This is a genomic window from Aliiroseovarius crassostreae, assembly GCF_001307765.1.
GTDB classification, from domain to species: domain Bacteria; phylum Pseudomonadota; class Alphaproteobacteria; order Rhodobacterales; family Rhodobacteraceae; genus Aliiroseovarius; species Aliiroseovarius crassostreae.
Map to the genome: position 1 here is coordinate 57,672 of NZ_LKBA01000006.1, position 55,639 is coordinate 113,310.

Consider the following 55,639-nt stretch of genomic DNA (forward strand, 5'->3'; position numbering starts at 1 on the left):
CTGAGTTCAACATCTATGTTGACCCTCAGGCCGCTGATATCGTGTTCAAATCCGGGGTGCCGATTGTGGTGATGCCACTGGATGTGACCCATAAGGCGCTGGTCACCAAACCGCGCAATGATGCGTTTCGCGCCTTGAACACAAAGGTGGGTCGCTTCACCGCCGAGATGACCGATTTTTTTGAACGGTTCGACCGCGAGAAATACGGGTCTGAAGGTGCCCCGCTGCATGACCCCACGGTGATCGCCTACCTGCTCCGGCCCGCGCTGTTTTCCGGCCGCCATGTGAATGTCGAGATCGAGACCCGATCCGAACTTACATTGGGCATGACGGTCGCCGATTGGTGGGGCGTGACTGACCGCCGCCCCAATGCGCTGTTCATCGGCGATCTGGACGCGGACGGATTTTTTGACCTGCTGACAGAAAGGTTGGCCCGACTATGAGCGCATTACGCCTTGCCACGCTGGAGGATCTGGATCGGTTGACCCATCTGGTCGCCGGGTTTCACGCCGAAAGCGGTATCGACCAGGACGAGGCCACCCGTCACGATGCCCTTGTGCCGCTCCTGCAAGGTTCCCCCCATGGCGCAATCTGGATGATTGGCCCCCGCTCGGCCCCGGTGGGGTATATCGCGGTCAGCTTTGGCTGGTCGATCGAATTCGGCGGGCTCGACGCCTTTGTCGATGAGTTTTACGTGCGGGAGCGGGTGCGCGGGCGTGGCATGGGATCCGAGGCGATGATGGCGCTGGCCCGGGCGCTGGCCGGACAGGGGATCAAGGCGATGAACCTCGAGGTGGATACGGACAACCAGCGTGCGCGCACCCTATACGAACGGATCGGGTTCTCGTCGCGCGATCGTTACCACCTGATGGCGCGCATCCTGTAAACTGATCCCATGAGTGTGACCTTCGACAACAGCTATGCCCGGCTGCCCGCCCGTTTCTTTGCCCGCGTTGATCCAACACCGGTCAAGGCCCCTGCCCCGTTGATCGTAAACGAAAAGCTGGCCCATGTGCTGGGGTTTGATCCGGCGGAGCTGACACCGGAGCTGTTGACTGGCAATCATCTGCTTGCGGGGATGGAACCGATATCACAGGCCTATGCGGGGCACCAGTTTGGCGGCTGGGTGCCGCAGCTTGGGGATGGGCGCGCCGCGCTGCTGGGGGAAATCACCGGGGACTTCGGCCGTGTGGATATCCAGTTGAAAGGGTCGGGCCAGACACCGTTTTCACGGCGTGGTGACGGGCGGGCCTGGCTCGGGCCGGTGATGCGGGAATATCTGGTATCCGAAGCCATGCATGCGATGCAGATCCCGACCACCCGCGCATTGGGGGCCGCACTGACCGGTGAGGTTGTGCACCGGGAAAGAGGCTTTCCCGGTGCGGTTCTGATGCGGGTGGCGGCAAGCCATATCCGGGTTGGTACGTTTCAGTATTTTGCCGCAAGGGGCGACACGGAGGCGCTTGGGCTGCTTCTGGATCATGTGATCCAGAGGCATTATCCCGATATTGCCGGCCCGGTGGCCTTTCTGGGCGCGGTGATGCAGCGGCAGGCAGAGCTTGTGGCGGCGTGGATGGCGGTGGGGTTCATCCACGGGGTGATGAACACGGATAATATGGCCGTTTCCGGCGAGACGATAGATTATGGTCCCTGCGCCTTCATGGATGCCTATCATCCGCGCACGGTGTTTTCCTCGATCGACCAGAACGGTCGCTATGCCTATGCGGCCCAGCCGGACATGGCGCTTTGGAACCTCGCACAGCTTGGCACGGCCCTGTTGCCGCTGATGCCAGATCAGGAGGCGGGTATCGAAGAGATGGGCGCCCTGCTTGACGGGTTCGGCACGGTTTTTCAGGCGGCGTGGTTGCGACGGTTTCGCGCCAAGATCGGTTTGTTGCGCGAAGAAGACGGGGACATGGCGCTGATCACCGGGCTTTTGGGCCGGATGGCAACCAGTCGGTCTGATTTCACCCGGACATTTACGGCCCTCAGCCACGGGGATGCACGTGACGAGGTCACAGACGAGGGCGCATGGGAGAGCTGGGCGCCGGACTGGCAGGCCCGACTGGCGCGAGAGCAGGACCCACATGCGGTCATGGCGGCGTCCAACCCGGTGATCATTCCCAGAAACCACCAGATCGAAGCCGCCATTCAGGCGGGCCTATCCGGCAATTATGCGCCGTTTCATCACCTTGCAGAGGCCTTCACCCGGCCTTACGCTCCGCACAAGGAGGACATGGACCTGACCCGGGGGCCACGATCCGAAGAACGGGTGATGCGCACCTTCTGCGGAACGTGACCCTGGGATGAGAGGGGCGCTGCCCCTCGCGAGGCAAGCTCGCTCACCCCGGAGTTTATGTGCCAAGAAGAAAGGGGGCAGCGTGGAGCTGTCATTGCTGACATACAATATTCGCAAGGCTGTTGGGCTGGATCGGCGGCGCGATCCCCATCGGGTGATGGAGGTGATCTGTCAGGCGGATGCGGATGTGGTGGTGTTGCAGGAAGCCGACCGCAGGTTGGGGCCCCGCCGGGCTGCGCTGCCGTTTCAGATCATCGCGGAAGAAAGTGATTACCAGGTGGCGCCTCTGGCAGCAAATTCCGTCTCTCTTGGCAGTCACGGCAATGCGGTTCTGGTGCGCCGCGGGTTTGAGATTGGCCCCTGCCAGCGCCTTCCCCTGCCCGGGCTGGAGCCGCGGGGGGCGGTCTCGGTTGAGGTTCAGGGGCTTCGGGTGATTGGCACCCATCTGGGGTTGATGCGCCGCTATCGCCATCAGCAGATGCGGCGTCTGGCGGGGGAACTGAGCCATGAGACAAAGCCCACGGTGATCCTGGGGGATTTCAATGAATGGTCCGCACATCGTGGGTTCGAGCCACTGGACCGGTGTTTTGATATCCATGATTTCGGCAAAAGTTTCCATGCGGCGCGCCCGATGGCGGCGCTGGATCGGTTGGTGATCAGCCCCGGCGTCGAGATCCTTGAGGGGCATGTGGTGCAGACGCCGCTTGCGCGGGCGGCATCGGATCATCTGCCGGTCTGGGCGCGGGTGGCGCTCAGTACCGGTTGATCAGGATGATCCTCGTCACCACGAGGGCAAGCGCCCCGAACGCGGCAGTGCCAGCGGCTTCGCCCAGCCACGCCCCCCATGGCGACGCCGAAAATGGGGGATAGGAAGGCAAAGAAGGCAACCGAGGACACCTTGTCGTGTTTCAGAAGCCAGAACCAGAACAGGAACAGGCCGGAGGTGATGCCTCTGTAAAGCGTTTCAACAAACAGGGCCGCCCGCAGGAGAACCGGTGCCACCGCCCAGACCTGCCAGAAGATCTGCATATCCGGCAAAGCTGTTTTCAAATCTGTGAGACGCGCGCAGAGCGACATGCGCATCCGGCCTCAGGACTTTGCGTCGCACACAGCGTCAAGAGGTTTGTGTCCCCGCATCCCCATGATAAGAGGAGGCAAATCACCCCTTCTCTTTCAGGCCCGGAGCCAAAACATGACTTTTCTGCAAATTGCGTCCCTGCTGATCGTTCTGGCGGGGCTTTTTGGAGCGATCAATTACCTTTTCCTGAAACTGCCCTCTGCCATCGGCATTCTGGTTGTGTCTCTTGCCGCGTCGCTTGCGGTGATGGGGCTTGACCTTCTGCTGCCGGGGCTGGGCATGGCGGACCAGGTGCGCAGCACCGTCGCCGGCATTGATTTTTCAGATGCGCTTTTGGAGGGCATGCTGGGGCTGTTGCTGTTTGCCGGAGCACTGCATGTCAAGATTTCCGATCTGAGGCAACAATGGCGGGTTGTGATCCTGATGGCCACCATCGGTGTGGCCCTGTCCACCACCATTGTTGGCGTAGGCTTCAGTTGGCTGACCGGGATGCCGCTTTTGATCGCACTGGTGTTTGGTGCGCTGGTCTCGCCCACTGATCCGGTGGCGGTTCTGGGGGTCTTGCGCGAGGCCAATTTGCAGAAGTCGCTGGAAACCAAGATCGCAGGGGAAAGCCTGTTTAATGACGGGGTTGGCTATGTGGTGTTTCTGGTGCTGGTCGGGCTGGCCTTTCCCTCTGCTGATGCTCCTGACCAGCCGGGCTTTCAGGCGGCGCTCCTGCTGTTTGCACAAGAGGCGTTGGGGGGTGCTGTGCTGGGGGTGATGTTGGGCTGGCTAACCTTTCGACTGATGCGCCATATCGACGATTATTCACTGGAAGTGCTGTTGACGCTGGGCCTGGCCTTTGGCGGATACGAGCTGGCGGTTGCCCTGCATGTCTCGGCCCCGATCATGGCGGTCTGTGCCGGTCTTTTGATTGGCGATGTGGGGGCGAAACACGGCATGAGCGAAGAGACACGGAAATATGTCGATGCGTTCTGGAAACTGATTGATGAGATCCTGAATGCGGTCCTGTTCCTGATGATCGGGTTTGAGGTCTTTGCCGTGGCCTTCACCGGGGATGCGGTCATGGCGGGCATCTTTGCGATCGCGCTGGCATTGTTTGCGCGCTTTGCCGCGGTGGCGGTGCCGGTGATGCTGCTCAAACCTTTCCGAAACTTCTCGGCCGGGGTGATCCCGATCATGACCTGGGGCGGGCTCAAGGGGGGGATCTCGGTTGCGCTTGCGCTGTCACTTCCCGAAAATGAATGGAAACCCTTGATCCTCACCGCGACCTATATCATCGTCATCTTCTCGATTATCATTCAGGGGCTGACCGTAGCGCCCCTTGCCACGAAATTGGGCCGCGAACCGGAGCTGATGTAATGCGCTATTTTGTCTATGACGTCTTTACCGACACGCCCTTTGGCGGCAATCAGCTGGCCGTCGTGCCGGAGGCCGGGGACCTGTCCGAGGCACAGATGCAGACCATCGCGCGCGAGTTCAACTTCTCGGAAACCAGCTTTGTCCTGCCGCCCGAGGACCCTTCCCACACGGCGCGGGTGCGGTATTTCACCCCAATGCGTGAGCTGCCCTTTGCCGGTCACCCGACCGTGGGCACGGCGGTGATGCTGTCTGATCTGGGCGGCGCAAATGATATGGTGCTGGAGCTGGGTGTCGGGCCGCTGATCTGTCAGGCCAAAGATGGCGCAGCCTCGTTTCGCACCGAACACCCGCTGGAGATAAAAGCCCACCCGGCGGCCGATCTGGTCTGCCGGGCCATTGGATGCGAGATCGGCAACCTGCGCAGCGAACCTGTGCTCGCCTCGCTTGGGGGGGATTTTGTCTATGTCCAGCTCGACAATCGGGACACGCTGTCAAAGCTCTGCCCCAATGTGGACGCCATGCGCGAGGGTGCAGCACTTTATCCCGGCAATCACGATTTTGCGGTTTACCCCTTTGTGATGGACGGCAAGGAAGCACATGCGCGCATGTTTGCCCCGCTCGACGGCATTCCGGAAGATCCGGCCACAGGATCGGCGGCCGCCCCGCTTGCATCCCTCATGTGCCAGAGCCTTGGGCGCGATATTGCCCTGACCGTGCATCAGGGCACGGATATGGGGCGCCCCTCGCGGATTGAGCTTCTGGCCGATGCCAAGGGGGTCACGGTTGCGGGACAGGCTGTGAAGGTGATGGAGGGCACGCTGCTGCTTTGAGCCGCCCACCCTCCGGCCTTTGCCCCATTCCCGGTTTCCCCACCCGTCGTTTCGCGTCATAAAAGGTGAAAGGATTCGTGAGGTTGATCAGATCATGCCCAACAAGAGCATACTTGCCCGCTGCGAGGAAAAGGGCCTGCGTATGACCGAACAGCGCCGGGTGATTGCCCGTGTGCTGCAGCAGGCCCATCACGACCACCCGGATGTGGAGGAGCTTTATGCCCGCGCATCCGAAATCGACGCCGGGATCTCTCTTGCCACCGTCTATCGCACGGTCAAACTGTTCGAAGAGGCCGGTATTCTGGTCAAGAACGAATTTGGCGACGGCCGCGCACGGTATGAAAGTGCGGATCGTGATCACCATGATCACCTGATTGATCTGACCACTGGCAAGGTGATCGAATTCGTGGATCCCGAGATCGAGGCGCTGCAGGAAAAGATCGCCAAGAAGCTGGGCTATAAGCTCAAGGATCACAGGCTGGAACTGTACGGCGTGCCGATCGACAAGGCTTGAGCCTGATCCGGTCAGGCTGGGGGCCAGCCCCCAGACCCCCGGGATATTTCTGACAAGAAAATAACGGGGGGCCTGTTGCAGGGACCCTGCGGCGCGGGGGCGTCGGTGCCGTGGCCCCTGCTTGTCCCTCATTCATCAGGAAATCAAATGTGATCCATCACGTTTCCCGGGCTTGTTTTGGATCCAATTTTCCGGTTTTGTCTGCCGGTAACATCGCGGGTCCTGAACATGCAAAATATACGCGGCATCATCCTTGTCACCCTGTCCATGGCCGCTTTTGCGGTTGAGGATGCGTTCATCAAGTCAAGCTCTGCCGGTCTGCCGGTTTCCGAGGTCTTGGTGTTTCTGGGCTTTGGCGGGGCATGTGCCTTTGCGGTGATCACCTATCTGACCCGTGGCACGCTGGCACCGCTGGTGCATCGGGACATGCGCTCTCCCATGATGCTGTGGCGTGCGGCCTCTGAGGGGGTGTCGGCAATGTTTTTCATCACCGCCCTGTCACTGGTGCCGATTTCCACCGTGGCCGCCGTGTTTCAGGCCACACCTCTGGCCATCACCGCAGGAGCGGCGCTGTTTCTGGGGGAAACTGTGGGCTGGCGGCGCTGGACGGCCATCGGCATCGGTTTTCTGGGGGTTCTGATGATCATCCGCCCTGGTGCGGCAGATTTCGACATGGCGGCCCTTTTTCCCATCGCCGCCGTCTTTGGCATTGCCCTGCGCGACCTGATCACCCGGCAGATCGACCCGTCGATCCCCTCAACTTCGGTCAGTTTCTACGGTTTCTTTGCGCTGATCCCGGCCGGGTTGCTGATGATCCCGGTCACGGAGCCGTTTGTCCTGCCTCAGGGGATCCAATGGGGGATTCTGGCCGGGGCAATGGTCTTTGGCGTGGGGGGGTATTATGCCATCGTTCTGGCGATGCGGATTGCGGAAACCTCGATCATCATGCCGTTTCGTTATTCACGGTTGATCTTTTCGATCATTTTAGGGGTGATCATCTTTGGTGAACGCCCCGACACGCTGACCTATCTGGGCGCGACGGTGGTCATTGGCAGCGGGATTTACATGTTTCTGCGCGAAGCTCGCGCTAACAGTCGCGCCGCCCGGTTGCCCGACGCTGGCTGACGGGTTAAAGACGCCCCAACTGAAGTTTTCTTCTTTTTGGGAGCGCCAATATGAGCACCATCGTCGATATTTTTGCCCGCGAAATTCTGGATAGCCGCGGCAACCCGACCGTAGAGGTCGATGTCTTGCTGGAAGACGGCACGCTTGGCCGTGCCGCGGTGCCTTCGGGGGCCTCGACCGGTGCCCATGAGGCGGTTGAGAAACGCGATGGCGACAAGGCGCGCTATCTGGGCAAAGGCGTTCTGGCCGCTGTGGAATCAGTAAACGGTGAGATTGCCGAGGCGCTGATCGGGTTTGACGCCACCGAACAGGAAGCCATTGACGCCGCCATGATCGAGCTGGACGGCACCTCCAACAAGGGCCGTTTGGGGGCAAACGCCATTCTGGGCGTATCGCTGGCCGTGGCCAAAGCGGCAGCCGACACCTCCGCCCTGCCGCTGTACCGCTATGTTGGCGGTGCAGCCGCCCGCGTTTTGCCGGTTCCGATGATGAACATCATCAATGGCGGTGAGCATGCGGACAACCCGATCGACATCCAGGAATTCATGATCATGCCGGTTTCGGCCACGAATATCCGCGAAGCCGTGCGCATGGGGGCCGAGGTTTTCCACACGCTGAAAAAAGAGCTGCAGGCTGCGGGTCTGTCGACCGGGATCGGTGACGAAGGTGGCTTTGCGCCCAATATCGCCTCGACCCGTGACGCGCTGGATTTCGTGATGAAATCGATCGAAAAAGCAGGCTACAAGCCGGGCGAAGACATCTACCTCGCCCTCGATTGCGCCGCGACAGAGTATTACAAAGGCGGCAAATACGTGCTGTCGGGCGAAGGCAAAGAGCTGAGCTCGGAAGAAAACGCCCAGTATCTCAAGGCGCTGTGCGACGACTACCCGATCATCTCGATCGAAGATGGCATGTCGGAAGATGACTGGGACGGCTGGGTCGCCCTGACCGAGCTTCTGGGCGACAAGGTTCAGCTGGTTGGCGACGACCTGTTTGTGACCAACCCGGCCCGCCTGTCTGATGGGATCAGCCGCAAGGCCGCCAACTCGATGCTGGTGAAAGTCAACCAGATCGGGTCACTGTCCGAGACGCTGAAAGCTGTCGATATGGCCCATCGCGCAGGCTACACCAACGTGATGTCGCATCGCTCGGGCGAAACCGAAGATGCCACCATTGCCGACCTCGCCGTGGCCACCAATTGCGGTCAGATCAAGACCGGGTCGCTGGCGCGCTCGGACCGGCTTGCCAAATACAACCAGTTGATCCGCATCGAGGAACAGCTGGGCGCGACCGCCGAATATGCCGGGCGCAGCATTCTGAAATAAGCCATCCGGATTTCACATAGATCCGCCCGACGGCCCAGAAAGGGGCCTGGCGGATCTGGTGATTTCCAGCATGAGAGCAAACATATCCGGGCCGCCCGCTGCCAAGACGCAGGGGCGGCCCGGTTTCTTTGAGCTCGGGGGCCCTTCCGCTCACGTGCCGGGCCCTTCGCCCCCCCAACCACCCGATCACCCGGCTTCAGCCCTGCGATCTCCCCCTCAGGTGCCGGGTTCACATTCCGATCACGCTCGGTTGAGCCCGCTTGCACTGCGTCACCGCTCTCGTAAACTCGGCCCTATGAGTTTTGTCACCACCCATCAATTGCACCTGCTTCTGGCGCTGTTCGTGATCGGCGCAATAGGCACCGCACTATTGTTTCGCAAGCCCCCCGGACATCGCGCCTGGAAACTGGCGGATCTGGTGTGGGTTGTGCTCGGGGGCGTCGGCGCCTTGGTGGCCATCATCGCCGGGCTTTACACCTCTGACAGTTCCCGCCTTGATCGGCAGATCGACCTGGCCTATGCCGCCAGCGCCGATTTCGACCGCGACGCCGCCCGGTTTCGCCTGCGCTTTTGTGACCCGGCCATGGATGAAAACGTGCGTGTTCTTTGTGACAAGGTCGAGTTCCTCTCCGCCTCCACCGCCGCCAATTCCGACCTGCCTCTGTTCATCGCCGTCACCGAAGAAGTGGCACCCCTCACCGGGCTCAGTTTCCTGACCCTTGGCCGCAGTCACCCCAGCAGCAATGATATGCGTGATATGGTGAGCAAGGCTGATGCCTTTGATATCTCAAGATTTCTTGTGTTCTCCTCCCTCGACCCAACCACGCGCGCAGCCATGACATCCCTGCGCCCGCTTGCCCCGGCCATTGCCGGGGATTTCCAGATCCTTGCCCAAAGCTACGACCGGCTGATTGAGCAGGTCGGACAGTTACAGCAGGAATGGGAATATCTGCAAAGCAACGCTCATATATTGATCCTGCAGATCCTGGCCCTCTGCCTGGTCAGCTTTGCCGCACCGTTTCGTCTGGGTAAATCCATCGTCGAATTGCGCAGCAGCATGAACCTGCCATAAAGCGTTCCGACGCTCATCCGTGACAGAGAAAAGTCGAAACGTCGCAAGAGATCTCAATGCTATGGGCGTTTCGGGAAAACATGTATTTCAAGTCTATCCCGAAACGCTTTAGTCAGGACAAAACCCTGCCCCCAACGAATGAGGCCGCAGATGACCGCTGACGAAATCATCCAACACCTGAACCTGGCCCCACATCCGGAAGGGGGATATTTCCGCGAAACCTGGCGTGACACCCAGTCAGATGGGCGGGCCCATGGCACCTGCATCTACTTTTTGCTGAAAGAGGGAGAGAGCAGCCACTGGCACAAGGTTGATGCCACCGAGATCTGGCTCTACCACGCCGGCGCGCCCCTGGTACTGTCCCTGTCTGAAACCGACAATGGTCCGGCCAATGACAATCTGCTTGGCCCAGACCTCTCCGCCGGACAGGCGCCGCAGATCATCGTGCCGGCCCATCATTGGCAAGCTGCCCGCACCATGGGCGCTTACAGTCTGGTCTCCTGCACCGTGTCACCGGGGTTTGACTTCAAAGGCTTCACCCTCGCGGCACCCGGCTTTGACATCCCGCGCCGCTGACACAGCCGCACCGTCAGCCCCGCCACCACAAACCACCCGCCCCGTTTTTTTCTTGTTCAAAATATCCCGGGGTGAGGCCGCCAGGCCGAGGGGCAGCGCCCCTCTCCCCGCTCACCCTACTCGCCCAGCAAAACCGTACTGACCGGCGCCAGAGACACGGATTTCGCACGAGATCCGAGGCTCCATTCGATCAGCGCCTGAAGCGTCTCCGGTCGGGCACGGCCCAGCACAATCACACCGTCCTGCTGACGCGCCTTGAAGGCGGCATTGTCAAGGAAACGGCGAATGGCACGCCCGTCCTGACCAGCCCCGTCCACATCCCGAAAGACCAGTCCGGAGGGCACACCCGCCTTCAGTGCGATCCGATGCCCGGTCGACAATCCCACCGGGCTGCTGACTGCACCGAACCCGCCAGCCAGCAGGATCTCGGATACCTGATTTGCAAGCTCCGTATTGTCCTGAAACCCGCTTTCCTCAGGCAGAAAGACAGCAACCCCTTGTTCCATCACATCTTTCTGGATCTGAAAATTCACCTCGGCATCCGTTGGAGTGGCCGCTTCGGGCAGGCTGGCCTCGATCACGATCTCAGCGCCTTTGGCGCGGTAATAGGCAATGGCCTCTTCCGCATCTGCCGCAGTTGCGTCAATCACGATGCTTATCGGGAAAGGCAGGGAAGACAGCTCCCCCAGGGCCTGCCGCTCCGCCCCCTGATCGCGCAGGATGATCGCCATGATCGGGTCATCCCCCATGCGGTCAAAAGGAATGGCATTTCGCTCAATCGCCAATGGGGATTGGGCGCGGGCCGCGTCTGCCTCCGAGATCACCTCAGGGGCATCCTGCGGCGCCTCTCCCGCAGCAATGGTGGGCAGACGATCCGTTGTGACATTGGGGGCAAGATCGCCAATTGGAGAGGACGGGTTATCGCTGAGCGCAATGCGTGCAGGGCCACCATTTGCGGATGGCTCCTCCTCCGGGGCAGGCGCGTTGCTGTCCCCGTCAGGCAGGCTCTCAGGCGGGTCGGTTTCGAGGGCAGGTGTTTGCACCGGCAGCCCCCCTGCCCCGGCGATCGGAGTATCTGCGACCACATCAGGCACCGTATCCTCTTTCGGGGAAACCGGCGCCGGAGCGGCTTCGGCTCCGGCAGGTGGCGCGTCTACGACGGGGGCCGCATCTTCGACCTGTGCTGCAGGACCGGTTGGCACAGCAATCGGGGCTCCGTCCGGCACCATCCCTTCGGGTGGTTTCGGCGCCTGGGTTGCGCCGTCGGAAAGGGGGGCCTCATCCCCTTCCGGTGCCATATCCGGATCAGGTTCGGACACGGAACGCTCCCCGCCCGACAGGTCAGGGGAAACCGGTGCATCAGGGGCAGCTTGGGACAAGGCAGGGGCCACGGGTTGATCGGTGGAAATATCGGTGTTCTGGCCTGCCAGCTCACCCGTGGCCGTGGCTGCGGGATCATCACCGGTCGGTGCGGACGGATCGGGGGACGACGTGGCAGTGGAAGATGTGGCGGGGGAAGACGTAACGGGGGCCACCTCTGGCGCTGCAACCGGGGCTTCGGTCTTGGTTGAGGTCCCAACCGGATCATCCGCCATCGGCATGACAAGCGACAGTCCCGCAAGACCCAATCCCGATACAATGGCCCCCATGGCCACCCCCGACAGAAACCCTCGTGACATGCCTGTCCTCCTCGGAGCTTTACGCCCGCTCACTCTTGCTGCATTCCGGGCCCAAAATCTGTATCTGCCCGGCTGTTACCTCATAGAACCCACCTGCCCCCCTTGACCAGAGGCGCAGGTCTGGAACATGTATAGCCGGACTGGACCCGCGCGTAACCCCTGTTGCGCCACCAATTGCTGAAAGGCCATCTCATGATCCTGCTGATCGACAATTATGACAGCTTTACCTACAACCTTGTCCATTATCTGGGCGAATTGGGGGCCGAGGTCGAGGTCTGGCGCAATGACGCGTTGACGGTTGACGAGGCGCTGGCGAAACAGCCGCAGGGGATCTTGCTTTCACCTGGTCCCTGCGACCCGGATCAGGCCGGAATCTGCCTTGATCTGACCCGTGCCGCTGCAAAATCAGGTGTGCCGCTTCTTGGTGTCTGTCTTGGGCATCAGACCATTGGCCAAGCCTTTGGCGGACAGGTGGTGCGCGCAGGCGAGATCGTTCACGGCAAAATGGGCACGATGCACCATGCCGGTCAGGGCGTGTTTGAAGGTCTGCCCAGCCCGCTTGAGGCCACGCGCTATCATTCTCTGATCGTTGACCGTGACAGCCTGCCGGATTGTCTTGAGGTCACGGCCTGGCTGGAAGATGGCATGATCATGGGGCTGCGCCACAAGGAACTGCCGATTGAGGGCGTGCAATTCCATCCCGAAAGCATCCGTTCGGAACATGGCCACGCCATGCTGGCGAATTTTCTGAAAGCGGCCGGGGTCAACGTGCAGGCCATCAACAAGGGGGACGCCGCATGAGCGAGATGATCAAACCGCTGATCGGAGCTGCCGCCGACCGCCCCCTGACCCGCACGGAAGCGGAACAGGCGTTTGAGATCCTGTTTCAGGGGGAAGCCACTCCAAGCCAGATCGGCGGGTTCCTGATGGCCCTGCGCACCCGTGGCGAAACGGTTGAGGAATACGCCGCCGCCGCCGCGGTGATGCGCGCGAAATGCAACAAGGTCACCGCCCCGCAGGGAGCGATGGATATTGTCGGCACCGGGGGCGATGGCAAGGGCACGCTGAACATCTCGACCGCCACGGCCTTTGTGGTCGCGGGGGCGGGGGTGCCGGTGGCCAAACACGGCAATCGCAACCTGTCGTCGAAATCCGGCGCGGCGGATGCCCTGTCGGAAATGGGTGTGAACGTGATGGTCGGGCCCGATGTGGTCGAAGCGGCCCTAACCGAGGCGGGCATTGCCTTCATGATGGCGCCAATGCATCACCCGGCGATTGCCCATGTGATGCCCACACGTGCCGAGCTGGGCACGCGCACCATTTTCAACATTCTCGGTCCGCTGACCAACCCGGCGAGTGTGAAACGCCAGCTGACCGGTGCCTTTTCGCGCAACCTGCTGCGTCCGATGGCAGAGACCCTCGGCCTGCTGGGCAGCGAAAAGGCGTGGCTGGTGCATGGGTCTGACGGCACGGATGAACTGTCGATTGCCGGTGTGAGCTGGGTCGCTGCGCTGGACAATGGCGCGGTGCGTGAATTTGAACTGCACCCCGAAGAGGCCGGCCTGCCGGTGCATCCGTTTGAGGCGATCATGGGGGGCGAGCCGGCCGAAAACGCCAAAGCGTTCCGCGCACTGCTGAACGGCGAGAAATCCGCCTATCGCGATGCGGTTTTGCTGAATGCGGCGGCAGCATTGGTGGTGGCTGACAAGGCGGGCGACCTGAAAGACGGCGCCGCGTTGGCAGCCGAGAGCATCGACAGCGGCGAAGCCTTGCGACGGATCGAAACCCTGGCCCGCGTGACCTCAGCAGGGTGATCATCCGCCATCTGACGAGCCCGGGCGGCAATCCGCCCGGGTGTAAAAACCAGAAAACTAGTTTTCTAGTTTTCTAGTTTTCTAGTTTTCTAGTTTTCTAGTTTTCTAGTTTTCTAGTTTTCTAGTTTTCTAGTTTTCTAGTTTTCTAGTTTTCTAGTTTTCTAGTTTTCTAGTTTTCTAGTTTTCTTCGAAATGTGCGCCCGAGCGCGCCTGTCAAGGTCTCCACCTATGCCCCACATTCCCGCAGCCTGGTCCGACCTTCCCTTTTTCACCGATACCTGGCCCAGAATTGACGCTGCAATCAAATCGGACCCGCGCGAGATCCTTCCGCCAGCGCCCCGCCGCTTTGCCGCCCTTGAAGCGGCGCAGCCCGAGGATGTGCGCGTTGTGATCCTGGGTCAGGATCCCTACCCCACGCCGGGCCATGCCAACGGGCTGGCCTTTTCCGTGGAACCGGATGTGTCCCCCCTGCCCCGCTCCTTGAAAAACATCTATGCCGAGCTGGAAACCGATCTGGGCATCTCGCGCGCCAATGGCGACCTTTCGGATTGGGCAAATCAAGGCGTCTTGCTTCTGAACACCGCGCTTTCGGTGCCGGCAGGAGAGGCCAACGCGCATCAGAAACTGGGTTGGGACCGGCTGGTGCATCAAGTGCTGGGGCGCGTCTCCCGTCGGCCCACTGCCTTCATCCTGTGGGGAAACAATGCCCAAAAGCTCGCCCGGCACATTCAGCCCGGTGATCACCTGATCGTGCAAACCGCCCATCCTTCTCCGCTTTCGGCCAGACGTGGATTTTTCGGCTCTCGCCCGTTTTCTTCCGTCAACAATTGGCTTACAGATCAGGGCCAGCCCCCAATAGCATGGTGATGACATGACCCTGACCGTTCTCGACAAGATCAAAGCCTATAAGCTGGAACATGTGGCCGAATGCAAAGCCCGCCACCCGCTGTCTGAGGTAGAGGCCGCCGCGCGAAACGCCTCTGCACCCCGTGGCTTTGCCAAGGCTCTGTTGGATGCGTCGAAAACTGGTTATGGCCTGATTGCGGAAGTGAAAAAAGCCAGCCCATCCAAAGGTCTGATCCGCGAAGATTTCAACCCGCCAGAATTGGCCCGCGCCTATGAGGCCGGGGGGGCCACCTGCCTTTCCGTGCTGACCGATGGTCCGTCTTTTCAGGGCGCGGATGAGTTTCTTGTCGCGGCTCGCTCCGCCGTGTCCCTGCCCGCGCTGCGCAAGGATTTCATGTATGACACCTATCAGGTGGCCGAGGCCCGCGCGCTGGGGGCCGATTGCATCCTGATCATCATGGCCTCCGTCTCGGATGCGCAAGCCGCCGAACTGGAGGACGCAGCCTTCGGCTGGGGCATGGATGTGCTGATCGAAGTGCATGACGAGGCAGAACTGGAGCGCGCCGTGGCGCTGAAATCACCGCTTTTGGGGGTGAACAACCGCAACCTCAAAACCTTTGAGACCACGCTCGACACCACCCGCCGTCTGTCAAAGCTGGCCCCGGCTGACCGCCATCTTGTCTGTGAAAGCGGGCTCTTCACCCCGCAGGATCTGGCCGATATGGCAGAATATGGCGCGCGCAGCTTCCTGATCGGTGAAAGCCTGATGCGCCAGGATGATGTCGAGACCGCAACCCGCACCCTTCTTGCCAACCCTGTTCCTGCCTGAGGTAACCCCATGACCAGATCACCGCTCACGCATTTCGATGCCGACGGACAGGCCCATATGGTGGATGTGTCCGACAAAGCCGTGACCGACCGCATGGCGCTGGCTGAGGGGTTTGTGAAAATGACCCCGGAGACGCTGGCGCTGATCACCGATGGCACCGCCAAGAAAGGCGACGTGCTTGGCGTGGCGCGGCTTGCCGGCATCATGGGCTGCAAACAAACCTCTGCCCTCATTCCACTGTGCCACCCGCTGCCAATCACCAAGGTCGCGCTGGAACTGGAACCGGTGCCGGACCTGCCCGGCATCCGCATCACCGCCACGGTGAAGACCGGTGGGCAGACAGGGGTCGAAATGGAAGCCCTCACCGCGGTGTCCGTCGCCGCCCTCACCGTTTATGACATGCTCAAGGCCGCCGAAAAGGGAATGGAAATCAAAGACATCCGCCTTCTTCGCAAAGAGGGTGGAAAATCGGGTGTCTATGAAAGATGAGCAAGGGGCGGTCTCTCGAACTCTTTTTTGTTGATGGTCGCCCCGATGGGATGCTGACCGCAGAAGTGTTTGACTGGACCGGTCATGTATTGCGCCTGCCCCGCACCCAGCTCGTGGATGGTCTGAAACGGCCTGAGGCGCAGCAGACCGGGGTTTACATCCTGATCGGACAGGATGAAAACGGACCACTTGCCTATATCGGCGAGACCGAGAATATGGCCGATCGGCTTAAATCGCACGCCCAGAGCCGCGACTGGTGGGACGACGCCATCCTGATCACCGCCGCCCGCGATGCGCTGCACAAGGCACATGTGAAATTTCTCGAAGCCCGGTTGATCCAACTGGCCAAAGAGGCCGGCCAAATCCGCCTGGAAAACGGCAATCAGCCCGGCGGGGCAAGCCTGAACGAAGCCCATACTGCCAATATGGAGAGCTTTCTGGACACCCTGCATATGGTGTTGCCCGCCATTCGTGTGGAGTTCTTTCAAAGCGGGCGACGCTCGCATTATGCAGAACAAATGCCCCCAGCGTCGCCAGCCTCTCCCACTTTCGTTTTTTCCTTACCTAGAAGAAGCATTCAGGCGCATGCTCGCCTTGAAGGTGCGAACATGCGGATCCTCAAGGGATCGCAGGCCAGCCTGACATGGTCAAATGCACAGCACAACCTTGGATACGCATCCTTGCACCAATCCCTTTTCGAGACTGGCATCCTCCGGCAACTTGGTGAACTTGCCGAATTTACCGAAGACTACGCCTTTGCCAGCCCCTCGGCAGCAGCCTCAATCGTTTCCGGGAGGGCTGCCAACGGACGCACATCATGGAAACTCCCCGATGGCCGCACCTATGCCCAATGGGAAGAAGAACAACTCAACGAGGCCCCCTCATGATCCCCGTCACCGAAGCCCTGGCCAATCTGTTTTCTCTGGTAAATCCGCTCAATCGCGAAGAGGTGCCTTTGGCCGAGGCCGCGGGCCGCGTGCTGGCCTCCCCGGTGACCGCCACCCGTCAGCAGCCCCCCTTTGCGGCCTCCGCCATGGATGGCTATGCGGTAAACGGCGTGGAAGCAGACCCCGAGGCGATGTTCCGGGTGATCGGAGAAAGCGCCGCCGGGCACGGGTTTGATGGCAAGCTTGGCGCAGGGCAATGCGTGCGCATCTTTACCGGCGCCCCGATGCCCGAAGGGGCAAATCGCGTTATTATTCAAGAAGATGTGACCCGAAAAGGGGATCTGATCACCCTGGGGCGCAAACTGGATAAAGGGCCTCATGTGCGCCCCGAGGGGGCTGATTTCGCGGTTGGGGATCAGGTCGAGGCCCCCTTGGTGCTGACCCCGGCCCATCTGGCTCTGATTGCGGCCATGAACACCCCGAAGGTGCAGGTGTATCGCAAACCCGTTGTGGCCCTGATGGCCACCGGGGACGAACTGGTCATGCCCGGAGAAAATCCCGGCCCGGACCAGATCATTTCCTCAAACACCTTTGGCCTCAAAGCCCTGATCGAAGAAAACGGCGGGGAAGCCCGTATGCTGCCCATCGCGCGCGACAATCACGACAGCCTGCGCATGGCATTTGAACTCTGCACCGGGGCAGATCTGATTGTGACCATTGGCGGGGCCTCGGTCGGCGATCATGATCTGGTGGGTGAGGTGACCGAAGAGCTCGGGATGGCACGCAGTTTTTACAAGGTGGCAATGCGACCGGGCAAACCGTTGATGGCAGGCAAGCTCGGGAACACACCGGTGATCGGGCTGCCGGGCAATCCGGTCTCGGCCATGGTCTGTGGGCATGTGTTCCTGGTGCCGGCCCTGCGCGCGATGCAGGGGTTGGGCAAGGCCGCGGCCCCGCGTTACACCGCCCGCCTGGGTGCGGATATTTCCGCCAATGGCCCCCGGGAACATTATATGCGCGCGGTCGTGGCCAATGGAGAAATTACAGCTTGCAATCAACAAGATAGCGCCCTCCTGTCGGTTCTTGCAGGGGCCAATGCCCTGTTGATCCGTCCGGTCAGCGATCCAGCTCAGCCCGCCGGGACGCTTGTGGAATATCTTGCTATTTGACGGGCAGGTACGGCTTGTTAACCACTCCTTTACCTCAAGTTGACACAAACAGAGAACATGGGTAGAACAGAGGCTGAACACCCGGTAATATCGGGACGATTGGTCCCTGCGTGAGCATCGCCCGTGATGATGCCCCACCGAAGGGGATGTGCCAAATAACAACGGAGGTAAGTGCAAGTGCTGACCCGTAAGCAATTGGAACTTCTGGATTTTATCCACAAACGCATCCAGCGCGATGGCGTTCCCCCCAGCTTTGATGAAATGAAGGAAGCGCTGGATCTGCGGTCGAAATCGGGTATTCACCGACTGATCACCGCCCTGGAGGAGCGTGGTTTCATCCGTCGCCTTGCCCATCGCGCCCGTGCCATTGAAATCGTGAAGCTGCCCGAAACCATGGAAAACGCGGGTCGGGCCGGGTTTGAACCCAAGGTGATCGAAGGCGACCGCCCCGAAACTCCGCCTGCGGCACTGGCGGTGGAGGCCGAAGCCGCGATGGGGGTAAGCACCCTGCCACTGCTGGGCAGGATCGCCGCTGGCGTACCGATAGAAGCCATAACCGATGGGGCGCAACGCGTGTCAGTGCCCCAAACCATGCTAGGCCATGGGGGGCAACATTACGCCCTTGAAGTAACAGGGGATTCCATGATCGACGCCGGCATCAACAATGGCGATATCGTGGTCATCCGAGAGACCAGCCATGCCGAAAACGGTGAAATTGTCGTGGCCCAGATCGAAGGGTATGAAGCCACGCTGAAACGCTTTCGCAAGACCAATGGCATGATCGCCCTTGAAGCTGCCAATCCGAATTATGAATCCCGCATTCTGCCCGAAGGCGCCGTCAAGGTTCAGGGCAAGCTGGTTGGGTTGATCCGCACCTACTGATTTCGATGCGATCTGCCGTAAACACCAAGAAAAAGGGAGGCTCACCGCCTCCCTTTTTCGTCTTTTAAAGCCTTCTTTGCCAAGAACAAAGCCGGCCGGGCGATGTGGAAACTTCAAGGCAACTGGCGCATTTGCACAGCCGCCCCTGAACCTGCTCACAATCCCCTCAGATCAGCCCAGACCAGAGAGTTTTTTCTGCAGCTCTGCCAGTTGTTTCTTGATCTCGCTCAGCTCCTCATCCTTGGACCCATTTTCCCCATCCTCTTTCGCAGAGGGGGCCGATCCAGCGGCAAAGCCGCCCATCAGGGCTTTCAGAAAGGCCTCTTGCTGCGCCTGCATCGCTTCCAGACCCGGCATATTGGCCATTGGGTGGCCCATCGTGCCCAGGTTTTCCATCATCTTGCTCTGCCCTTCGCGCAACATCTCAAAGCTTGCCGCAAGGAATTGCGGCACCACGCTTTGCGCCTGCGTCGAATAGGAGCGCACCAGATCCGTCAGAACATCGACAGGCAGGACATTTTCCCCCCGGCTTTCATGTTCCGCAATGATTTGAAGCAGATACTGCCGTGTCAGGTCATCTCCGGATTTCAGATCAATAATCTGAACATTCCGCCCGTCGCGGATAAAGCCCGCGATATCGTCCAGCGTCACATAGTCGGATGTTTCAGTGTTATAGAGCCGCCGACTGGCATAGCGTTTGATCAGCAGCGTATCGTGTTGTTGTACCATTTTTCCTCCCCCGACTGCACCTGCCTTGAGCGGCATTTTGTGCTGCAGTGCAAAAAGCCTATGCCAGCGTGCCAGTCATTGGCAAGCCTGTTGACCACAAAAGAATAGAAAAGGGCGCACCAAAGGCGCGCCCAGGGTCAGGTGCCGGGGGGAGGACCCGACAGAGTGTAACCCGATTATTTCGCGGCAGCGGTGGCCTTTTTGGTGGCTTTCTGCACCTCTTCGCCAGCTTTTTTCACAGCAGCCTGGGCTTCTTCGCCCATTTCTTTGCCCGCAGCCATCATCAGTTCGACGGTTTCGGCTTGAACGCGCTTGGCAACTTCTGCAAAAGCGGCCATGTTTTCGGCAGCCAGTTCAGCCTGGGCCGAAGCGAAATCGGTCACGGCTTTTGAGTAATCAGCAGCGTCTTCTTTGGCGGCGGTCACGTCGCCGATTTTGGCCAGGGTCTCTTTGGTCCATTTGGTCGAGATTTCAGCCGATTTGTCAGCAGCCTGCAGAGCCACTTTCGAGAATTTCTCGCCCAGTTCAGCCTGATTTTTGAAAGCGTCTTGCGCGATGGACATATCCACCGGGAAGTTGCTCATCATCTCTTGGAACATCTTGGTGAAGTCTTGCGTCTTGGTCATTGGTCATCTCCGAATTTTGCGGCCGCCGGGAGGAATAGGAGGAGGAGCGGCCAGGATATAGTCTGTCTGTTGCAACCTGCCAGTCCGCCCTGCGGGGATCACCCTGCTGTTTTTCGGCAAACCAACTTGCTGCGCCTGCAAAGAATATGGATGCTGCATCGCAGCAAATCAAGTTCTTTCTGCACTGCAGCATGTAAAACTTGTGTGACAGACAAAAAATGCGGAGATTCAGGGGGTTGCAAAAAATGCAACCCCAGATAGTTCAGCTCTTTTTCGCCACAACGTAGGTTCCGGGTGCCGGTGCCAGCACGTCGTTGGTCGAATCACCCGGCACACGCGCGGCCTGCTTTTTCCCGGATTTGGCCGAGAGCCATTTGTCCCAACGCCCCCACCAGGACCCTTCATGGAAAGTCGCCCCTTCCATCCAGTCATCCGCACGCTGGGGCCATTCCGTGTTGGTATAATGGCCATATTTCTTTTTGGAGGGCGGATTGACGATGCCTGCGATATGGCCGGATTCCGATACGATGAAGGTGCGATCTTTTGACGTGGTGCGCCGCATCCCGATGTAAGAGCTTTTCCAGGCCGCGATATGGTCAGTTTCGCAGGCAATGGCACACAGCGGGACATCGACATCCTCGATAGACAGATGTTCGCCCAGCAGTTCAAAGTCCCCCAGCGCAAACTCATTCCCCTGACACAGACCGCGCAGATACTCCACAGTCATTCTGGCCGGCAGGTTGGTGCTGTCCCCATTCCAGTACAATAAATCAAAGGCGGGTGGCGTTTTACCCAGCATGTAGCTGTTGATCGCCGGGCCATAGACCAGATCATTCGGGCGCAGATACGAGAAGGTGCGCGACATGAAGAAACTGTCGAGATAGCCCTTGGAATTGACTTCTTCCTCGATGCCATCGACAAAATCATCGTCAAGGAACACGCCCACTTCCCCCTGATCGGAGAAATCGGTGAGCGTGGTAAAGAACGTGGCAGAATTGATCGACGTGTCACCGCGTTTCTTCATCAGCGACAGGGTCAGAGACAGGGTGGTGCCCGCGATGCAATAGCCCACCACATTGACCTTTTTCTGCTTGGTGATCTTCTTCACCTCTTCGATCGCGGCCAGATAGCCTTCCTCGATATAGGTCCCCATTCCCACGTCACGATAGCTTTCGTCAGGGTTGGCCCAGCTGACCACAAACAGCGTGTATCCCTGATCGACAATCCATTTGATCAGGCTATTTTGTTCTTTCAGATCAAGAATATAGAACTTGTTGATCCAGGGTGGAAAGATGATCAGCGGGCGGGCATGCACCTGTTCCGTGGTGGGCGCATACTGGATAAGTTCAATCATCCGGTTGCGAAACACCACAGACCCTTCGGTAGTGGCGATATTGGCCCCGACCTCAAACGCACTCTCATCCACCAGCTTGACCAACAGCTCACCGTCATTGGCTTCCAGATCATTGACCAGGTTTTCCAGCCCATCCACAAGCGACCGGCCTTCGGTCTCGATCGCCCGCTCCATCGCGTCGGGGTTGGTCGCGAGATAGTTGGTCGGGCTCATCAGGTCGATCAGTTGCTGGTTGAAGAAGGCCAGCTTGGTGCGTTCGCGTTCGCTCAGCCCCTCAACCCGGTCGAGATTTTCATGCATCGCTTCCGCCGCCAGCATATATTGCTGCTTGAGGTAGCTGTAATAGGGATGCGTGTCCCACAGGGGATTGGAAAAACGGCGATCCTTGGTGGCCGGAGCCTCCGGCGCTTTGAACTCGCCGGTTTTCATGCCCTCGGTCATCGCCTGCTGGGCGTCCATCGCATGTTGCAGACTTTTGCCCCAGAAATTCACCTGCTGCTCAATGATCTTTGCCGGGTTGGTCATCAGTTCATTCCAATAGGCGGTAGAGGTCTTGAGCAGAAAATCCTGCCCCGGCCCCTGCAGGCTCTGCCGCACCGCCTTGCGCCCGGCAAGCACCGCAGACAATCGGGCTGACAACGTCTCAATCCGGGCAAGGTTTTCGTTCAGTTCACTTACATCCTGGCCTGGATTTTTTTGATCTGTTGTCATGGTGAAATATTCCCCCTATCTTATTTCGCACTTGCAGCATAAAATATATCTGCACTGCAGCATTGTCAAAACCGCACCGCAGCATAGCAAATATTGCATGTGTTCATGACTATGCGGTAACAAAGCTGGAAAATGCAAAGGGTAAATGAAAGGGGTTCTGAATGCGGTACATGGCGACATATGATCTGATGGAGACGTTGCGAAACACCAACCAGTGGCTGGGCGCGACGGCTGCCGCTCTTGGCTCCTACCCGGCAACGGCCCTTGTTCCCAACCCCTTCTTCCAGATGATGGCAGCCTGGGGCGGCGTCACCGAACGCACCTTCCACCGCATGACCGTGAAGCCTGACTGGGGCATCAAAACGGTGGTCACCAAAGATGGTCGTGAGCGTCTGGTCGAGGTTGAAAAACTGGTCGAACGCCCCTTTGGCGACCTGATCAAATTCAACGCTGTTGGTCGCGCCCCGCGTGAGCGCCGCATCCTGCTGATCGCCCCCATGTCGGGCCATTACGCGACGCTGCTGCGCTCAACCGTGAACAGCCTTCTTCCCGAGGCGGATGTCTATGTGACCGACTGGCACAATGCCCGCGACATCCCGGTCTCGGAAGGCAAGTTCGATATCGAAGACTACACCCTCTATCTTGTTGATTTCATGCGCCATCTTGGCCCGGACATCAATGTGATCGCCGTGTGCCAACCGGCCCCCCTGACCCTGGCAGCCACGGCCTATCTGGCCGAGCTGGACCCCGAAGCACAGCCCCAGACCCTTACCCTGATCGGGGGGCCAATCGACCCTGATGCCGCCGCCACGGACGTAACCGATTTCGGGCGCCGTGTGACCATGGGACAGCTGGAGGAAATGGCCATCCAGCGCGTTGGTTTCAAATATGCTGGCGCAGGTCGCATGGTCTATCCGGGCCTGCTGCAACTTGCCGGGTTCATGTCAATGAACGCCGAAATGCACTCCAAGGCTTTCGCGGATCAGATCATGCGCGTGACCAAAGGCGAGGCGTCGGATCACGACAAGCACAACATGTTCTATGACGAATATCTCGCCGTGATGGACATGACCGCGGAGTTCTACCTCTCCACCGTTGAACGCCTGTTCAAGGACAGCGAGATTGCCCGCAATGCATTTGTCGTGAACGGGCACAAGATCGATATCGGCAAGGTCACCGATGTGGCCGTGAAAACCGTGGAAGGGTCCAAGGACGACATCACAGCGCCGGGGCAATGCGTTGCCGCGCTGGATCTTCTGACCGGGCTGCCCGAGGATAAGAAAGCCAGTCATCTGGAGCCGGGCGCGGGTCATTACGGCATCTTTGCCGGCAAGAGCTGGCGCAACAATATTCGTCCCATGGTCCTTGATTTCATTGATCAAAATGCCGGCACCCATGCCAAGCAAGCCGAAAAGAAACGGGCGGAAAAGGCCAAGGCCAAAACAGCTCCCCCTGCGGCCAAAGCAAAGGCCGAGCCCAGTTCATCGGACGAAGGCGGCCTGCCCACGCGAATCCCAGTGTGATTCGCGCGATCACCCGGCACATCACCTGACCTCAGACACAAAAGGCACCCAACCGGGTGCCTTTTTTCTGTTTCTGCCCCTGCCCGGGTCACATTTTGGCAGGTCCGCATTGTCGCAAGTTATCGCAAAGCCAGCGGCATCTGCATCCAGGCATCCAGCCCGATTGTCACTTCCTCCGGGCATTCCAGCATCGGCATATGCCCCGCATTCGGCAACACGACCAGTTCCGCCCCCACCACCAGTTCCGCCATGTTTTCATGTCGGCGCGGCGAGGTCAGCCGATCATGCGCACCACATAGCACCATGGTCGGGATCTTGAGTTTCTGCAGCATTCTCTGGGCATCGGGGCGCCGTTGCAGCGCCCGTTGATGGCGGATGAACATCTCGGCTCCGAAATCAAGGGCCATGTCACGAATCAAAGACAGGATCGCGTCCTGCCCATCCCCCGGCGCCAGGGTATCCGGCGTGACCACTTCCGACACGGCCTCTGCCAGACGCCCCGCATGTGCCCGCACGATCAGCGGCTCTCGCCAGGCGGCCTGCGCAGGCGTGTCGGGCAAGGGAGAGGTGGACAAAAGCGCCAGACGCGAGACCCGCTCAGGTGCGCGCCGGGTCACCTCCATCGCCACGATCCCGCCCATCGAATGTCCCGCCAGCGCAAAGCGCGGTGGCGCCTGGTCCAGCACATGAGCGGCCATTTCCCGAATGGTATCCCCCATGGCTAAGTTGGTCAGCTGCACCGAGTATTTCCGGGACAACACATTGATTTGAGGCGCAAAAACCCGCGCGTCACACACCATACCCGGCACTAGAACCAATGGCTCCCGCATTCCCTCACCTCACCTTGTCCACCCGTCTTGTGCCGTGTCGCGACGGCGGGGGCAAGCACCCTACGCGCCCCCGGCACAAATACGCCTTGCCCCTCAGCCTGCGCGCCGGATCACCACCAGCGTCATTTTCTGGATCAGATCAAGACATTCCGGGCTGGAGAACCGGTGATCGGCCCCTTTGACAAGCGTCAGGCGGATATCATCCCCCTCGGCATGGTCCAGCAATTTGACCGCCTGCGACGTGGGCACGGCCTCATCTTCGGTGCCCTGCAGGAAACGCACCGGCATGTCGAGCTTCAAGGGTGAGCGCAGCACGAAGTTCTCTCGCCCATCTTCGATCAGCCGCTTGGTGATCAGGTAATCCTCGTCATAATCGGACGGGATCGACAGCATCCCTTCGCGCTCCAGTTCCGCTTTCTGCGCGTCGGTGAAACTGGCCCAATAGCCATCTTCGGTGAAATCGGGCGCGGCCGCGATGGTCACCAGACCGGCCACCCGGCCGGGGCGCGCGCGCGCCAAAAGCAGCGATTGCCACCCCCCCATGGACGACCCCACCGCAATGATCGGCCCTTGGGTCAGATTATCCACCACCGCCAGCGTGTCCTCATGCCAATCGCCGATGCTGCCTTCCACAAAGGCGCCCGAGCTTTGCCCATGGCCGGAATAGTCAAACCGCAGGAAGGCAAATCCCTTCTCCTGCGCCCAGGCCTCCAACGCGACCGCCTTGGTGCCTTCCATGTCGGATTTCAGCCCCGACAGAAACACGATGGTCGGCCCCGTCTGGTCTTGGGCACCGTCGGTCTTGTTATAGGCAATGCGACGGCCCTGCGGCGTGTCGAGAAAGTCCACCATCTTTGCGCTCCTCATCCTGTGATCTGTGCTGGGGCGAACCATAATCTGCCGGAATATATGAGCAATCCCCTTTTCACATTGACACGCGCGGGTCATCGGGGGAAAACGCCCCTTACACATAACCCGCAACCGGGCGTTCCGTGGGCGCCAAAACGACGAGGAGCTAGGCCGATGAGCCAGATTTCCCTTACATTTCCCGATGGCAATGCGCGTGAGTACAACGCAGGTGTGACCCCTGCCGAAGTGGCCGCCGGCATTTCCAACTCGCTCGCCAAAAAGGCCATTTCCGCCACCGTGAACGGGGCCCATTGGGACCTGCAATGGCCGATCAATGACGACGCCGAAATCGCCATTCACACCATGAAAGATGACGTGCAGGCGCTGGAACTGATCCGCCACGATTTTGCCCATGTCATGGCGCGCGCCGTGCAGGAGATCTGGCCGGATGTGAAAGTCACCATCGGGCCGGTGATCGAAAACGGCTGGTATTACGATTTCGATCGCGAAGAACCGTTCACGCCGGAAGATCTGGGCGAGATCGAAGCCAAGATGAAAGAAATCATCAACAAGCGCGATCCCGTCACCACCGAGATCTGGGAACGTGACCGCGCGGTGAAATTCTATCAAGCCAACAATGAACCTTATAAGGTCGAGCTGATCGAAGCCATTCCGGGGGACGAGCCGCTGCGCATGTATTGGCACGGCCATTGGCAGGACCTGTGCCGTGGTCCGCACCTGCAGCACACCGGCCAGCTGCCCGGCGATGCGTTCAAACTGATGAGCGTGGCCGGCGCCTATTGGCGCGGCGACAGCAACCGCCCGATGCTGCAACGGATCTATGGCGTGGCCTTCCAGAACAAGGATGGCCTCAAGAAACACCTGCATATGCTGGAAGAGGCCGCCAAGCGCGACCACCGCAAGCTGGGCCGCGAAATGAACCTGTTTCACATGCAGGAAGAGGCCCCGGGTCAGATCTTCTGGCACCCGAACGGCTGGACAATCTATACCGAGCTTCAGGATTACATGCGCCGCCAGCAAAAACGCGGCGGTTATGTTGAGGTGAACACCCCGCAGGTTGTGGATCGCCGCCTGTGGGAGGCCTCGGGCCACTGGGACAAGTATCAGGAAAACATGTTCATCGTTGAGGTGGACGAAGAGCACGCACGCGAAAAGGCGGTCAATGCACTCAAACCGATGAACTGCCCCTGCCACGTGCAGGTCTATAACCAGGGTCTGAAATCCTATCGCGACCTGCCCCTGCGCATGGCCGAGTTCGGATCGTGTAACCGCTATGAACCGTCGGGCGCGCTGCACGGCATCATGCGGGTGCGCGGCTTTACCCAGGATGACGCGCATATCTTCTGCACCGAGGCGCAGATCGAGGATGAAACCAAGCTGTTCATCGAATTCCTGTCCGATATCTATAAGGATCTGGGGTTTGAGAGCTTCTCGGTCAAATTCTCCGACCGCCCGGAAAAGCGTGCCGGCAGTGATGAGGTCTGGGACAAATCCGAAGCCGCCCTGATGGCCGCCACCAAAGCCGCCGGGTGCGACTTTGACCTCAATCCCGGCGAAGGCGCCTTCTATGGCCCGAAACTGGAATTTGTGCTGACCGACGCCATTGGCCGTGACTGGCAATGTGGCACGTTGCAGGTGGACTTTGTGCTGCCGGAACGGCTCGACGCCAATTATATCGGCGAAGACGGCGCCAAGCACCGCCCGGTCATGCTGCACCGCGCCACGCTGGGATCGTTTGAACGCTTCATCGGCATCCTGATCGAGGAACACGCCGGCAAACTGCCATTCTGGCTGGCCCCGCGTCAGGTGGTTGTGGCGGCGATCGTCTCGGATGCAGATGACTACGTGCATGAGGTGGTTGCCCAGCTGAAAGCCCAGGGTGTCCGGGCCGAGGCTGATGTGCGCAACGAAAAGATCAACTACAAGGTCCGGGAACATTCGCTGGGCAAGGTGCCGGTGATCCTGGCCTGTGGCATGAAAGAGGTCGAAGAGCGCACCGTGTCGATGCGGCGCCTGGGCGAGAAACATTCGAAGGTTCTGTCACTTGACGAGGTTGTGGCAGATCTTGCCGGTGAGGCCACCCCTCCCGACCTTCTGGCCTGAACGCCAAAATTACAGCCTTACAAAAGGCCAGGGTTCCACGCCCTGGCCTTTTTCTTTGCCCTAAAGTGTTTCGACTTATTACTGAGACACAATAATGAGGCGAAACGCTCGAAACCTACTGATGTTGCGGGCGTTTCGAAATCAACTTGTGTCTCAAGTTAAAGCGTTTCGGTTTTAACCTGACACAGGGAAAAGTCGAAACGCGGCAAGAGATATCAATGTTGCGGGCGTTTCGGAATAAACTCGTGCCTCAAGTTTATCCCGAAACGCCTTTAATCTCGAAACGCTTTAACCCACGAACCATGTGTCCGAAGGCACGCCAATATTTCGTTACAGGGTTCACGAAACGCGTGATCCCCCCTGTGCATGACAGCCTTGCGTCTGAAACATATCGGGGCCTGTCACATATCTTTGCAACGGAACGTAACATTTCGCCATCAACTGCCTGCCGTCAATTCACGGGTTAATCTTTTATTTTATTGGGGTTTCCACCGTTTCGCCCGGCGATGGCCCTCACAGGGGCGTGAGCGCGTTTCGCGCAACCCATAACGCCCCCGTGACTAACGCCGTCGTGAGTGGAGCGGCGCGACCGCACTGCCTAGATTGCTCTTACCGGCCCCGAGCAACGCCAACAGGGACATCAGACAGCCCAGATCACGCTCATCACGGGACGGTACGAGTTTTAAACCTGAAAGGAAGTTCACATGTCGAAAGCAAAAACCATCGCAGTTCTGGGTGCCGTTTCCGCAGCCGTTGCCGCCAACGCAACCGCCGCTCTGGCAGATGGCGATCAAGAGAAGTGCTTCGGTGTCGCTCTGGCTGGTCAAAACGACTGCGCTGCTGGCCCCGGCACCACCTGCGCCGGGACCTCAACCGTCGATTATCAGGGTAACGCCTGGAAACTGGTTCCGGCCGGCACCTGCGAGACCATGGAAATCACCGACAGTGCTGGCAAGATGCACAAAGGCTCGCTGGAAGCGACCAAAATGAACCTGCCGTCGTAAGCGCAGGTAAGTGGGTCGGGCAAGCCCCCAAGTTCTGCCCGACCCAGACAGATAAAAGATCGGCCCGGTCCACTGTGGCCGGTCCTCTTAAAGCCTCATTCCAATTGCCCTCGGGGGGCACCTCTTCCCCCCTTTCGCTCTGCGCGGGGCAATGTTTCGGGAGATTTCAATGCTGGACCAATCGCAAAATTCTGCCCCCCATTCCGCCCTGCCCAAATCAGGCGGCATCGGATATAAACCGCAGCATTTCAAAGATTTAATGGAAAATCCCGGTGCGGTTACCTGGCTTGAGATCCATGCCGAAAACTATATGGGGGATGGCGGGCGCCCACTGGCCCAGCTAAAGCATCTGGCGGACCGTTTCCCGATTTCCGTGCATGGTGTGGGCCTGTCTATCGGCGGCGAGGCGCGGCTGGATCCCGAGCATCTGGCCCGGCTGAAAAAGCTGGTCGACTGGATCAATCCTGCAATGTTTTCCGAACATCTCGCCTGGTCGACCCATGACAGCCAGTTTCTGAACGATCTTCTGCCCCTGCCCTATACCAATGACACGCTTGCCCGCGTGACCCGCCATATCAACGAGGTGCAGGACTATCTTGGCCGCAAGATGCTTTTGGAAAACCCATCCTCTTATCTGGCATTTGCCGAAAGCACCTGGTCCGAACCCGATTTCATCCGCGAGCTGGCCCGACGCACCGGCTGTGGCCTGCTTCTGGACGTGAACAACGTCTTTGTCTCCGCCACCAATCTGGAATTTGATCCACACACCTATATCGACGCCTACCCGCTGGAGCTGGTTGAGGAGTTTCACCTTGCCGGTCACGATGAAGACGCTGATGAGCTGGGCAGAAAACTCCTGATCGACAGCCATGGCAAACCGGTGGATGAGCCGGTCTGGGCGCTGTTTGACTACGTCATAGCCCGGGGCGGCCCCCGCCCTGCGCTAGTGGAATGGGACAATGACGTGCCGGATTACCCGGTGCTGGAAGCCGAAGCCGCCCGCGCCACCGCCCATATGGCCTCCATCCCGCAGCCGTCTGCCCAACAGGTGCCCGCATGAGCGTTGATCTGAAACCCCGCACGACAGAGGTCAGTCAGACCGATTTCCGCCACGCCATGCTGGATCCAACCACATCCGTCCCTGACGGGCTGGTGAACCCCGATGGCTCTCAGGCCAAGAAGCGGTTCAACATCTATCGCAACAATGTGACCCATTCGCTGGCAACTGCGCTGACAGAGGGGTTTCCCGTATTGGTCGCCCTGCTGGGTGAGGAGTTCTTTCGTCAGATGGCGCTGGTGTATCTGCGCATCCATCCGCCGGCCTCACAGCTGATCATGCATTACGGCGCCGCCATGCCCCAGTTCCTTGTGGGTTTTCCCGGCACGGTGCATCTGAAATACCTGCCCGATGTGGCCAAGCTCGAACTGGCCCTGCGGCGCGCCTATCACGCCGGGGACGGAGAGACGATTGATCCGGCAGAATTGACCATACTGTCCCAGGCCGACCTGATGGATGCGCATCTGACTCTGGCGCCTTCGGTGGAGGTTTTGCGCGTTAAACACCCGGCGCTCGCAATCTGGGAATATAATATGAACGGTGGCCCCTCCCCGGTGATGGCGCCCGAAGACATCCTGATTTCACGCAAAGGGTTCGATCCCATTGCACAGCGCCTGCCAAAAGGCGGCGCGACGTTCGTCAACGCGCTTTTGAAGGGGAGCAGCTTTGGCACGGCCCTTGGCCTGGCCACATCCGATGTGGCCGATTTTGACCTGACCACAACGCTGGGCGCGCTTTTTGCCGGGCACGCCATCACACAGATTTCTAGGGGATGACATGATCGCACTGATTAACCTGCACAACACGCTGGCCGGGCACGTCCAGCGTCTGGGTCCGGCTCTGCTGCCGCTTCTGGCCCGGTTCACCTTTGCCGCCACGCTGGTGGGGTATTTCTGGGCCTCGGGTCTGACCAAACTGGGCAGCGGCATTTTTGGCATCTTCACCCCGTCGCTGGGGGCCTATGCCCAGATTTTCCCCAAAGCGATGGAGGCGGCGGGCTATGACGTCTCGAAACTCAGCGCCTTTCACACGCTGGTGGTCACGGCGGGCACCCTGGCCGAGTTCATCTTGCCGCTGCTGTTGATCATCGGATTGTTCACCCGCCTGGCGGCACTCGGCATGATCGGGTTTGTGATCGTGCAGACGCTCACCGATCTGTTTGGCCATGGGGCCATCACCCACCCTGAAACGCTGGGCGCGTGGTTTGACCGTATCCCGGACAGCCTGATCCTGGATCAACGCCTCTTTTGGATGGTGGTGCTGGTCACGTTGGTGATCAAGGGCGCAGGCCCCCTGTCACTGGATCGGTGGCTGAAGCTGCACTGAAGGCACCTGCGCCGCAACCAGCCACAACCGGCCTCCCCCAACCTCATGTGTAACCAGTATGCGCCCCGCCGATCCGGCGGGGTGATTTCATCTGCGGTCAATCGCGTCCGGCTTCACCGCTGCAATCGCCAAAAGACCACCAAGACCTGCCAGCGCAATGGGGAACATGGTGAAAACGCCATAGCCAAAGGCGAAATACATGCCCGCGGCCGAGGCCAGCAACAAGATGCCACCAACCTGCGCGACCGAGCGCGCCATCGCCCCCCCTGCCAGCGCCAGGAGCGGCGCAATCAGCGCAAAAGCACGGATGCGTTCGGGGTGCTCCACCTGCTCGGCCAGATCGGGCAATTCACCAAACCGCTCGATCAGCTCCGTATAGCCATAGCCGAAGAACCCGACAAACATGCCCCAGACCCCGGCGATAATGCCCAATACCAATGCCGCGTTACGCATATACTCACTCCTCTTTGGGTAGGAGATAGGGCATCAGGCGCCGTTCTCCAACCACTCGGCACTGGTTTTCTTGTCCCAGCCCAGCGTCAGGCGATCGCCGTCTTCCACAACGGGACGCTTCATCAGGGTCGGGTGTGCCGCCAAAAGCGCCAGCGGATCACCTGCCCGCTCCTCCTCCGACAAGCCCCGCCATGTGGTGGAGCGCTTGTTCACCAGCGCCTCACCAAACGCCGCATAAAACCGGGCGAGATCCGCCGCCGCCACCCCATCTGCCCGCACATCGGTCACCGCCAGATCATAGCCCACCGCCGCCAGCGCCTTTTGCGCCTTCTTGCAGGTGTCACAGCTTTTCAATCCCCAAAACCGCATTGCCCTCTCCTGTCATGTCTTTGTCATGTTGGCCCGTCACATTCCCCCCGTTATGGGCGCCGATGATTGCAAGAACAAGACGGCTCTGACAGGTTCATTTGCAGGAAAGCCTTGATTTTTTCCCTGCGCTGCGCCATGTCAGTTCTGTACGACAGACTATCTTCCGCCTTCTCACTACGCAGTCGGCCAAGTTCAAGACTGCGCTACCAGGGTCACCGCATGTTGTGGGTGGCATAAATTAGGAGAATACGGAAATGGCTTCAGGCACCGTAAAATGGTTCAACAGCACTAAAGGCTACGGCTTCATTCAACCCGACGATGGCGGCGCAGATATTTTTGTGCACATCTCAGCCGTTGAGCGCGCCGGCCTGCGTGAGCTGGCAGACAACCAAAAAGTCACATACGAGCTGGAAACCGGCCGTAATGGCAAAACCTCTGCCGCCAACCTCGAGCTGGCCTAAGAGATTTCCCGCTTAGGGAAATGACAGACCCCCGCGGATCGAAAGATCGGCGGGGGTTTTCTTTTGCGGGGTGGAAATGTTGCACACTCTCTCGAAGGGCAGCGCCCGACCCGAGGGATCGCTGGAAGCAAATGTAGCGAACCATCCGATAAGGGCGGCGCCCGGCCCTGGGTGGGTGCGAAGCGCCCTCCCGTGGGGAGGGTCGGGCGCTGCCCGTGCAAGCACGGGCTAAAGAGATTTTTCCGTAGACAAGCCGTTATCAACGATAAAACGGAGAAAATTTCTACCGGTTTCCGTGATCCGATACTCTCCTGCTTCCTCAGTTACAAATGACGCATCTTTAAGGTAGGCCATATACATATCTATATTCCACCCATCTAAGATCCCTCTTTCAGCTTTAAGTTCATCAAGCAAATTAATTGCTTCAGAGCGGGACACATTTCGCGAGTTGAGTAATTGCAAGGCTTCTATTTGGCTTCCAAAAATATTTGCGTAGAACCTTTCAAACGCTCTCAACATCCGTGCTTCTGTCAAGCCACGCACCAAGACCGCAACTTGGTTCTCTTCTGGAATAGCTTCCAATGCTTCTATAATTGAGTTTTCTACTACTTGGGCATTGGGATCGTGCAATTCGGTCAAAGACACTTTGCTTAATTCCACTCTGGAATCGGGAGAGATAACCCCTTTCTGTTCCTTCGCTTCAAACTCTGCACCTGTGGGACCAAGTTTTCGCAACCTCGGCAAGAGACTCTTAAACTCATCGCTAAATAAGCGGGCTACAAAGTACGCGGCCAAGGGCCATGCGACCACTCCCGCTAAGGAAAAGAGTTGCTCCCAAAAAGGGAGTAACTCGATCAGTATCTGTTTGGCTATATCCAAAGACTACCCCTTCAACTCCGCCTCAAACTCACGCCATTCTCCGGCGCTCATGCCTGAATTCTCCTGCGTGACCTCTTCGCCTTTCAGCATCCGGCGGATGCAGTCCATGGCGCGGCCGGAGAGGTTGGAGCCTCCCAGACGGTAATCTTCGAACGCGCCGTAGGCGGCGGGCACCCAGTCGGCGACGATCTTGCACATCGCCTCGGCATAGACGCGGATTTCGTATTGGGCGTGGTGGTCGGCGCGCAGGCGCAGGAAGTGGAAGAGGTTGTGCAGGTCCACCTTCCAATACCATTGGGTATAGACATTGGCGGGCAGGTTCATCCGCGCAAGCTCGCGCGCCAGCCCGTCCTGACCGTCCTGCGAAATCATCTCTTCGTAGTGATCATAGGCCCGGTTGCTGTCGGCCTTGAGGATTTCCAGAACCCGTGCGGCCTCTTCCCCCTGCAACGCCGCGCCCCGGCCCTGATTGTTCACCACCGATTGCGCCGCCACATGTTCGGGCGCCGGGATATAAAACTCCCGATCCAGGATCGAATAGCGCGCGGAATATTCATTCACATTCGCGGTGCGGTGACGGATCCACTGGCGCGCCACAAAGACCGGCAGTTTCACATGCAGCTTGATCTCGCACATTTCAAACGGGGTCGAGTGCCAGTGGCGCATCAGATAGCGAATGAGCCCCGCATCATTCTGCACCGATTTCGTGCCCTTACCATAGCTCACCCGCGCCGCCTGACAGATCGCCGCATCGTCGCCCATATAGTCGATGACACGGACAAAACCGTGATCCAGCACCTCATGCGCGGTATAAAGGTGCTTTTCCATGCCTTCGCTCACCACACGCATCGTGGTGTTTTTCTGGCTGCGCTGTTCTTCGATCTCGGCTTTCTGCTCAGGGCTCAGGGGCATGACGAATCTCTCTCTGAATGTGATTGGGGCCACTATATCTAGGCGATGCGCCAAGCGGAACACACATGATGACGTGGCATCCCCCCAAAGCGGCGCATTCACCACACAGGCCGAGTTTTTCACCCGCGCGCCATTGAAAACTTGACAATATCCGCCCCACCCGCCTGAATGACGCAAAAGAAAACCCGAGGCAGTTTCATGACAGTGACTTTGAAAACAGGCGCAGCCCTGACCGCAGCCATGGCAGCTTTTGCGCTGGGAGCCTGCGACAATGGTGGCAACAACCCCCTGACCAATCCGGCGACCGACACCCCGGCAACAGAAAGCCCGCTGCCCCCCGGGACCGATGATCCCTCTGCAGGCGGATCCATCAATCGTTACGAAGAAGAGGACGGATCCGGCAACGGCTATGCGCAGTCGATCACCTATAATGAGGTGGACGATACTTTCACCGTCGACAACCTGGGCTTTGACGGGACCAACACCTATTCGCGGGTCACCCTGCCCGACGCACAGCTGGCCGCGGCGGTCTCGCCCTATCGGGTTTACGAAAACGCCTCGACATTTGCCGATTCCGTGACCGGCACGCCGATCACCCAATTGCCCCACAAGGCGATCCTCGGGGTCAGCACCAACAGCAATCCCGATGGCTCCCCCGTGACTCAATTTGCCCTGGTGCGCACCGGTGCCTATACCGATTACGGCTTTGGCGGCTTCATGTATGAACGCAACGGGGCGGTTGTCCTGCCGACTAGTGGCCAGGCCGGTTTCCGGGGCGGTTACGCGGGGCTGCGGGATTTCAAAGAGGTCAGCGGGCTGGAATATACCACCGGCGACATGACCCTGGATATCGACTTTGACGATTTCAACGCGGGCGACGCGGTGAAGGGCACCATTACCAATCGTCAGGTTTACGACATGGACGGCAACCGCCTGACCGATCAGTACATCGCCGAGATCAATGACGACAATGCCCTGGTCACCGGCTGGCAGGACATCCCGCTTGGGGCCCTGCCCTCGCTGCACCTGACCATTGGCCCGGATACGCTGAATGCTGATGGTGAATTGACCAATGGCATCACCAGCAGCAACTCCGGCGTTCAGCTGGAAAGCGGAAATTACTACGCGGTGCTGGCCGGTGAAGGTGCGGATATGGAAGTGACGGGGATCGTGGTGATCGAAAGCGCCGATCCGGGAACCGATGGTGTGGTAATCCGCGAAACAGGCGGCTTCATCCTTTACCGATAAATCGATGACTTTCCTTCGAAAATCCATATTTGCGGCGGTGTTATCACTGCCGCTTTTCGCCACATCATCCCTGGCTGAACAAGTGACCCTGAGCGCCGACCAGATGCTTGTGGCCACACGAAACGCGCTGGCGGCGCGGCAACCGGGCGTGGCGTTGCGATTTGCCACCGCCTATCTGGATGCCTATCCCGACTCCGTCCTGATGCTGGTGCTGAAATCCCGTGCCGAGCGGGACCTCGGACAAAACAAAGACGCGCGCAACACGGCCAAACAGGCCTGGAAACTTGCCGAGACCGAAGGGCAGAAATACTCCGCCGCCATGGTGGCCGCGCAGGCCTCGGCCTCGGGTGGCAACAAGATGGCAGGGCAGTTTTGGCTACGGCGCGCCTCAAACCACGCTGCAACCCCCGCGCAGAAGCGGCAATTGAGACAGGATTTCAACTATGTGCGGGCGCGCAACCCGTGGCGCCTGCAGCTTGATTTTGGCCTGACGCCAAGCTCCAACGTCAATGACGGATCCTCGGAAGATGGGGGATATTGGGTCTTTGGTGGCACGTTGCTTCCGGTAACCTACCGGGGGGCCTCTCGCCCGCTGTCCGGCCTGGAAGGGCATCTTGGCGCGACCCTCACCTACCGGTTTGCCGAAAGCAAAACCACGCGCAGTTTCGTTGGCACCCAGATTTTTCACAAGGAAGTCTGGCTGAACGACCCAAGCGACGCCGCCCCGGCTTCGGTCTCCGGGGCAGATTTCCGCTACAGTTCCGTTGCGCTGACCTATCGGCATCAGCGCCTGTTGGGGCAAAATCGCGGGATGCTGGACTTTGACATGCGACTGGGGCGCAACTGGTATGGCGGCACACCGCTGTCGGTTCTGTTTGGTGCCGGGTTGCAGTTTCACCTGCCCCCCAAGGCCGGGAAGCGTCTTTCCCTGCAATTGAAATATGACCTGCAATCGTCGGACAGCGCATATGTCGATGACATTCACACCACCGGGATCGGGTTGCGCTATCGCATGCCGTGGCAGAAAAACCGCCTCACACTGAAGGCGGACTACCAAACGGCAGCCTCACGCGACATCACCCGCGCCTATGACGAATACCGGCTCGGGATTGATATGGATTTTGGCAAAGCTCTTGCCGGAAACTCGATTTCAGGGGGCGTGACCGGCAGTTACCGGGAATATGCTCAATCCCCGCACACATTGGATGGGCGCCGGGACAAGACGTTCTCGGCATTTGCCGAAATGACCCTGAACTCGGTCAGCTATTGGGGGTTTTCCCCGGTTGTCAGCGTCAACCATACCCGCACCAGTTCAAACGCCGCCCGGTTCACAAAATCGGAAACCGCGCTCGGCCTGTCGATCCGGTCCCAGTTCTGACCTCTTTTGCTTAGCCCCGGGTCTGCTAAAGCGTTTCAAGTTTATCCCGAAACGCTTTAGTGTGACTGCTGAAACAGCTGAGACACAGGTCTTCCCGAAACGCCACGGCACTGTCACGTCCTGCCCCGTTTCGTCCCCCTGTCCCAGGTCAAGACCGAAACGCTACAGGCGGGGGGCAGCCCCTTTGCCCGAAAGGAGAAACCGGATGGATATCCGTTATTTACACACGATGGTTCGGGTCAAGGATCTGGACAAGAGTATCGCGTTTTTTGAACTTCTCGGGCTGAAAGTGACCAGCCGCCGGGATTTTGAACAGGGGCGGTTTTCCCTTATTTTCATGGCCCCACCGGCGCAACCGGATTGCCCGGTGGAGCTGACTTATAACTGGGATGGCGATGAGGGGTTGCCCTCGGACAGCCGCCATTTTGGGCATCTCGCCTATGAGGTTGAGGATATCTACGCGATGTGCCAGCACCTGATGGACAATGGGGTCACGATTAACCGCCCTCCGCATGACGGGCGGATGGCCTTTGTGCGCTCACCCGACAATATTTCGGTCGAGTTTCTGCAGATGGGGGCCCCACTAAAGCCTGCGGAACCCTGGACCAGCATGGGCAACACCGGGCATTGGTAAATGCTGCGGGCGCGGGGCATTCTGGGAAAGGTCACTGGCGTTTGGCGCAATACGCCCTCTTTCTTGCCCTGCCCCTGCTGACCGCGCCGCTTTCCGCAGCCCCCTGTCGACAGGCCCTTGCACTGGGGCTTGATGTCTCCGGCTCGGTTGATGATCGGGAATACCGGCAGCAGCTGGATGGCATTGCAGCGGCCCTACTGCAACCGGACGTGTTATCAATCCTGACCTCTCAACCACAGGCCCCTGTTTCAATTGCCATTTTCGCATGGAGCGGCCCCGACAACCAGAATACCCTTGTTCCCTGGACCCGGATCCAATCGGCGCAGGATGCACAGGATGTCGCCACAAAACTTAACCAGCAACGGCGCCGACCGGGGGATATGTCCACAGCCATGGGAAAGGCCCTGATTTATGGTGCAGAGCTGTTGCAGAACATGCCCGGCTGCTGGCAACACACGCTGGATCTGTCCGCGGATGGCATGTCCAATTCGGGTCCGCGCCCGGTGGAAGTGGCCGAGGATCTTGCCCGCAATCCGGTGCTGGTCAACGGGCTGGTGATCGCGCCGGATGGCAGGGGGGACCAGCAGGGTCTGGACCAACTGACCCGTTATTTCGAAGAATGGGTCATCCGTGGCCCGTTCAGCTTTGTGGAACAGGCCGCGGGGTATGAAGATTACGCAAATGCCATGGCCCGCAAGTTGCTGCGCGAGCTGTCAGGGTTGCCCCTGTCAAAAGCACCGCCAAAGGACGGGCCTGGGGCACCATCCGTGATCCCTATTGAAAGACAGCCTGAAGCGCCATCTCAGGACGTTTCAACTGCCTCAAACACACGGCTCCGGTCTAAGACGCCAAGTCAGCGAGACATGCAGACCCATTGATCCGCCCGAAAGTGTTTCGACTTACTATTGAGACACAATAATGAGGCGAAACGCTCGAATCCTACTGATGTTGCGGGCGTTTCGAAATCAACTTGTGTCTCAAGTTAATCTCGAAACGCTTTAGGATCAGCCCGATTATCAGCCCGGGGATCAGTAGATATAGCGGATCTGGTCTGTCCAGTAACGTTCAACCCGTTTCAGCGCGGAATTGATCTCTTCCACACCTTCAGCCCCCAGCACACCGCGCGACTGCAACCCCTCTGCGTGTCGCTCAAACAGCCCGCCAACAATGTCCCGAACGGCCCGGCCACTTTCCGTCAGGCGCACGCGCACGGACCGGCGGTCAATTTCACATCTCTGGTGGTGCATATAGCCCATTTCAACCAGTTTTTTCAGGTTGTAGGATACATTTGACCCCTGATAGTAGCCACGCGATTTCAGCTCGCCCGCCGTGACTTCGTTGTCACCGATATTGAACAGGAGCAGCGCCTGCACGGCGTTGACTTCCAGCACACCAACACGTTCAAATTCATCTTTGATAACATCCAGCAATAGCCGATGCAGACGTTCGACCAGGGCAAGGCTGTCAAGATACTGGCTCACGAACGTCTGGTTGACGCTCTGAGGGATTGGGGAATGCATGCTCATTCGTTACTCCGACCTAATTCTTGTGATCAGTTTTCAGAGCAAATCCATTACATTCAGTTAAATCTGAGAATAAATCTGGTGGAGAGTTGCTGAAAATTTTCAGAAAATCTCCTTTTTTAATCCCACTCCGGCCTCATTTTGCCCCCACTCTGGCCTCAGCGGGCACCGGTGAATTCAGCGATCTTTTCGATCAATGGCGCAATTTCGGCGGGCGGCGAGATCTGGCCCGACACCCACTGATAGAGGTCCTGATCATTTTGCGACAGGAGCGCTTCATATTCATCCAGGGCGGCTGCCTCCATTTTCTCAAGATGAGCATCCGCATAGGATTTCAGAATGATGTCCATCTCCTTGATGCCGCGCCGCATCGACCGCATTGACAGGCGCTTGATACGGTTTTCGGGGGTTTCCCCCTCCGCCCCCCCCGGCAGCTCGCTCAGAAGCGCGTCGAGCATCTCGTCGTTTTCACGGGTCATGCCTGACCTCCTTCGAAACGTTTGCGCAATGTCTTTTCCAGCCGCGCCAACCTGTTGGCAGAGCTGTTCATCTGGGTGCGCAAGTCCCGAATTTCACGCAATATATCACGGATTTCCGGGGTGTGTTCCGGTTCATCCTCGGGCAAGTTCAGCCCGTCCCCTTCGCCGGTCAGAAGCCAGCGCAAGGACACATTGAGAACCCCTGAGGCCATGTTCAGCTTGTTGGCACGCGGTTCGGACAGGTCATTTTCCCAATTGCGCAGCGTGGCAACCTTGACCCCAAGGCGTCGGGCCAGTTCGGCCTGGCTCATGGCTTCGGCTTCTCGGGCTCCGGCAAGGCGATCCCCAAAGGTGGCTTCGTCCTCCGAATACCATCCACTGTTCTGATCTGCATCTTCCATAAGATAACCCTTTCTTCATCTGCCGCATCCAATTGGGCGTACCATAGGGGCAATCGGGTAGAAGTTGAAGGGCCCCGCCCGCGCCAACCCGGACTTTTAACGCTCGCGCCCCGGTTTCTTGCATTATGGCTTTCACAACCGTGTCGAAACCCATTAGATGTTTCGCAACTGACTTACCAATAGAGGCCCCCCCATGTCTTTCCTGTCTGCGACATTGAACCGTGTAAAACCCTCCCCCACCATCGCCGTTTCGAACCTGGCGGCTGAGTTGAAGGCGCAGGGCAAGGATGTGATCGGGCTGGGTGCCGGGGAACCGGATTTCGACACACCTGAAAACATCAAGGAGGCCGCAAAGGCCGCGATTGATGCGGGCAAGACGAAATACACCGCCGTTGACGGCATCCCGGAGCTGAAGGCCGCGATCTGTGCCAAGTTCCAGCGCGACAATGGGCTGGATTACAGCCCTGCCCAGATCTCGGTCGGGACCGGCGGCAAGCAGATCCTCTATAATGCGCTGATGGCGACGCTCAATCCCGGTGACGAGGTGATCATCCCGGCGCCCTATTGGGTAAGTTACCCGGATATGGTGCTGCTGGCAGGTGGGGAACCCGTGGTGGTGGAATGCCCGCTGGAAACCGGGTTTCGCATGACACCAGAGCAGCTTGAGGCGGCGATCACCCCCAAAACCAAGTGGCTGATTTTCAACTCCCCCTCGAACCCGACCGGTGCGGGCTATTCGCGCGACGAGCTGAAGGCGCTGACCGATGTGCTGATGCGCCATCCGCATGTCTGGGTGATGACCGATGACATGTATGAACACCTCGCCTATGGGGATTTCACCTTCTGCACCCCGGCCGAGGTCGAACCCGGTCTTTACGACCGCACGCTCACCTGCAACGGCGTGTCCAAAGCCTATGCCATGACCGGCTGGCGGATCGGCTATGCGGCGGGTCCGATGGAACTGATTGGTGCGATGCGCAAGATCCAGTCGCAATCAACCTCAAACCCCTGCTCGGTCAGCCAGTGGGCGGCGGTTGAGGCACTGAACGGTCCGCAGGATTACATCCCGGAAAACAACAAGATGTTCGTGCGCCGCCGGGATCTTGTGGTCGAGATGCTGAACGCCGCCGACGGGCTGGAATGCCCGGTGCCGGACGGGGCGTTCTACGTCTACCCTTCGATCGCCGGATGTCTGGGCAAAACCTCGGCCGGTGGGGTGAAGATCGAAAACGACGAACAGTTCGCAAAAGCCCTGCTCGAAGAAAAAGGCGTGGCGGTGGTGTTTGGCGCGGCCTTTGGCCTGAGCCCCAATTTCCGCGTCAGCTATGCCACCTCCGACGCGGCACTGAAGGAAGCCTGCACCCGCATCCAGGCCTTTTGTGCAGAACTGAGCTGAGGGGGAACAATGAGCACCGAACTGCCCGACTATTACTTCCGTGTGCGCGACAACGGCGCCTTTGTCTTTCGCGTGGATACCGAAAACCGCCATCGTCGCATCGACATGGAACAGATCGCCATTGTGAATATCCGCAATGGCGAGGTGAAACCGCATGGGGACCGGGGGCTGTCATCGGAAGATCAGGCGGCAATTGCCACCTGGATGACGGAGCGCCGCGCGCTTTTGCAGCGGCGCAGCATCGACGACATCCTGCGCACGGTGGATCACCTGAACACCACGGCCCATTGGGCGCAGACCAAGGCGGAGGAGGAGGAGCTTGAGGCAATCACCGACACGCTCCTTCTGGCGATGCATGATCTGCGCAGTGTGCTGGTACGCAAAAAAGCAGATCGGATGATGAAGGGCTGAGGCGCCGTGCGGATCTGGTGGTGCGCGAGGTGGAAAGCGGACGTGATTTAGGGGCCTTCAATCCCGCTCGTCAGTGTATTGGTAAACCTATTGGCGACGGGTTGGCCTCCGATTAAATCCCGCAACTTGCAAATGCACGGTGCAGCACTTTGGACAATTGCCGATTTCGATATGGGCGGTGGGAGTTTGTAACCACCCACTGCCGATCATACCCTTCCTGATGACCTTATGCCGAATTTTTCCCCAGCCACGCCACAAGTTTTTTCTACGAATGCCAGATGTGGCAGGACCGTCGCTTCGCGGATCTCACGCCTTTGGCAATATGTATTCACAGAGGGGGCGCAATCTTTCTGGAACAAAGTTGAGGCACAATCAAATCTTTGTTTTTAAGTAAATAAAGCTGGCGCACCTTCTCTTTACTCGTCGCAAAACAGGGTGCGATTGTGGATTGTCCAACTTGGGGAGAGCATAGCCAGACCTACTCAACCCAATCTCTGGGAAGCACCAAGTGGCGTTCCATTTGAGCAACGGTCCTTGCCAGCTTCCAGTGTAAATCGACCTTATCAAGAGTATGAAGTGCTAAAGCCAATTCCTAATGTGAATTCAGGTACCGCTGCACCGTGGTTCGGTCAACCAGGTAGTGGAACACAGTATCAATTGCCGATAAGTATCGATGATCTTATACAACAGGGATTTATTGTGCCTATTTTTGACTAAGGGATGCAAATGTTACTAGATGAAATAAGAGAACTATACCGCCGATACAGCAAGCTTATTGATGGGCAAAAATCTGAGCTTCCGATTGGCACAACACCAGATGATTTTGGTGGTCGCCATCTTGAGATTTCTCCCGATGGTAAAATGGCATTGGTTGGTACTGATCGTGGACGAGAAACAAAGCGGCAAGAGACACGCTCGGTTGATGAGCTTCTGTATTGGTTTTTTGTGGGACAAGCGAATTCTAAAGCTTTTTATAGAAAACAAGAAAGATATGACTATGAAGCTTCGCAGACGATTGCTCTCGACGAAATAGGCAAAATTTCTAGTAAGTGGCGGGAACGCCTTAGACAAGAACAGCTAAGTTTTAAGCGTAAAGCATAATCATCGCTCTGGGTCCTTCGCCAAATTGAACAGTTTCTAGCGGGATGAGCCGAACTGAAGCATCGCAAAACACTTGGACCGGTCGCATTGCCGCATCACATGGGATTACGGTGGTTGTTGAAACAACTCGGCCCGGATCAACCGTCATTGATTTCGAGGCAAGGAGGCCGGAATAATGCGACATTGGGCAGAACGGTGGTCGAAAGGTGCACTGCCTTCAGAGTTATTGGCTGAAGAATATGCACGTAACCCAAACTCATCAGCTGGGCAGGTTGCTGAAATATTTCTCGAAGAATTTCCGGGAATTGACTGGAGAGCAGCTGTGTTTATCAGGCGCTGGAACCGTAATCAAGAAACAGATCTTGGATTGTCTACGGATGATCTGAACCGTTACATCGCGGATCTATGTGCAGAGTGGCAGACTGCGATTTGAATCCCTCTATGGTTCGGATACAAGAAACCGAAGATTTAGTAGGGGCAAAACTTCCGCCAAGTTATCTGTGGTTTGTTAAAAACTATGGTGGTGGTGAAATATACGGTGAAGAAATTTTCTCCATTTACCGCGTATTCCAACCGGAGTCGGCGGGCGACATTGGCGTGAACACTCTTCGTTTTAGAGAGGCCGGATTTATCGCTCAGAGCGAGATAGCGCTATGCTCCAATGACTTTGGTGAGATATTTACGTTGGATGTGTCAGTACATTCGGATGAGGGGGAGTATCCAGTCTACGTGCGGCGTGGCAAACAACGAGAAGCATATGCGGAAAATTTTGCCGCATTTTTGGCGAAACGTATCAGTAATCCGGAAGGCTGACCCCTAGGGCGTAGACCTATAAACGTTGATGTGTTTCAAGATGTGGACTTAGGAGGGTTCCATATCTTTGACATTTCTGGCTCACCGAAGAACAGTACAATAAAATCAGGCCCTTGCTGCCCAGAAAGCCGCGCGGTGTTCCGCGTGTCGACGACCGGCGCGTGTTATCGGGCATCATTTTCTGCATTCAGCGAGGCTATCGCTGGTCCGATGTGCCGCCGGAATATGGCCCCGCCAAGACGCTCTACAACCGCTACAAACGCTGGTCTGAAGCAGGCGTTTTCGCACAGGTGTTTGAGGCTCTGGTGCGCGACGGGACTGACCCATCGACGCTGATGATTGACGCCAGCCACGTCAAAACGCATCGCATCGCAGCCAATGGGGTAAAAAAACAACGGCCAAGGGCGGTGCATCGGCCAGACAAAAGGCGGGTTGAATTCAAAGCTGCATCTGACCGCAGGCATCGAGCCGATATTACCCATGCAAATCAATGCCTTGAGCCATATATTGCCAGGGGAACCACCGTCATTGCAGACCGAGGTTACGACGCAAATCACCTGCGCGACTGGCTGAGCGACGCCAAGGCAACCGCCTGCATCCCACCGCGCAAGAACCGAAAAATGCAATTCGAATATGACGCAGACCTCTACAAAACCCGCAACATCGTCGAGCGCATGTTCAACCGCATCAAGGTTTGGCGACACCTATCACGACGCACCTTCCGCTGCCCAAAAACCTTCTTGGCAGCAGCCCACATCGCCGCAACAGTCATTTGGCTCTTATGAGTCTACGCCCTAGGGACACATTGAGCCGCTATGAGCGCGGCTCAATGGCTCCGGGGGCCGAAGCGGTATTGCGGCGGCAAAGGCAGATCCATTGTGGCTCTTGTCCGGTCAGATGCCCCATCCGGTTGCTCCCGCTGAAACCGCAGCCATACATTGTGCTCTGGATGGCCTGTCAAAAGCCGTGGATGATATGCGCAGGGCCTGTGGCCTGCCGCCACAGGGAGAAGGGAGTAGGTCTGTCAAGTAGGGGGTGAAAACCCATTGTCGGGCCAAGGCGAAAATGAAAAAGACAATCTACCAAAATTAAAGTGTTTCGCCTTATTATTGAGACACAATAATGAGGCGAAACGCTCGAAACCTACTGATGTTGCGGGCGTTTCGAAATCAACTTGTGTCTCAAGTTAATCTCGAAACGCTTTCGCGGTTGCCGGTCCAGCTTGCGCGCTCACCCCAAGGTATTTTCAGCACGAAAAGAGATGGGAAAAGGATAGGCCGGAGCGGTCCTTCCCCTTCCCCGTGTGATACCAGTGAAACGGCGGGGGCCAGTTATGACAGGGCCGGTTATGGCTGAGACAGGCGCGAAGAGCGGCTCCAGAAGCGCCAGGACATGAACGCACCTGCGCAGAGAAGCCCGATGACGAGCCCGGCCCAGACGCCCTCTCCGCCCCAGCCCCAATGGATCCCCATCAGATAAGACATTGGCACCCCGACCAGCCAGTAGCTGATCGAGGCGATCACCATTGGCACCTTGGTATCATGCACCCCGCGCAGCAGGCCCAGCGCCATCACCTGCGCGGCATCGGCAAACTGGAAGAGCGCCGCCACGACCAGCAGCGAGGTGCCGACGCGCAGGATCTCGTCGCGCAGCGGTTCGGCCGGATCCAGGAAGGCGCTGATCATCGGGTATGGCAGGCCGATGAAAACCAGCACGGAAATGCCGCCAAACAGGAGAGACAGCAACGTGATCGCCAGCGCACCCCGGCGCAGCCCTGCCTCATCCTTGCGGCCCAGCGCGCGCCCGGCCCGCACGGTGGCCGCGTTGGACAGGCCGATATGCACCATGAAGAAGGCCGACACGATCTGCAGTGCGATCCCATGCGCAGCAAGCTCCAGCGTCCCGATCCAGCCCATCACCACGGTGGAGGCCGAGAAAAGCCCCGCCTCGGCAAGGGATGTCAGGCCGATTTGCCCCCCCATGCGCACCACTTCGCGCAGGGCCTCCCAGTCCGGGCGCCAGATCCGCTGAAACAGGTTATGTTCCGGCAACGCCCGCACCGCATAGGTCACCAGCACGGCAAAATTGACACATTGCACAATCAGCGAGGCCAGGGCCGCGCCGCGCACCCCCATTTCGGGAAAGCCGAAATTGCCAAAGATCAGCGCGTAATTCAGAAAGGCATTCAACACGGTGGCCAGAAGCGTGGCATAGAGCACAACCTTGGTGCGCTCCAGCGCCGAAAGATAAGAGCGCAGCACCATCAGCCCCAGCGCCGGATACAGGGACCAGCCCATGATGCGCAGATAGTCCTGCGCGATGGCCGACAGATCCGGCTCCTGCCCGATGGCCAGCAGAAGCGGTTCAGACCACCACAGGGCGGGCATCACCAGCGTGGCGATGATGGCTGACGACCAGAACCCCATTCGGGTCACCCGGCGCACGCGGGTGTCATCCCCCGCCTCGGATGCCGACGCCACCATCGGCATCACCGCCCAGGCAAAGCCCGACCCCATGATCATAAGCACGAAAAACAGTGTGCCAGCCAGCACAACAGCGGCCAGCGCCTCGACCCCGTACCAGCCCAGCATCACCGTATCGATGATCTGGATGGCAAATCCGGCCAGTTGCGAGCCGATGAGCGGCAGGCCCAGCAGGAGGGCTGCGCGCATATGCTGCGGGAGTGTTTGCGGTAACGTCGTCATTCTTCACCGCTATGATGAAATCCCCGCGCCCGCAAGGGGGGAAATTCCCCCCATTTGCCCCGCCAGGGCAATCGCATTTGCCCGGTCACATCCTGGCCAGAAGCGCCAGGGAGGGCTGCCCAGTGACCGGCAGGCCCTGGGCCTGTTCAAACCCGCGGATCGCCGCAAGTGTCTTGGGACCAATCACGCCGTCAGGCTCTCCCACATCGAAGCCTGCCCGGGCCAGCCCTTTTTGCAGGGCAATCCGGTCCTTCAACCGCATACCATGGATGTCCGGCCCAAACTGGTGGCGCAGCCCCGGCCGCCCGGCAAGCAGATCTGACAGCACCCCCACACCGATAATGTATTTCTGTGCATTATTGTAACTTCCCAGCACCCGGTAATTCGGCCCCTTATCAAAGCGCGGCCCATTCGCGCCACCGGGCACAACCGCTCCATCTGCGCTTTCCTGCCCCCAGCGTGCGCCTTTGCGCCAGCCATTGCGCGAAAGATAGGCCGCCGCAGAGGCCAGAGCGTCGGTGGGGTCCGCCCCCCAGATATCACGCTGCCCATCCCCGTCGAAATCAACCGCAAAGGACAGGTAGCTTGTTGGCATGAACTGCGTGTGTCCCATGGCCCCCGCCCAACTGCCCATCATCTGTGCGGGGGCAATATCCCCGTTGTCGAGAATACGAAGGGCAGCCTGAAACTGCCGCTCAAACAGCCGACCGCGCCGTCCGTCAAAGGCCAGCGTGCCGAGGGCGGACAGGGTTGGCACGTCCCCTTTGCGGGTGCCATAGCGGCTTTCCAGCCCCCAAACAGCCACAACCACCTCTTTCTCGACGCCATATTGCCGTTCGATCCGCCCCAACAGCCCGGCATGTTCGCGCAGCTTGGCGCGCCCGGTGCTGACGCGGTTTTCCGAGGTGGCAATGGCCATGTAATCTTCAAACGATCGGGTGAACTCGGTCTGGTTGCGGTCAATCTCGACCACTTCGGGCAGGAAACCGATTGTGGGGCGGGCCCGGGCAAGGGTGCGGGATGAAATTCCCTTGGCGCGGGCACGGGCAAAGGCGCCCTCCACCCATGCCTCGAACCCCGCATGGTGTTGCGGTTGAAAGCGTTTCGCCTGAGAAGAGGCGCGCGGGCCAGCGCGGCTTTCGGCATTGCTTTGGCACCCTGTCAGAAGCGCGGCTGTCATTGCCCCTGCCACACCCGTTGTAAACTGCCGCCTGTCCATCATACGCACCTATCAAATTACCTGTTCGTCAGAGCGTTTCCACAGTCGACCGGGTTCAAATTCCCTGCCTCTCGCTGCGCTCGAACGGGATTTTGAACACGCCCGTTTCAACGTCTTGTGGAAACGTTTCATGAGACCAGTCTAACGGCGCGCCCCGATCAGACAAGCGATCATGTGACGGGCATGAAAAGAGGCGGCGAGTTGCCCCGCCGCCCCGTCTGTTCTCTCTCTCCTGCGTGCGCGTCACGTCCCGCCGCAATCAGCTCCCACGCCGATGGTCAGGATGCAGGCTGGCGCCCAGAATGTGATCTGCGTTGTGGATGACCTGGCTGGCATGGCCAACAATCAGCGGATCGGGATGGTTGACGAGGTCGTAATCCTTATCCGGGTAATCCACGGTCGACAGGAAATGGCGCATACATTCCAGACGCGCACGTTTCTTGTCGTTCGACTTGATGATGGTCCAGGGCGCATCCGCGGTGTCGGTATAAAAGAACATCGCCTCTTTCGCCTCGGTGTAATCGTCCCATTTCGAGAGCGACGCCACATCCACCGGCGACAGTTTCCAGCGCTTGAGCGGATCATCCTTGCGACTGTCAAAGCGCCGCTTCTGTTCCTCACGCGTGACCGAGAACCAGTATTTGTAAAGACGAATACCCGAGCGGGTCAGCATCCGTTCATATTCCGGGGTCTGGCGCATGAATTCCAGATATTCGTTCGGCGTGCAAAAGCCCATCACCCGCTCCACACCTGCGCGGTTGTACCAGGAACGGTCGTAGAAGACCATTTCACCCGTGGTTGGCAGTTGCGAGATATAGCGCTGATAGAACCACTGGCCGCGTTCCTCATCAGTCGGTTTGTTCAGCGCCACCACACGGGCCTCACGCGGGTTCAGGTGCTCCATGAACCGTTTGATCGTGCCGCCCTTGCCCGCTGCATCACGACCTTCAAAGAGCAGAACAAATTTCTGGCCGGTCTCACCAACCCATTTCTGCACCTTCAGAAGCTCGGCCTGCAGCTTGCTTTTCTGGGTCTCATATTCCTTGCGCCCCATCTTCACGTCATAGGGATATTTCCCGTTTTCAAAAGTCTGACGGATCTGGTCGGCGGTCACATTGGGAAAGCCGGATTTGGAACGGGTTTCCACCGCCGCTGCCTTGGGTTCGGCCGGCTTTGCACCCGCGGCGGAGGCCGCTGGCTTGGTCGTTGTTTTTGCTTGAGTTTTTACGGTTTCGGTTCCATTTGCACTGGTGATTTGCGCCATGCAGAGCCCTCCTGACTGTCCCTTTATGAAATATGTCAGCAGTGTAACAGAACCCCTGAATCCGCGCCTTGATCCGGGTCAAATAATTGCTTTGAATTTGAATAATTTACATGCCTGGGTTGCACCCCCTTTCCCCTTTCAACACCATCTGTTAACCTTTGGCTGCTCTAATCGAACCAGCGCCGGACAACGGCGGGCCCGGACAACAAAAAGCCCAGACAACAGAAAGCCGGACAATCGCGGGAGAGACGGCATGATCCCATTTGACCTGCCAAGTTTTGACCAGTTCGCAGCCAGCCTGCTCACACTGGCCTTGATCCGCGAGCTGCTTTTTCTGCTGCACCGCCCCCCACCGCACGATCCCCGGAAACAATGAAAACACCCCGACCAACGGCCAGGGTGTTTCAATCTCTCTATTCCATCCACCCGTGTCAGATCGGTTTATCAACCCGGATCGTCGCCCAGACTTTGCCCCGCACCGCCTGCGGCCACTTCAGATGCACCTGCTTGTCCTCGATGCCCTGCGCCGTTTTCACCCGCGGCATGTCATAGATCTTGACGTTGGAACTGGTCTGGGTGCCGTCCTCAAACACCAGCGACTGGCACAGGCGGGCCTTGCCATCAAAAGGCAGGTATTCACCACTGTCGATCGTCCAGGTCGTGGCCTCGGTGTTCTGGCTGTACTCCAGCATCACCGGCGAACAGGTCCGCTGGTTCACCCCGAAGAAGGAATTGTCCTTGAAGGTGAGGTTGCGATAGGCCCAGCCGTTCAGTGACCCATGGGTGGTGACCACGCCCTCAACCCGATCAATTTTGCCATTGTAGGTGCGGAAACTGTTGCCCACCACATGCATGCCCGACACGTAATGCCCGGTACCAAACGGTTTGATCAGGATGAATTTGAACCAGGGCGCGGCATCAATGGTCACGAAAATATTGTTGGTGATGGTCATGCCACCAAAGGAATATTCCGCGCCGAAATTCGGATCCGCATCATGTTCATTGTTCAACTCGATCGAGCAGTTGTCGATATAGTTACCGGTGATCACCGTGTTGTTGTTTTCATTGGTCAGCACAAGCCCCGCCGTGCGCGCGCCCTGAACAACCTCATCCCCCTGGAAGATATGATTGCCCTGAATAATGTGATTGCCACCACTCAGAACCCCGGTGGTGCCCATACGCGCAAAGCGGTTATCGCGGATCTTGGCATCATTTGCGTTCACATTGAAGGCAATCGACTGACGTGCGGTTGCGGCCATGGATTGTTCGCTGGATACGAACTGGCAGCGTTCGATATGCAGATCCTGACAGGCTTTGCCAATCGAGGTGATGCCGCGGTTTCTTGGCTTGATGAAGAAACAGTCCTGAAAGATCGCATTCTCGCCCTCACGGGCCAGACGCACAGCAGATGCGTGGCCGTTGCACTGGAATTCCACCTCGGAAATGGTGAAGCGCCGCATCTGGGAAAACCCGGAGAAATCCAGAACATATTTGAAATTTTCAAAGGTGAAACTCTGGGTGACCGCACCGCCATAAATCGGCTCGGACAGGGTGGCCGAATTGGCACCGACATTCACATCCTTCACATAAACCTCACGGCCCACGCCGTTGCCAGTCACCAGCGCACCGCGTTTGACCGCACCGATATTGCCGATGCCGGTCAGGGTCAGCGGGTTGTTTGGATTATAGGTGGCGGTTGTGGTGATGCTGTCCACATCCCAGGCGGCGCTGTCATTCACATAGAACTGCCCGTTTTTGAGCACGCGGCGGATGAGCTGCGAGTCGGATTTTTCATAGGCCGCCTGCATGTCGATCGGCTCGCTCACGTCGATCCGGCGGCCACACATATCCAGAATCTCGTGGTCGGTATAGTTGAGCAGCGCCTGAAACGCCTTTTTAAAGCCCAGCATCTCATCACCAAACGCGTCGATATAGGTGGGCAGGTCAAAGCTGCGGGTGAGCGAGAGGTAGACATCATCTGCCATGCTCAGCGTGCCTTCGAACCGGACATCCGCATGCAGCGTCATGTTGTTTGCGATCCGAAACGTGCCTTCGGGCACCAGGAGCGTGCGCCCGTTGGCGGCGGCATCTGCGGCAAGGAACGCGTTGCGATCATCCGTCACGCCATCCCCCGCAGCGCCAAAATCGCGCACATCAACCCAATCCATCATGTCGCGCAGATAGGCGCCGGTGACATCCTCGATCACGATGTCATCCACCCGCACCACCGCACCGTTTGATCCGGTGAATTCCAGCCCGAGATGCCCATAGGCCACATCCGCGCCCCAGATCATATCAACCCCGTTGCGCGCGCCCGACCCGATGATGGCGGCCACTTCGACCACCTCACCATAAGCGGTGAGCGGCACCAAGGGGCCGACCTCGACATAGCCATTGGCGTGGCTGTTATTGGATTTGAACGGCTTTGCCACCGCGCGCACCGATGGCAGCGGCCCGCTAATTGCCTTGACCTTGGCGGAGATGCGCAGATAGCAACCCTGTTCATATTGGGTCTGCCCGGTATAGGTCAGCTTGAGGGAGTTGACATTCTTGAACAGCTCAACGCAGCCATCAAAATCCTGATCAGCAGGCACAAGCGCAGCGTTGGAGGCGGTGTCATATGTGGACGAGCCCGGTGCCCCATCCCCGCTGGACCAGACATCCAGACCATCTGCGAAAGGGGGCGGCATAAAGACCACCCCGTCGGTAAGAGCCTTGTTCATCGAATTCCCTTTCAGGTCAAAAATACTGCCTCACCCGAGGGGCCGGTGGTTCCGGACACGGGTGGTCGGACACATGATCCGAAACGCTGAAAGGGGTAACAAAGTGGGTTTAACGCGGGTTAACGGGGGCGAACGTTGCGTCTGTGGCGGCGGGACAGGGGCGCTGCCCCTCGCGCTGCGCGCTCACCCCGAGGTATTTATGGCAAGAAAAAAGGCAGGGGCGCAAAGCCGCCTGCCTTTCGTTTTCTTAAAGCGTTTCGAGATTAACTTGAGACACAAGTTGATTCCGAAACGACCGCAACATCAGTAGATTTCGAGCGTTTCGCCTCATTATTGTGTCTCAACAATAAGGCGAAACGCTTTAGGGGCGGATTGGTTTACCCAACCAGCTCTCCGGCCAGTGCGCGGTCAATCAGCGCGGCAGTGTCTTCGACGCCGTAAAGCGCGGCAAAGCCGCCAAAACGCGGGCCCTGGGAGGCACCGAGCAACACTTCGTAAAGAGCCTGGAACCATTCGCGCAGATTTTCAAACCCATGCACCTTGCCCACGGCGAAGACGATGGATTGCAGGAACTCATCGGAGGTGAAATCCACGTGCGGAAGCGGGTCATCATTGCCGACAATCTCGTTCTTCTTGGCAATCAGTTCCAAGGCCTTGTCACCATCACGGAACGCCGCGGCCAGATCGGCCATGGCAGCACGCTCCTGATCGGTGGGCAGGCGGAACACCTTTTCCGGCTCGACAAAATCTTCGTAATATTTCACCGCATACCCTGCCGCCGCATCCAGATCCGGATGGGTTTCCGGGCTGGCCTCAGGCGCGTAGCGCTGGATGAAGCCCCAAAGCTGCGCCTTGTCATGGGCCGACGCCACCGACGCCAGGTTAAGCAGCATCGAGAACGGCACCACCATATTCGACACCGGCACGTCGCCACCGTGAATATGCCAGACCGGATTGTTCAACTGCGCCTTAAGGTCCTGTTTGTGATAGGCATTCAGCTGCTGGTGATACTCATCCATCGCCTTGGGAATCACGTCAAAATGCATCCGCTTGGCCGTTTTCGGCTTGAGATACATGAAATAGGCCAGGCTTTCGGTTGAGGCATAGGTCAGCCATTCGTCGATTGAAATCCCGTTGCCGGAGGTCTTGGAGATCTTCTGGCCATTGGCATCCAGAAACAGCTCATAGGTGAAATGCTCAGGTGCGCGCCAGCCCAGAATGCGGCAGATCTTGTCATAGATCGGCGTGTTGGTGCTGTGGTCCTTGCCATACATTTCGAAATCCACATTCAGCGCCGCCCAGCGGGCGCCGAAATCCGGCTTCCATTGCAGCTTCACGCGCCCCCCCGTGACCGGCAGGGTCCATTCGCGGCCCTCTTCGTCATCAAAGGTGATGGTGTGGGTCTCGGCGCAGACCTTTTTCATCGGCACATAAAGCACACGGCCCGTCTCCGGGTGGATCGGCAGGAAAATCGAATAGGTCTGACGACGCTCTTCCCGGAGGGATTTCAGCATCACCTCCATCACCTCGTCATATTTCTCAACCGCGCGTTTCAACACCTCGTCGAACTGGCCGCTCTCATAGAATTCCTTGGCCGAGTAGAACTCGTATTTGAACCCGAACGTATCCAGAAAGCGACGCAGCATCGCGTTGTTGTGATGGCCAAAGCTTTCATGCGTGCCAAAGGGATCCGGCACCGAGGTGAGCGGCTTTTGCAGATGCTCCTGCAGGCTGTCGGCGTTTGGCACATTGCCCGGCACCTTGCGCATCCCGTCCAGATCGTCCGAAAAACAGATCAGCTTGGTGGGGATGTCCGAAATCACCTCAAACGCGGTTTGGATCATCGTGGTGCGCGCCACTTCGCCAAAGGTGCCGATATGCGGCAGACCCGACGGGCCATAGCCGGTTTCAAACAGCACAAACCCCTTCTCAGGCGCGCCCTTCTGATAGCGTTTAAGCACCCGGCGCGCTTCTTCAAAGGGCCAGGCTTTCGAGGCCATCGCGGCCTCACGCATTTCAGGGCTGATCTGATCAGTCATCTGCTGTTTCCTTTATTTCTCCGGGCGGTTTGCCCTTAGGCTCCACTCCCTATTGATAAGGGCGCGCAGGGTCAATATTCTGCATTGCAACAAAAGGAGCATTCCAAGTGCAAGACATCCCCCATTCCCTGACCGCCCAGGACAGCCTGGTGGCCGTGATGATGGCCGTATCCGCGTCAGATGAAGAGATCACCTCTGCCGAACTTCTGACCATCGAACGCGTGGTCAATCACCTGCCCGTTTTCGCCAGCTATGACCCGGATCGGATGAAAACCGTGTCGCAGACCGTGTTTGACCTGTTTGCGGTTGAAGATGGGCTGGATGCGCTGTTTGGGCTGGTGCGTGACAACCTGCCCGAACACCTGTGGGAAACCGCCTATGCGCTGGCCTGCGATGTGGCTGCGGCAGACGGCGTGCTGCACGGGCCGGAACTGCGCATTCTGGAAGAGATCCGTTATGAGCTCAATATCGACCGGCTGCATGCCGCCGCGATTGAGCGCGGCGCACGGGCACGGCATATGGTGCTGTAAGGCGGCACGTTTCAGTTAACGCAAAGCAAAGGGGCCGCGCGGCCCCTTTATCATGTCGAGTTTCATGTCGAGCACCCCGCCCGCGGCACCCACGCGCAGGCACTCACAACTCCGTGACGTCTCGTCACCTTGAAGGGGCGACCTGCCTGCCCCATATCCGGCGTCAACACAACGCGACACCACTTTCAAAAGTTTAAAGTTTCGGCTTTTCCTCCTTTGAAAGTTTAAACTTTGGGGAAAACCATGTTGCAAAAGTTTAAAATTACCAATCGCTGGCCAGCCACGCGTCCGGACGTGATCCAGCTCTATTCGCTGCCCACACCAAACGGGGTGAAGGTCAGTGCGATGCTTGAGGAAACCGGGCTGGACTATGACCGCATCTGGTAAATTTCGGAACCGATGATCAGTTCACCCCCGAGTTCCTGTCCCTCAATCCCAACAACAAGACCCCCGCGATCATTGATCCCAACGGGCCAAATGGTGCGCCTCTTGGGCTGTGGGAAAGCGGGGCCATTTTGACTTACCTTGCTGAAAAATCTAGGAAATTCTTGCCGACGGATCCTGCCCGGCGCGCAGAAACGCTCCAATGGCTGATGTGGCAAATGGGCGGTCTTGGTCCGATGCTCGGGCAGTTTGGCTTTTTTCACGCCTATGCGGGCAAAGAGATTGACGACAAGCGACCGCGGGATCGCTATCTGAACGAAGGCAAGCGGTTGCTCGCGGTGCTCGATCAACGCCTTGACGGGCAGCGCTATATCATGGGCGATGACTACACCATCGCAGACATTGCCGCATGGCCCTGGATCCGAGCGACCATGACCGGCTATGATGCGGCAGAGGAAATAGAATTATCCAAGTTTTCCAATGTGATGGAGTGGTTTGACCGCTGCTGGTCCCGCCCCGCATCACAGGCGGCGGTGACTATTCCTGCACGCCCTTAATCCCGTCAGGTTCCGTAAAGAGCCGCCCAACGATTGATCAACTGATGCTGGAGCCAGCGGGCGCGCGCGCTCCAGCTTTTCGCCCCTGCAGGCCGCTCGCGATCGGCGCGTTTCACCGCCCGCCTTTTGCCCATGTCGGCTGTAAAAACCGCAAAGGCAAGCAGCGTGCCATCCGCCGTGGTGACATAGCCTGATAAGGCCGAAACAAAGTTCAGCGTGCCGGTTTTGGCACGGATGGCGTGCCCGGCTCCCGCCAGTTTCTTACCATCCTTTCCACGCGGCGTAATCTCTTTCATCAACCCGTGCAGCGCCCCGTCCGGCCCCAGCTTCACAAGCATCGACACCATGTCCCTTGCGGGCAGGCGCGAGGCATCGGACAGGCCACTATGATCTGCAAAACGCACTGATTTTGCACCCAAATTCTCTCTTGCCCAATCGCTCATCATCTTGCCGGATGCGGCAAGGGTGCGGGGCTTTCCACCGCGTTGTTTTGAGGCTGAAAGCCCGACAACCTCCGCCGTGAGATTGGTGGAATATTTCAGCATCTTGCGCGACACAGCCGCCAGATCCGCACTGCGATGTTCAACCAGAACCGTCCCCCCCGGCAAGGAGCGCAGCTCCCCCGGCTTTGGCAGGGCAATCCCATGCGCGCGCGCCAAAACCTGAAACACATCCGCCGCATAAAGGCCCGGCCTGCGCACGGGCAACCAACGAGAGCCCCCTTTGCCCAGCGCGCCACGCGCCACGGTCCAATTGTCGATCCCGGCAGACGCTTTGTAGGTATAGACCGGCAGATCCCGGTTCACCACCTGCATCCGCGCCGTGCTGACCGCGGGACGCACCCGATC

58 protein-coding genes and 2 pseudogenes (2 of these 60 only partly in view) are annotated in these 55,639 nt (G+C 58.5%); 40 read left to right on the plus strand and 20 right to left on the minus strand.

The genetic code is table 11. The features are described 5' to 3' along the window. The 4 genes from AKJ29_RS06555 to AKJ29_RS06570 form a co-directional block, all read left to right on the plus strand. Window positions 1-443, plus strand: partial view of a nucleoside hydrolase gene (locus tag AKJ29_RS06555; RefSeq protein WP_055189203.1) — the 3' portion only. 496 nt of this gene lie to the left of the window's left edge; 443 of the gene's 939 nt are visible here — the last part of the coding sequence; its start codon lies off the left edge, out of view; its stop codon occupies window positions 441-443. Then, window positions 440-886, plus strand: a complete 447-nt coding sequence (locus AKJ29_RS06560) for a GNAT family N-acetyltransferase (RefSeq protein ID WP_055189205.1) — start codon at window positions 440-442, stop codon at window positions 884-886. Before AKJ29_RS06555 ends, AKJ29_RS06560 begins: the two co-directional genes overlap by 4 nt. Before the next feature lie 9 nt (window positions 887-895). After that, window positions 896-2,299 carry a protein adenylyltransferase SelO gene (locus AKJ29_RS06565; RefSeq protein ID WP_055189207.1) on the plus strand — a complete coding sequence of 468 codons (1,404 nt, stop codon included), beginning with the start codon at window positions 896-898 and terminating at the stop codon, window positions 2,297-2,299. Window positions 2,300-2,381: 82 nt separating this feature from the next. After that, complete coding sequence (locus AKJ29_RS06570) at window positions 2,382-3,065, plus strand: endonuclease/exonuclease/phosphatase family protein (protein WP_314732192.1); 684 nt, start codon at window positions 2,382-2,384, stop codon at window positions 3,063-3,065. Here the strand turns inward: AKJ29_RS06570 and AKJ29_RS06575 are convergent. Next, entirely contained in the window at window positions 3,023-3,337 is a 315-nt protein-coding gene (locus AKJ29_RS06575; RefSeq protein WP_235477318.1) for a hypothetical protein, read from the minus strand. The two genes, AKJ29_RS06570 and AKJ29_RS06575, sit on opposite strands and share 43 nt — an antisense overlap. Window positions 3,338-3,491: 154 nt before the next feature. Here AKJ29_RS06575 and AKJ29_RS06580 point away from each other — a divergent pair, with 154 nt between their 5' ends. From AKJ29_RS06580 to AKJ29_RS06610, 7 genes are all read left to right on the plus strand, one after another. Continuing rightward, on the plus strand, window positions 3,492-4,742 hold the full coding sequence (locus tag AKJ29_RS06580; protein WP_055189211.1) for a cation:proton antiporter: 1,251 nt from the start codon (window positions 3,492-3,494) through the stop codon (window positions 4,740-4,742). Beyond that, window positions 4,742-5,572, plus strand: a complete 831-nt coding sequence (locus AKJ29_RS06585; protein WP_055189213.1) for a PhzF family phenazine biosynthesis protein — start codon at window positions 4,742-4,744, stop codon at window positions 5,570-5,572. Before AKJ29_RS06580 ends, AKJ29_RS06585 begins: the two co-directional genes overlap by 1 nt. A gap of 94 nt (window positions 5,573-5,666) precedes the next feature. Then, window positions 5,667-6,086, plus strand: coding sequence for a Fur family transcriptional regulator (locus AKJ29_RS06590; RefSeq protein WP_055189215.1), 420 nt, complete (start codon window positions 5,667-5,669; stop codon window positions 6,084-6,086). Window positions 6,087-6,314: 228 nt separating this feature from the next. After that, on the plus strand, window positions 6,315-7,211 hold the full coding sequence (locus AKJ29_RS06595; protein WP_055190428.1) for a DMT family transporter: 897 nt from the start codon (window positions 6,315-6,317) through the stop codon (window positions 7,209-7,211). Window positions 7,212-7,261: 50 nt separating this feature from the next. Then, window positions 7,262-8,536 (plus strand): phosphopyruvate hydratase, encoded by a 1,275-nt coding sequence (gene eno / locus AKJ29_RS06600; protein WP_055189217.1) that lies wholly within the window; start codon window positions 7,262-7,264, stop codon window positions 8,534-8,536. A 295-nt stretch (window positions 8,537-8,831) separates the two neighbouring features. Next, window positions 8,832-9,608, plus strand: coding sequence for a hypothetical protein (locus AKJ29_RS06605; protein WP_055189219.1), 777 nt, complete (start codon window positions 8,832-8,834; stop codon window positions 9,606-9,608). A gap of 150 nt (window positions 9,609-9,758) precedes the next feature. Further along, the gene (locus AKJ29_RS06610) at window positions 9,759-10,184 is read left to right on the plus strand and encodes a cupin domain-containing protein (RefSeq protein WP_055189220.1); all 426 of its coding nucleotides are present in this window, start codon (window positions 9,759-9,761) and stop codon (window positions 10,182-10,184) included. Between the two features lie 116 nt (window positions 10,185-10,300). On the opposite strand, the gene AKJ29_RS06615 is transcribed toward AKJ29_RS06610, so the two are convergent. Further along, window positions 10,301-11,863, minus strand: coding sequence for a divergent polysaccharide deacetylase family protein (locus AKJ29_RS06615; protein WP_055189222.1), 1,563 nt, complete (start codon window positions 11,861-11,863; stop codon window positions 10,301-10,303). Between the two features lie 192 nt (window positions 11,864-12,055). On the opposite strand from AKJ29_RS06615, the gene AKJ29_RS06620 reads away from it, so the two are divergent. From AKJ29_RS06620 to lexA, 8 genes are all read left to right on the plus strand, one after another. Further along, the gene (locus tag AKJ29_RS06620; RefSeq protein WP_055189224.1) at window positions 12,056-12,664 is read left to right on the plus strand and encodes an anthranilate synthase component II; all 609 of its coding nucleotides are present in this window, start codon (window positions 12,056-12,058) and stop codon (window positions 12,662-12,664) included. Beyond that, a complete protein-coding gene (gene trpD, locus AKJ29_RS06625; RefSeq protein ID WP_055189226.1) occupies window positions 12,661-13,677 on the plus strand; it encodes an anthranilate phosphoribosyltransferase in 1,017 nt (338 codons plus the stop codon). Before AKJ29_RS06620 ends, trpD begins: the two co-directional genes overlap by 4 nt. A 228-nt stretch (window positions 13,678-13,905) precedes the next feature. Beyond that, a complete protein-coding gene (locus tag AKJ29_RS06630; RefSeq protein ID WP_055189228.1) occupies window positions 13,906-14,544 on the plus strand; it encodes a uracil-DNA glycosylase in 639 nt (212 codons plus the stop codon). 4 nt (window positions 14,545-14,548) lie between these two features. Further along, window positions 14,549-15,352 carry an indole-3-glycerol phosphate synthase TrpC gene (gene trpC / locus AKJ29_RS06635; protein ID WP_055189233.1) on the plus strand — a complete coding sequence of 268 codons (804 nt, stop codon included), beginning with the start codon at window positions 14,549-14,551 and terminating at the stop codon, window positions 15,350-15,352. Between the two features lie 9 nt (window positions 15,353-15,361). After that, window positions 15,362-15,841 carry a cyclic pyranopterin monophosphate synthase MoaC gene (gene moaC, locus AKJ29_RS06640; protein WP_055189236.1) on the plus strand — a complete coding sequence of 160 codons (480 nt, stop codon included), beginning with the start codon at window positions 15,362-15,364 and terminating at the stop codon, window positions 15,839-15,841. Then, window positions 15,838-16,728 carry a GIY-YIG nuclease family protein gene (locus AKJ29_RS06645; RefSeq protein ID WP_055189238.1) on the plus strand — a complete coding sequence of 297 codons (891 nt, stop codon included), beginning with the start codon at window positions 15,838-15,840 and terminating at the stop codon, window positions 16,726-16,728. The genes moaC and AKJ29_RS06645 overlap by 4 nt, the downstream gene beginning before the upstream one ends. After that, on the plus strand, window positions 16,725-17,897 hold the full coding sequence (locus AKJ29_RS06650) for a molybdopterin molybdotransferase MoeA (protein WP_055189240.1): 1,173 nt from the start codon (window positions 16,725-16,727) through the stop codon (window positions 17,895-17,897). Before AKJ29_RS06645 ends, AKJ29_RS06650 begins: the two co-directional genes overlap by 4 nt. Window positions 17,898-18,074: 177 nt before the next feature. Next, window positions 18,075-18,779 (plus strand): transcriptional repressor LexA, encoded by a 705-nt coding sequence (lexA, locus tag AKJ29_RS06655; protein WP_055189242.1) that lies wholly within the window; start codon window positions 18,075-18,077, stop codon window positions 18,777-18,779. Between the two features lie 171 nt (window positions 18,780-18,950). Here the strand turns inward: lexA and phaR are convergent, their stop codons facing one another. The 3 genes from phaR to AKJ29_RS06670 all read right to left on the minus strand — a co-directional run bounded on the left by phaR (window position 18,951) and on the right by AKJ29_RS06670 (window position 22,199). Continuing rightward, on the minus strand, window positions 18,951-19,508 hold the full coding sequence (gene phaR / locus AKJ29_RS06660) for a polyhydroxyalkanoate synthesis repressor PhaR (RefSeq protein ID WP_055189243.1): 558 nt from the start codon (window positions 19,506-19,508) through the stop codon (window positions 18,951-18,953). 176 nt (window positions 19,509-19,684) lie between these two features. Further along, window positions 19,685-20,134 (minus strand): hypothetical protein, encoded by a 450-nt coding sequence (locus tag AKJ29_RS06665; RefSeq protein WP_055189245.1) that lies wholly within the window; start codon window positions 20,132-20,134, stop codon window positions 19,685-19,687. Between the two features lie 262 nt (window positions 20,135-20,396). Beyond that, entirely contained in the window at window positions 20,397-22,199 is a 1,803-nt protein-coding gene (locus tag AKJ29_RS06670) for a PHA/PHB synthase family protein (protein WP_055189247.1), read from the minus strand. Window positions 22,200-22,360: 161 nt separating this feature from the next. On the opposite strand from AKJ29_RS06670, the gene phaZ reads away from it, so the two are divergent. Further along, on the plus strand, window positions 22,361-23,722 hold the full coding sequence (phaZ, locus tag AKJ29_RS06675; protein ID WP_055189249.1) for a polyhydroxyalkanoate depolymerase: 1,362 nt from the start codon (window positions 22,361-22,363) through the stop codon (window positions 23,720-23,722). Between the two features lie 119 nt (window positions 23,723-23,841). On the opposite strand, the gene AKJ29_RS06680 is transcribed toward phaZ, so the two are convergent. Further along, the gene (locus tag AKJ29_RS06680; RefSeq protein ID WP_055189251.1) at window positions 23,842-24,552 is read right to left on the minus strand and encodes an alpha/beta fold hydrolase; all 711 of its coding nucleotides are present in this window, start codon (window positions 24,550-24,552) and stop codon (window positions 23,842-23,844) included. 93 nt (window positions 24,553-24,645) lie between these two features. Beyond that, window positions 24,646-25,404, minus strand: a complete 759-nt coding sequence (locus AKJ29_RS06685; protein WP_055189253.1) for an alpha/beta hydrolase family protein — start codon at window positions 25,402-25,404, stop codon at window positions 24,646-24,648. A 171-nt stretch (window positions 25,405-25,575) separates the two neighbouring features. Between AKJ29_RS06685 and thrS the strand changes: the two genes are divergently transcribed. The 5 genes from thrS (at window position 25,576) to AKJ29_RS06710 (ending at window position 30,912) form a co-directional block, all read left to right on the plus strand. Then, complete coding sequence (thrS, locus tag AKJ29_RS06690; RefSeq protein WP_055189255.1) at window positions 25,576-27,525, plus strand: threonine--tRNA ligase; 1,950 nt, start codon at window positions 25,576-25,578, stop codon at window positions 27,523-27,525. A 704-nt stretch (window positions 27,526-28,229) separates the two neighbouring features. Further along, window positions 28,230-28,529: a BufA1 family periplasmic bufferin-type metallophore gene (locus AKJ29_RS06695; RefSeq protein WP_055189257.1), complete on the plus strand. Its 300-nt coding sequence runs from the start codon at window positions 28,230-28,232 to the stop codon at window positions 28,527-28,529. Window positions 28,530-28,698: 169 nt separating this feature from the next. Then, window positions 28,699-29,589 carry an MNIO family bufferin maturase gene (gene bufB, locus AKJ29_RS06700; RefSeq protein ID WP_055189259.1) on the plus strand — a complete coding sequence of 297 codons (891 nt, stop codon included), beginning with the start codon at window positions 28,699-28,701 and terminating at the stop codon, window positions 29,587-29,589. Beyond that, on the plus strand, window positions 29,586-30,362 hold the full coding sequence (locus AKJ29_RS06705; RefSeq protein WP_055189260.1) for an HvfC/BufC N-terminal domain-containing protein: 777 nt from the start codon (window positions 29,586-29,588) through the stop codon (window positions 30,360-30,362). Before bufB ends, AKJ29_RS06705 begins: the two co-directional genes overlap by 4 nt. A 1-nt stretch (window position 30,363) precedes the next feature. Further along, the gene (locus AKJ29_RS06710; protein ID WP_055189262.1) at window positions 30,364-30,912 is read left to right on the plus strand and encodes a DoxX family membrane protein; all 549 of its coding nucleotides are present in this window, start codon (window positions 30,364-30,366) and stop codon (window positions 30,910-30,912) included. An 87-nt stretch (window positions 30,913-30,999) separates the two neighbouring features. Here AKJ29_RS06710 and AKJ29_RS06715 read toward each other — a convergent pair whose 3' ends face one another. Together AKJ29_RS06715 and AKJ29_RS06720 are read right to left on the minus strand one after the other, a co-directional pair. Next, window positions 31,000-31,365 carry a hypothetical protein gene (locus tag AKJ29_RS06715; RefSeq protein ID WP_055189264.1) on the minus strand — a complete coding sequence of 122 codons (366 nt, stop codon included), beginning with the start codon at window positions 31,363-31,365 and terminating at the stop codon, window positions 31,000-31,002. Between the two features lie 33 nt (window positions 31,366-31,398). After that, window positions 31,399-31,734, minus strand: a complete 336-nt coding sequence (locus tag AKJ29_RS06720) for an arsenate reductase family protein (protein ID WP_055189266.1) — start codon at window positions 31,732-31,734, stop codon at window positions 31,399-31,401. Window positions 31,735-31,988: 254 nt separating this feature from the next. On the opposite strand from AKJ29_RS06720, the gene AKJ29_RS06725 reads away from it, so the two are divergent. After that, window positions 31,989-32,195, plus strand: coding sequence for a cold-shock protein (locus AKJ29_RS06725; RefSeq protein WP_055189268.1), 207 nt, complete (start codon window positions 31,989-31,991; stop codon window positions 32,193-32,195). Window positions 32,196-32,423: 228 nt separating this feature from the next. On the opposite strand, the gene AKJ29_RS06730 is transcribed toward AKJ29_RS06725, so the two are convergent. Next, a complete protein-coding gene (locus AKJ29_RS06730; RefSeq protein ID WP_055189270.1) occupies window positions 32,424-33,074 on the minus strand; it encodes a hypothetical protein in 651 nt (216 codons plus the stop codon). Window positions 33,075-33,077: 3 nt separating this feature from the next. Next, window positions 33,078-33,986: an FAD-dependent thymidylate synthase gene (thyX, locus tag AKJ29_RS06735; protein ID WP_055189273.1), complete on the minus strand. Its 909-nt coding sequence runs from the start codon at window positions 33,984-33,986 to the stop codon at window positions 33,078-33,080. A 168-nt stretch (window positions 33,987-34,154) separates the two neighbouring features. Here thyX and AKJ29_RS06740 point away from each other — a divergent pair, with 168 nt between their 5' ends. The 4 genes from AKJ29_RS06740 to AKJ29_RS06755 all read left to right on the plus strand — a co-directional run bounded on the left by AKJ29_RS06740 (window position 34,155) and on the right by AKJ29_RS06755 (window position 38,124). Then, window positions 34,155-35,234, plus strand: a complete 1,080-nt coding sequence (locus AKJ29_RS06740; RefSeq protein ID WP_152972431.1) for a hypothetical protein — start codon at window positions 34,155-34,157, stop codon at window positions 35,232-35,234. An 82-nt stretch (window positions 35,235-35,316) separates the two neighbouring features. Beyond that, entirely contained in the window at window positions 35,317-36,612 is a 1,296-nt protein-coding gene (locus AKJ29_RS06745; RefSeq protein WP_161805380.1) for a surface lipoprotein assembly modifier, read from the plus strand. 205 nt (window positions 36,613-36,817) lie between these two features. Further along, window positions 36,818-37,246: a VOC family protein gene (locus tag AKJ29_RS06750; protein ID WP_055189279.1), complete on the plus strand. Its 429-nt coding sequence runs from the start codon at window positions 36,818-36,820 to the stop codon at window positions 37,244-37,246. A 41-nt stretch (window positions 37,247-37,287) separates the two neighbouring features. Next, complete coding sequence (locus AKJ29_RS06755; RefSeq protein WP_055189281.1) at window positions 37,288-38,124, plus strand: DUF1194 domain-containing protein; 837 nt, start codon at window positions 37,288-37,290, stop codon at window positions 38,122-38,124. 150 nt (window positions 38,125-38,274) lie between these two features. Here AKJ29_RS06755 and AKJ29_RS06760 read toward each other — a convergent pair whose 3' ends face one another. The 3 genes from AKJ29_RS06760 to AKJ29_RS06770 form a co-directional block, all read right to left on the minus strand. Continuing rightward, window positions 38,275-38,772 carry a MarR family winged helix-turn-helix transcriptional regulator gene (locus tag AKJ29_RS06760; protein WP_055189283.1) on the minus strand — a complete coding sequence of 166 codons (498 nt, stop codon included), beginning with the start codon at window positions 38,770-38,772 and terminating at the stop codon, window positions 38,275-38,277. Between the two features lie 155 nt (window positions 38,773-38,927). Further along, on the minus strand, window positions 38,928-39,227 hold the full coding sequence (locus AKJ29_RS06765) for an FAD assembly factor SdhE (protein WP_055190430.1): 300 nt from the start codon (window positions 39,225-39,227) through the stop codon (window positions 38,928-38,930). A gap of 17 nt (window positions 39,228-39,244) precedes the next feature. Continuing rightward, entirely contained in the window at window positions 39,245-39,649 is a 405-nt protein-coding gene (locus AKJ29_RS06770) for a helix-turn-helix domain-containing protein (protein WP_055189285.1), read from the minus strand. A gap of 193 nt (window positions 39,650-39,842) precedes the next feature. On the opposite strand from AKJ29_RS06770, the gene AKJ29_RS06775 reads away from it, so the two are divergent. The 7 genes and pseudogenes from AKJ29_RS06775 to AKJ29_RS18640 form a co-directional block, all read left to right on the plus strand. Further along, window positions 39,843-41,045: a pyridoxal phosphate-dependent aminotransferase gene (locus tag AKJ29_RS06775; RefSeq protein WP_055189287.1), complete on the plus strand. Its 1,203-nt coding sequence runs from the start codon at window positions 39,843-39,845 to the stop codon at window positions 41,043-41,045. Window positions 41,046-41,054: 9 nt separating this feature from the next. Further along, on the plus strand, window positions 41,055-41,456 hold the full coding sequence (locus AKJ29_RS06780) for a hypothetical protein (protein WP_055189289.1): 402 nt from the start codon (window positions 41,055-41,057) through the stop codon (window positions 41,454-41,456). A gap of 435 nt (window positions 41,457-41,891) precedes the next feature. Beyond that, entirely contained in the window at window positions 41,892-42,173 is a 282-nt protein-coding gene (locus AKJ29_RS20540) for a TNT domain-containing protein (RefSeq protein ID WP_082392539.1), read from the plus strand. A gap of 9 nt (window positions 42,174-42,182) precedes the next feature. Next, window positions 42,183-42,557 carry a hypothetical protein gene (locus AKJ29_RS19200; protein WP_139231367.1) on the plus strand — a complete coding sequence of 125 codons (375 nt, stop codon included), beginning with the start codon at window positions 42,183-42,185 and terminating at the stop codon, window positions 42,555-42,557. A 175-nt stretch (window positions 42,558-42,732) separates the two neighbouring features. Next, a complete protein-coding gene (locus AKJ29_RS19205; protein ID WP_139231366.1) occupies window positions 42,733-42,990 on the plus strand; it encodes a hypothetical protein in 258 nt (85 codons plus the stop codon). A gap of 8 nt (window positions 42,991-42,998) precedes the next feature. After that, window positions 42,999-43,370 carry an SMI1/KNR4 family protein gene (locus AKJ29_RS06790; RefSeq protein ID WP_055189293.1) on the plus strand — a complete coding sequence of 124 codons (372 nt, stop codon included), beginning with the start codon at window positions 42,999-43,001 and terminating at the stop codon, window positions 43,368-43,370. Window positions 43,371-43,456: 86 nt separating this feature from the next. Then, window positions 43,457-44,155 (plus strand): annotated as a pseudogene (locus AKJ29_RS18640) (IS5 family transposase); the annotation flags it as partial. Window positions 44,156-44,716: 561 nt separating this feature from the next. Here the strand turns inward: AKJ29_RS18640 and AKJ29_RS06800 are convergent. The 3 genes from AKJ29_RS06800 to ppk2 form a co-directional block, all read right to left on the minus strand. Then, window positions 44,717-46,042 carry an MATE family efflux transporter gene (locus AKJ29_RS06800; protein ID WP_235477327.1) on the minus strand — a complete coding sequence of 442 codons (1,326 nt, stop codon included), beginning with the start codon at window positions 46,040-46,042 and terminating at the stop codon, window positions 44,717-44,719. Between the two features lie 118 nt (window positions 46,043-46,160). Beyond that, complete coding sequence (locus tag AKJ29_RS06805) at window positions 46,161-47,294, minus strand: lytic murein transglycosylase (RefSeq protein ID WP_235477331.1); 1,134 nt, start codon at window positions 47,292-47,294, stop codon at window positions 46,161-46,163. Between the two features lie 259 nt (window positions 47,295-47,553). After that, window positions 47,554-48,558: a polyphosphate kinase 2 gene (gene ppk2 / locus AKJ29_RS06810; protein ID WP_082392541.1), complete on the minus strand. Its 1,005-nt coding sequence runs from the start codon at window positions 48,556-48,558 to the stop codon at window positions 47,554-47,556. Window positions 48,559-48,583: 25 nt separating this feature from the next. On the opposite strand from ppk2, the gene AKJ29_RS19210 reads away from it, so the two are divergent. After that, window positions 48,584-48,934: a hypothetical protein gene (locus AKJ29_RS19210; protein ID WP_152972432.1), complete on the plus strand. Its 351-nt coding sequence runs from the start codon at window positions 48,584-48,586 to the stop codon at window positions 48,932-48,934. Between the two features lie 55 nt (window positions 48,935-48,989). On the opposite strand, the gene AKJ29_RS06815 is transcribed toward AKJ29_RS19210, so the two are convergent. Both AKJ29_RS06815 and AKJ29_RS06820 read right to left on the minus strand, forming a co-directional pair. Next, entirely contained in the window at window positions 48,990-51,281 is a 2,292-nt protein-coding gene (locus AKJ29_RS06815; RefSeq protein WP_055189298.1) for a glycosyl hydrolase family 28-related protein, read from the minus strand. Window positions 51,282-51,658: 377 nt separating this feature from the next. After that, the gene (locus AKJ29_RS06820) at window positions 51,659-53,320 is read right to left on the minus strand and encodes a lysine--tRNA ligase (protein ID WP_055189300.1); all 1,662 of its coding nucleotides are present in this window, start codon (window positions 53,318-53,320) and stop codon (window positions 51,659-51,661) included. Window positions 53,321-53,427: 107 nt separating this feature from the next. Here AKJ29_RS06820 and AKJ29_RS06825 point away from each other — a divergent pair, with 107 nt between their 5' ends. Beyond that, entirely contained in the window at window positions 53,428-53,850 is a 423-nt protein-coding gene (locus AKJ29_RS06825) for a tellurite resistance TerB family protein (protein WP_074963668.1), read from the plus strand. 243 nt (window positions 53,851-54,093) lie between these two features. Further along, window positions 54,094-54,791 (plus strand): annotated as a pseudogene (locus AKJ29_RS06830) (glutathione S-transferase C-terminal domain-containing protein). A 5-nt stretch (window positions 54,792-54,796) separates the two neighbouring features. Here the strand turns inward: AKJ29_RS06830 and dacB are convergent. Continuing rightward, window positions 54,797-55,639, minus strand: the 3' portion of a protein-coding gene (gene dacB, locus AKJ29_RS06835; protein WP_055189303.1) for a D-alanyl-D-alanine carboxypeptidase/D-alanyl-D-alanine endopeptidase. 663 nt of this gene lie beyond the right edge of the window; 843 of the gene's 1,506 nt are visible here — the last part of the coding sequence; the start codon falls outside the window, past its right edge; it ends in the stop codon at window positions 54,797-54,799.

What these genes read in the sequence shown, in the direction of transcription:
- eno (WP_055189217.1), top strand. Translation starts at nt 7,262, where the DNA reads ATGAGCACCATCGTCGATATTTTTGCCCGCGAAATTCTGGATAGCCGC.
- AKJ29_RS06740 (WP_152972431.1), top strand. Translation starts at nt 34,155, where the DNA reads ATGACGCAAAAGAAAACCCGAGGCAGTTTCATGACAGTGACTTTGAAA.
- AKJ29_RS06715 (WP_055189264.1), bottom strand. Translation starts at nt 31,365, where the DNA reads ATGCGTAACGCGGCATTGGTATTGGGCATTATCGCCGGGGTCTGGGGC.
- AKJ29_RS06585 (WP_055189213.1), top strand. Translation starts at nt 4,742, where the DNA reads ATGCGCTATTTTGTCTATGACGTCTTTACCGACACGCCCTTTGGCGGC.
- AKJ29_RS06820 (WP_055189300.1), bottom strand. Translation starts at nt 53,320, where the DNA reads ATGACTGATCAGATCAGCCCTGAAATGCGTGAGGCCGCGATGGCCTCG.
- AKJ29_RS06705 (WP_055189260.1), top strand. Translation starts at nt 29,586, where the DNA reads ATGAGCGTTGATCTGAAACCCCGCACGACAGAGGTCAGTCAGACCGAT.
- bufB (WP_055189259.1), top strand. Translation starts at nt 28,699, where the DNA reads ATGCTGGACCAATCGCAAAATTCTGCCCCCCATTCCGCCCTGCCCAAA.
- AKJ29_RS06620 (WP_055189224.1), top strand. Translation starts at nt 12,056, where the DNA reads ATGATCCTGCTGATCGACAATTATGACAGCTTTACCTACAACCTTGTC.
- AKJ29_RS06595 (WP_055190428.1), top strand. Translation starts at nt 6,315, where the DNA reads ATGCAAAATATACGCGGCATCATCCTTGTCACCCTGTCCATGGCCGCT.
- AKJ29_RS06615 (WP_055189222.1), bottom strand. Translation starts at nt 11,863, where the DNA reads ATGTCACGAGGGTTTCTGTCGGGGGTGGCCATGGGGGCCATTGTATCG.
- AKJ29_RS06760 (WP_055189283.1), bottom strand. Translation starts at nt 38,772, where the DNA reads ATGAGCATGCATTCCCCAATCCCTCAGAGCGTCAACCAGACGTTCGTG.
- AKJ29_RS19210 (WP_152972432.1), top strand. Translation starts at nt 48,584, where the DNA reads ATGAAATATGTCAGCAGTGTAACAGAACCCCTGAATCCGCGCCTTGAT.
- moaC (WP_055189236.1), top strand. Translation starts at nt 15,362, where the DNA reads ATGACCAGATCACCGCTCACGCATTTCGATGCCGACGGACAGGCCCAT.
- trpC (WP_055189233.1), top strand. Translation starts at nt 14,549, where the DNA reads ATGACCCTGACCGTTCTCGACAAGATCAAAGCCTATAAGCTGGAACAT.
- AKJ29_RS06670 (WP_055189247.1), bottom strand. Translation starts at nt 22,199, where the DNA reads ATGACAACAGATCAAAAAAATCCAGGCCAGGATGTAAGTGAACTGAAC.
- AKJ29_RS06765 (WP_055190430.1), bottom strand. Translation starts at nt 39,227, where the DNA reads ATGCTCGACGCGCTTCTGAGCGAGCTGCCGGGGGGGGCGGAGGGGGAA.
- AKJ29_RS06630 (WP_055189228.1), top strand. Translation starts at nt 13,906, where the DNA reads ATGCCCCACATTCCCGCAGCCTGGTCCGACCTTCCCTTTTTCACCGAT.
- trpD (WP_055189226.1), top strand. Translation starts at nt 12,661, where the DNA reads ATGAGCGAGATGATCAAACCGCTGATCGGAGCTGCCGCCGACCGCCCC.
- AKJ29_RS06805 (WP_235477331.1), bottom strand. Translation starts at nt 47,294, where the DNA reads ATGGACAGGCGGCAGTTTACAACGGGTGTGGCAGGGGCAATGACAGCC.
- AKJ29_RS06800 (WP_235477327.1), bottom strand. Translation starts at nt 46,042, where the DNA reads ATGCGCGCAGCCCTCCTGCTGGGCCTGCCGCTCATCGGCTCGCAACTG.
- AKJ29_RS06560 (WP_055189205.1), top strand. Translation starts at nt 440, where the DNA reads ATGAGCGCATTACGCCTTGCCACGCTGGAGGATCTGGATCGGTTGACC.
- AKJ29_RS06605 (WP_055189219.1), top strand. Translation starts at nt 8,832, where the DNA reads ATGAGTTTTGTCACCACCCATCAATTGCACCTGCTTCTGGCGCTGTTC.
- AKJ29_RS06780 (WP_055189289.1), top strand. Translation starts at nt 41,055, where the DNA reads ATGAGCACCGAACTGCCCGACTATTACTTCCGTGTGCGCGACAACGGC.
- AKJ29_RS06725 (WP_055189268.1), top strand. Translation starts at nt 31,989, where the DNA reads ATGGCTTCAGGCACCGTAAAATGGTTCAACAGCACTAAAGGCTACGGC.
- thyX (WP_055189273.1), bottom strand. Translation starts at nt 33,986, where the DNA reads ATGCCCCTGAGCCCTGAGCAGAAAGCCGAGATCGAAGAACAGCGCAGC.
- AKJ29_RS06565 (WP_055189207.1), top strand. Translation starts at nt 896, where the DNA reads ATGAGTGTGACCTTCGACAACAGCTATGCCCGGCTGCCCGCCCGTTTC.
- ppk2 (WP_082392541.1), bottom strand. Translation starts at nt 48,558, where the DNA reads ATGGCGCAAATCACCAGTGCAAATGGAACCGAAACCGTAAAAACTCAA.
- AKJ29_RS06665 (WP_055189245.1), bottom strand. Translation starts at nt 20,134, where the DNA reads ATGACCAAGACGCAAGACTTCACCAAGATGTTCCAAGAGATGATGAGC.
- phaR (WP_055189243.1), bottom strand. Translation starts at nt 19,508, where the DNA reads ATGGTACAACAACACGATACGCTGCTGATCAAACGCTATGCCAGTCGG.
- AKJ29_RS06685 (WP_055189253.1), bottom strand. Translation starts at nt 25,404, where the DNA reads ATGGTGGACTTTCTCGACACGCCGCAGGGCCGTCGCATTGCCTATAAC.
- thrS (WP_055189255.1), top strand. Translation starts at nt 25,576, where the DNA reads ATGAGCCAGATTTCCCTTACATTTCCCGATGGCAATGCGCGTGAGTAC.
- AKJ29_RS06680 (WP_055189251.1), bottom strand. Translation starts at nt 24,552, where the DNA reads ATGCGGGAGCCATTGGTTCTAGTGCCGGGTATGGTGTGTGACGCGCGG.
- AKJ29_RS19205 (WP_139231366.1), top strand. Translation starts at nt 42,733, where the DNA reads ATGCGACATTGGGCAGAACGGTGGTCGAAAGGTGCACTGCCTTCAGAG.
- AKJ29_RS06790 (WP_055189293.1), top strand. Translation starts at nt 42,999, where the DNA reads ATGGTTCGGATACAAGAAACCGAAGATTTAGTAGGGGCAAAACTTCCG.
- AKJ29_RS06580 (WP_055189211.1), top strand. Translation starts at nt 3,492, where the DNA reads ATGACTTTTCTGCAAATTGCGTCCCTGCTGATCGTTCTGGCGGGGCTT.
- AKJ29_RS06750 (WP_055189279.1), top strand. Translation starts at nt 36,818, where the DNA reads ATGGATATCCGTTATTTACACACGATGGTTCGGGTCAAGGATCTGGAC.
- AKJ29_RS06610 (WP_055189220.1), top strand. Translation starts at nt 9,759, where the DNA reads ATGACCGCTGACGAAATCATCCAACACCTGAACCTGGCCCCACATCCG.
- AKJ29_RS06815 (WP_055189298.1), bottom strand. Translation starts at nt 51,281, where the DNA reads ATGAACAAGGCTCTTACCGACGGGGTGGTCTTTATGCCGCCCCCTTTC.
- AKJ29_RS19200 (WP_139231367.1), top strand. Translation starts at nt 42,183, where the DNA reads ATGTTACTAGATGAAATAAGAGAACTATACCGCCGATACAGCAAGCTT.
- AKJ29_RS06695 (WP_055189257.1), top strand. Translation starts at nt 28,230, where the DNA reads ATGTCGAAAGCAAAAACCATCGCAGTTCTGGGTGCCGTTTCCGCAGCC.
- phaZ (WP_055189249.1), top strand. Translation starts at nt 22,361, where the DNA reads ATGCGGTACATGGCGACATATGATCTGATGGAGACGTTGCGAAACACC.
- AKJ29_RS06720 (WP_055189266.1), bottom strand. Translation starts at nt 31,734, where the DNA reads ATGCGGTTTTGGGGATTGAAAAGCTGTGACACCTGCAAGAAGGCGCAA.
- AKJ29_RS06775 (WP_055189287.1), top strand. Translation starts at nt 39,843, where the DNA reads ATGTCTTTCCTGTCTGCGACATTGAACCGTGTAAAACCCTCCCCCACC.
- AKJ29_RS06710 (WP_055189262.1), top strand. Translation starts at nt 30,364, where the DNA reads ATGATCGCACTGATTAACCTGCACAACACGCTGGCCGGGCACGTCCAG.
- AKJ29_RS06650 (WP_055189240.1), top strand. Translation starts at nt 16,725, where the DNA reads ATGATCCCCGTCACCGAAGCCCTGGCCAATCTGTTTTCTCTGGTAAAT.
- AKJ29_RS06770 (WP_055189285.1), bottom strand. Translation starts at nt 39,649, where the DNA reads ATGGAAGATGCAGATCAGAACAGTGGATGGTATTCGGAGGACGAAGCC.
- AKJ29_RS06590 (WP_055189215.1), top strand. Translation starts at nt 5,667, where the DNA reads ATGCCCAACAAGAGCATACTTGCCCGCTGCGAGGAAAAGGGCCTGCGT.
- AKJ29_RS06645 (WP_055189238.1), top strand. Translation starts at nt 15,838, where the DNA reads ATGAGCAAGGGGCGGTCTCTCGAACTCTTTTTTGTTGATGGTCGCCCC.